The following is a 55,765-nucleotide window of genomic DNA, read 5'->3' on the forward strand; positions in this document are numbered from 1 at the left end:
CTCTACCTGCGAATCGGTCAGGCCGTACTGTGGCTTTACCTCCACCTCTTGGCGCACGCCGGAGCGTACTTCAATGGCCTCTACTTTTAGGATACCGTCGGCGTTCAAAATGAAGTTCACGTCTACTTTCGGGAAGCCGGCTGGCATGGCCGGTATACCTTTCAGGTCGAACTCTGCTAGCTTGCGGTTCTCTCTCACGAGGTCACGCTCGCCTTGGTAAACGGATATCTTCATGTTCACCTGCCCATCGATAGACGTCGTGTACTGACGGCCGGCTTTGGTTGGGATCTTGGAGTTACGCGGGATGATCGAGTCCATCAAGCCGCCCATGGTTTCTATACCCAAGGTGAGCGGCGTTACGTCCAGCAACAGAATGTCTTTGCGATTGCCAGCCAGAATATCTGCCTGTATGGCGGCTCCCAAAGCTACCACCTCATCGGGGTTAAGCGAGTTATTGGCAGGCTTACCAAAAAACTCTGACACAGCTTCGTATACCAGCGGCACACGGGTAGAACCACCCACCATAATCACGGCATCGATCTGCTCTGGTTGTAGCTTGGCGTCGCCCATGGCCTGTCGGCAACTGTCTATTGTCTTGGCTACGATAGGTGCAATCAGCTCTTCGAACTTGTGACGCGTAATACCGCATTCTATCGTATCGTTTACCTTACTGGTATAGATTTGCTGTTGGCTCAGCGCGATCTTGGCTTCCTCGGCTTTCAGGCGAAGCTCCTGCTGCAGGTTTTTATCTTGGTTGAGGGTATCAGCAATAAGCTGATTTTCCTGAATCCAGTAGTTGATGATAGCACGGTCTAAGTCATCGCCACCTAGGTAAGTGTCGCCGTGCGTGGAAAGCACCTCAAATATACCTTGGTGGATGCTCAGGATAGAGATATCGAAAGTGCCACCGCCTAAGTCGTATACTGCGATCGTTTTCTCCTCTGATGGATCTATACCTATACCGTAAGCCAATGAAGCGGCCGTCGGTTCGTTAACAATGCGCAGCACTTCCAGCCCGGCCAGTTTGCCTGCATCGCGGGTGGCCTGGCGCTGGGAATCGTTGAAGTAGGCCGGCACCGTGATCACCGCTCTGTTCACCGGCGTTTTCAGGGCATGCTCGGCACGCTCCCGCAGCTCTTTCAGTATCTCCGCTGACAGTTCGATTGGTGAGTAGAACTTGTCCCCTACCCGAATTTTCACCAGTCCTTCGCTGTCATCGTCAATGATCTTATAGCCGAAGTAGTCACGGTGCTCGCCCAGATCTTTGTAGGATTTACCTAAAAGGCGTTTTACCGAATAGATCGTATTGGCAGGATCGGTCGTCAGGTACTCCTTCGCTTCAGTACCCACAATGGTCTCGCCGCTTTGGGTAAAGTGAACCACGGAAGGCACAATGGTACCGCGTCCGAGGTCATTTATCGCAAGGGGTTTCTTTGTTTCGGGATGTATGTAGGCTACCAAGCTGTTGGTAGTCCCAAGGTCTATACCTACAATCACCTCTTCCTGCTGAAGGGCTCCTGTAGAAAGGTTTATCGCAACTTTTGCCATGTTTGTATACTTTGGTGAGGCCACCGCTCTAGGGCAGCAGCGCATATACACAAAGTTACGAAAAATTTAAGGGAGGTATGGGAATGGCCTCGCTTTATACCTAGTACCCGGACCTATACCTTTAATATAGCGAACGAAACAGGATATGGATCGTGTGTCGCGTCCTTGCTGACCAACCAGCATACTCTGATGACGTTGAGCGCATTGAGGAAATACAGCACCAAGTAGGCAATGAACACATACCACGAACCGGGATAGTGCATGATTGTCATCCAAGCAAAAAGCATCACCAGTGGATAGGTGATCAACGACCATGTGATCTGAAAATTCAACAGGCTAACCCCCTGTTCTTGTACATGGAGCACTTTCTTTTTCTGTGTTATCCAGACGATCAGTGGAAAGATGAGATTTCCTAGAGGCATCAATAAGTATGATAACACAGAGAGATGCATCAGCAACAACACACTTTTGTCTGGCTCCTTGCCATAGTCGTATACCTCCTCCACATCCACACTAAGTGCTTGGCAAATGGATTTTAAGGTATAGCCCCTCGGTTCAGTCTCTCCTTTTTCTATTCGTTGCAATGTCCGCAGGCTTATACCTGCCATCTCTGATAGTTCCTCTTGACTCAGACCTTTTCTCTTTCGTATCTCGAAAATCTTATTACCTAACTGCTTCATGATGTTTTGGTTTATTCCTCAATACTACATCAAATGTAGGATCCGAGCTGCCGGTATTTATATGTCATTCCTATGACATTGATGACTTTTGGGCTCCTAGGAGCTTTAAAAGCAAAAAGCTGTTCGTCAAAACAGCTTTCTGCACATCCGTCTATGGACCTATACCTTACTCCTCTTTCTTAGGCACAACAATAAACACATCCTCCCCCGGACGCTTCATCAGGTACTTCTCACGGGCAAACTTCTCCAGTAGCTCCGGGTTGCCCATCAGCTCCTCTCGGTCCTGCTGCACCTCGGCCATTTTCTCTAGGTAATACTCCTTGTCTTTTTCCTTATCGCGCAACTCACGGCTCATGCGGTACTGGGTGATAAAGTCGTTTGAATCAAAAAAGAGCATCCACACCAGAAACAGCATACCTGTAATGAAATAGAAACTGCGTACAAACTTGGGTATACGTTTTAGCATATATTGGAAACTATAGATATTATTCTGAGGCCTTTACACAAAAATAAGGCTGTGAGTCATAAACCCACAGCCTTATGCCTAAAATATTTTCTGGATGTTATTTAGAACTTCTTTCCCGGGAAATAAGCCACTTCGCCAAGCTCCTCCTCAATACGGAGCAGTTGGTTGTACTTGGCCATACGGTCAGAACGGGAAGCCGAGCCAGTCTTGATCTGGCCTGTGTTAAGGGCCACTGCCAAGTCAGCGATCGTATTATCTTCTGTTTCACCTGAGCGGTGCGACATCACACTCTTATAGCCATGGCGCAAGCCAAGGTTGATCGCATTGATCGTCTCCGTCAGCGTACCGATCTGGTTCACCTTGATCAGGATAGAGTTCGCCACGCCTTGGTCTATACCTTGCTGCAGACGGTTCACGTTCGTTACGAACAGGTCATCGCCCACCAGCTGCACCTTGTTGCCAATTGACTCAGTTAGCTCTTTCCAGCCTTTCCAGTCATCCTCGTCCATACCATCTTCGATAGAAGCGATCGGGTATTTTTCCGTCCATTCTTTCCAGTAGCTCACCATTTCAGAAGAAGTCAGCTTGTCGCCAGTCGACTTCTTGAAGGTATACAGGCCAGTAGACTTGTCATAGAACTCAGAACTGGCAGCGTCCATAGCGATCATCATGTCGTCGCCCGGCTTGTAGCCAGCAGCCTCAATGGCCTGCAGCACTACTTCGATTGCCTCTACATTAGAAGCGATGTTCGGAGCGAAACCACCTTCATCGCCTACGTTCGTAGATAGACCTTTTTTCTTAAGTACATTCTTCAGGTGGTGAAACACCTCAGAGCCCATACGCAATGCTTCAGAGAAAGAAGGCGCACCCACTGGCATGATCATGAACTCTTGGAAGTCGATGGCATTGTCAGCGTGACTACCACCGTTCAGGATGTTCATCATCGGGACAGGCAGTGTATTGGCGTTAACCCCTCCTACATAGCGGTATAGCGGCATACCCAGTTCCTGCGCAGCAGCACGGGCAATGGCGAGGGATACACCTAGTATGGCATTGGCACCAAGGTTTGCTTTATTGTCAGAACCATCCAGCTCGATCATGATCTTGTCAAGCAGGTTCTGCTCAAACACAGGGAAGCCAACAAGCTCTTCAGCTATTTTCTCGTTCACGTTCTTCACAGCCTGAAGCACACCTTTGCCCATGTATTTGCCCTTATCGCCGTCACGCAGCTCTACTGCCTCATGTACGCCTGTGGAAGCTCCGGATGGAACCGCTGCACGGCCCAGTATGCCATTCTCTGTGAACACATCTACTTCTACAGTAGGGTTGCCGCGCGAATCAAAGATTTGGCGGGCCTTAATATCTGTTATTAAGCTCATCTTTAGTTTTTATATAGTTTTACTTGTTTTGCTCTAGCAGGGCGATAAAATCGTCGAACAGGTAAGTGGAGTCATGCGGTCCCGGAGAAGACTCTGGGTGATACTGTACCGAGAATGCCGGCTTGGTCTTCATGCGTATACCTTCGATAGTATTATCATTGAGGTTGATATGAGTCACTTCTACGTCCGGATGGTTCTTCAATTGCTCACTATCCACTACAAAGCCGTGGTTCTGGGAAGTAATTTCACTCAAGCCTGTCAACAGGTTTTTCACAGGGTGATTGAGACCTCTGTGACCATTGTGCATCTTGTATGTGGCTATCCCGTTTGCCTGCGCCAGCATTTGGTGGCCCATACAAATACCGAACATCGGTCTGTTCTTGTCAAGTATCTGCTTCACACTATTAATAGCCATAGTCGTAGCGGCCGGATCACCTGGTCCGTTTGAGATGAAATAACCGTCCGGGTTCCACTGCTCCATTTCTTCAAACGGAGTATTATATGGGAAAACCTTCACGGCACATCCACGCTGAACCAAATTATGCAAACTGTTACGCTTTACACCTAAGTCTAAAACAGCAACCCTGTACTTTACTTCCGCAGGCTGCATATCATACTGCTGATGCGTACTCACATGGGATGATAACTCCAGACCAGCCATAGACGGAACATCTGCAAGCTTGCGCTTCAACTCAGCTATATCCGTTGTATCAGAAGAAATGATACCGTTCATAGCACCTTTGTCACGAATATGGCGAACAAGCGCTCGTGTATCAATCTCGCAGATGCCTACAATGCCGGCTTTCTCGAAGTAATCCTGCAGTGAGCCTTCGGCTCTCTTGCGTGAAAAGTGGTGGGAAAACTCTTTACAGACTAAGCCATTGATCTGCACTTTATTGGATTCAACCTCATCCGACTGCACGCCATAGTTACCTATGTGGGAGAAGGTGGTGATAACTAACTGCCCATAATAAGAGGGGTCGGTGAAGATTTCTTGGTAGCCAGTCATACCTGTGTTAAAGCATAGCTCACCACCTGTCGTACCTATGCAGCCTAGGCTTTTGCCTGAGAATACGGTACCATCTTGCAATAAGAGAATAGCATCGGAAGTCGTGTGTTTCTTCATCGTAAAAATTTAATACAAAAATAAAAAAGGGACACGACTTACGTCATGTCCCTTTACAATATTTCACAAATGAAACTTATTCAGCATCTTTTGTTTCATCTTTAGTGCCTTCTGCCTCTGAAGTTGCAGGAGTCGAAGCCTCAGTAGACTCAGCGCCTTTTTTCTTAGAAGAAGAACGACGACGAGTTTTCTTAGCACCGCCGGCTGCACCAGCTGTAGTCAACATATCCTCGTTGTAGTCTACAAGCTCGATCACACACATTTCTGCGTTGTCACCAAGTCTGTAACCAGTCTTCAGAATACGCGTGTAACCACCTGGTCTGTTCGCGATCTTTACAGATACTTCGTCAAACAACTCTTTCACAGACTCTTTGTCCTGCAGGTAAGCAAAAACAGTTCTTCTTGAGTGAGTTGTGTCGTTTTTAGACTTTGTCAGTAGTGGCTCTACATACTTACGCAGTGCTTTAGCCTTGGCTACTGTAGTAGAAAGACGCTTGTGCAGGATAAGCGATGCAGCCATATTTGACAACATTGCCTTGCGGTGCGAAGCAGTTCTTCCTAAATGATTGATTTTTTTACCGTGTCTCATTATTTTGATTTGTGCACGTGCATACCGTCGATCAACCCGTTAGGGGATCGGGAATTATGCCGTAGATTAATTAATCTTCTTCTAATTTGTATTTGGCAAGGTCCATACCAAAGGTAAGGCCTTTCTCCTGCACTAAGTTCTCCAATTCAGTCAGTGACTTCTTACCGAAGTTACGGAACTTCATCATGTCAGAGATGTCAAGCTGCACCAAGTCACCAAGTGTTTTGATGTCGGCGGCTTTAAGACAGTTGTAAGCTCTAACAGAAAGGTCCATATCCTGAAGAGATGTTTTAAGAACTTTGCGCATGTGCAGCAGTTCTTCATCTACAGCCTCTTCTTCTTCCGGCTTAGCTGTCTCAAACGTCATGGTGTTGTCAGAGAAGAGCATGAAGTGCTGAATCAAAATATTGGCAGCACCTTTTAGAGCATCTTCTGGATGGATTGAACCATCAGTCTGAATGTCAAGCACTAGCTTTTCATAGTCAGTCTTCTGTTCAACACGTGTGTTTTCAACACTAAACTTTACATTTTTGATAGGCGTGAAGATAGCATCGATCGGAATAAGACCGAATACCTGATCAGCAGGCTTATTCTCTTCAGCAGGAACATAACCACGGCCCTTTTGGATAGTCAACTCCACTTCAAGACTCATGTTCTTGTCGAGGTTGCAGATTACCAATTCCGGGTTAAGGACTTCAAAGCTTGAAGAGAACTTGCTTATATCACCAGCTAAAAACTTATCCTGACCAGTGATAGTAACGGTGATTTTGTCATCGATAACTTCACTAATTTTCTTAAAGCGAACCATTTTCAGGTTCAAGATAATATCAGAAACATCTTCTACTACGCCTTCAACAGACGAGAACTCATGCAGTACACCAGGCATGCGAACGCTAGTAATTGCGTATCCTTCAAGTGAAGAAAGCAAAATTCTTCGCAGAGCATTACCGATGGTTACTCCGTAACCTTTTTCAAGCGGCTTGAATTCAAATAAACCATGAAAGTCGTCGGCTTTTTCCATTACAACTTTCTCTGGCATTTGAAATGCTAATATTGACATACTTGCAGTGTTAAAGGTTAAAAATTGATTATGCGGCTTACTTAGAGTAAAGCTCGACGATCAGCTGCTCCTGAATCTTCTCAGGAATCTGGTCACGCTGTGGCGCAGACACAAATTTACCAACCATCTCAGCTCCATCCCACTCTAACCAAGTAAACTGACGCGCATTGCGTACAGAAAGGCTAGTAGTAATTGCTTCTAGAGATTTAGATTTTTCTCTAACAGCCACCGTTTCACCAACTTTCAAGCTATAAGAAGGTATGTTTACGATCTCACCGTTTACTGTGATGTGCTTGTGCAATACAAGCTGACGAGCAGCTCTTCTTGTTGGAGCAATACCCAGTCTGTAAACTGTGTTGTCAAGTCTTGATTCAAGAAGGATCAAAAGGTTCTCACCTGTGATACCGCCTTTACGAGCTGCTTTTTCGAAGAGATTAGCGAACTGCTTCTCAAGCATACCGTAAATGTATTTTGCTTTCTGCTTCTCAGCAAGCTGAACAGCGTACTCAGACTGCTTCTTGCGACGGCCACGGCCGTGCATCCCTGGAGGATAGCTTTTCTTTTTTAGTGCTTTGCTTGGGCCAAAAATCTCCTCGTTAAATTTTCTGGAGATTTTGCTTTTAGGACCAGTATATCTTGCCATTGTATTTAATCTAATTTACTAATTAAACTCTTCTGCGTTTAGGAGGACGACATCCGTTGTGAGGAAGTGGCGTAACGTCTTTAATGGTAGTTACTTCAATGCCAGTATTCTGTACAGTACGGATGGCGGACTCTCTACCTGCACCAGGACCTTTAACAAAAACTTCAGCTTTACGCATGCCAAGGTCATAAGCAACCTTTGCGCAATCTGAAGCTGCCATCTGTGCAGCGTAAGGAGTGTTCTTTTTAGAACCTTTAAAACCCATTTTACCAGCAGAAGCCCAAGATATAACTTGACCTGCGTTGTTGGTTACTGAGATAATAATATTATTGAAAGAAGCCTTGATGTGTACTTGGCCTGTTGATTCCACAACAACTACACGCTTCTTAGCTTTATCTTTTCTTTTCTGAGCCATGATCAAAAATTATTTAGAAGCTTTCTTCTTGTTTGCTACTGTCTTACGCTTACCCTTTCTTGTGCGCGAGTTGTTCTTCGTGCGCTGACCACGTACAGGTAGACCTTTACGGTGTCTCAAACCACGGTAGCAGCCAATATCAAGAAGACGCTTAATATGCAATTGCACTTCTGATCTTAAAACACCTTCGGTTTTAATTTCAGCTGCAATGATATTTCTGATCTCATTAGCTTCATCTTCGGTCCAGTCTTTCACCTTTTTGTCAAGATCCACCCCGGCTTTAGTAAGGATATGAACAGAGAGATTACGACCTATACCATAAATGTAGGTCAAAGAGATCTCTCCTCTTTTGTTATCCGGAATATCTACTCCTGCTATTCTTGCCATAATAAATAATTATCCTTGTCTTTGTTTATATCTTGGATTTTTTTTGTTGATCACATAAAGCTTCCCCTTACGGCGGATAACTTTACATTCAGCACTTCTCTTTTTTACTGATGCTTTAACTTTCATTGTATTTATTTATATCGATAAACAATTCTACCTTTCGTTAAATCATATGGAGACATCTCCAATTTAACCCGGTCGCCAGGGAGTATCTTTATGTAGTTCATTCTCATTTTGCCAGAGATGTGAGCTATCACCTGATGACCATTTTCTAACTCTACCCGGAACATTGCATTTGATAATGCTTCAATGATAGTACCGTCTTGCTCGATAGAGGACTGCTTCGCCATTTATTGTTGTTTAGCTTTATCTATATAATCAAAAGTTGTTAATACTTCTGCTTTATCCTTTTTTATAACTACTGTGTGCTCAAAGTGAGCAGAGGGTTTTTTATCACGCGTTCGGATTGTCCAGCCATCCTCTTCTTGCACTACATATCGAGAACCTAAGTTTACCATCGGCTCAATCGCTAAAACCAATCCACTTTGCAACTTCAGTCCCTGTCCACGTTTACCGTAGTTAGGAACTTCAGGAGCTTCATGTAGATTACGACCAATTCCATGCCCTACCAGTTCTCTTACTACACCATATTTATGGCTTTCTGCAAACTCTTGAATCGCATAGCTGATATCGCCAAGTCGATTACCGACAACTGCTTTGTCGATTCCTTTGTATAAAGACTCCTTCGTAACTTGAAGCAGCTTTGATATTTCATCTGATATGTTGCCTATACCATGGGTGTAAGCACAATCACTATGAAACCCTTGATAATAGACTCCACAGTCAACAGAAATCACGTCTCCATCGTTCAAAACGTAATTACTAGGCATGCCATGCACTACTGTAGAATTTACTGAGATACAGAGGCTAAAAGGAAACCCATTATAGTTCTTAAAAGATGGGACAGCTCCATGATCTCGAATAAACTCTTCCGCTCTTTTGTCGAGTGTGAGCGTTGAAACACCCTCTTTTATAAGAAGAGCTACTTCGCCATGTGCTTTACTTAATATTAAAGCACTCTGGCGAATTAGCTCAATTTCTTCTTCAGTCTTGTAAAAAACCATTTATTAGGATACCATGGCTATGTTCTCTGTTCTGCCTCTTAGCTTTCCAGACTTCATCATGCCATCATAATGACGCATTAGTAAATAACTTTCAATCTGCTGCAAGGTATCAAGTACCACACCAACCATGATAATCAGAGACGTTCCACCATAGAATTGGGCAAACTCTCTAGTTACACCAAATAGCATGGCGATTGCAGGGAAGATAGCAACCAGTGCAAGGTAAATAGCACCCGGCAGCGTTATTTTAGTTAGAATGTTATCAATATATTCTGAAGTTGCTCTGCCCGGTTTTACTCCCGGAACAAAACCTCCACTTCTCTTCAGATCATCAGCAATCTGATTCGGATTAACAGTTATTGCTGTATAGAAATAAGTGAAAATCAAAATCATTAAACCGAACACCACATTATACTGCCAAGAAGTGAAGTCAGAGAATGTTGCTCCAATATAACTTGCTGTCTCATTTGAATCAGCCCAGATAGATGCTATCATGGAAGGTAGAAACATAAGAGACTGTGCAAATATGATAGGCATTACACCTGCGGCATTCACTTTAAGAGGAATAAACTGACGCTGTCCACTATAAAGAGAACTGCCACCCACCTGCTTAGCATACTGTACTGGAATTCTTCTGATAGCTTGTGTAAGCATCACTACTGACATTACTACAAAGAAGAGCACAACCAGTTCAAAGATGAACAACAAAGCACCATTAAGCTCTTTGGAAAGGCCTTCAGCTACTATTGCCCCTGGGAATCTGGAGATGATACCGATCATAATCAGCATGGAGATACCATTGCCTATACCTTTATCGGTAATTCGCTCACCAAGCCACATACAGAATATGGTACCTGATGTAAGCACAATCATAGAACTGATTGTGAATAGGGTTGTATTAACCACAATCGCCTCACTGTTAATAGTAGCAACAAAGCCTACAGCTTGAGCTAATGTGATGATAATGGTAAGAACTCGGGTGATTTGGTTGATTTTCTTTCTACCAGACTCACCCTCCTTCTGCATTTTTTGAAAATAAGGAACCGCTATGGTAAGTAGCTGTAATACGATAGAAGCCGATATATATGGCATGATGCCCAACGCAAAGATGGAAGCATTGCTAAATGCTCCACCTAAGAAGGTATCCAACAAACCAAAAATGCCTTGTGTGTTGGCTTTAAGCTGGTTGGGATCTATACCAGGAAGAACAACATAAGAACCTAATCTAAAAATAGCTATGAAACCAATCGTATTGAGTATGCGTACTCTCAGATCATCAATAGCAAAAATGTTCTTAATTGTTGTTATAAACTTCTTCATAAAAATTAAAGGGCTACTGTTTTACCGCCTGCTTTTTCAATAGATGATATGGCAGTTTGAGAAAAAGCATGGGCATGTATTTCAACAGCTTTTGTAATCTCTCCTCTACCTAAGATTTTAACTTTGTCATTCTTTGACACTAAACCGTGTGCCTTGAAGAAATCAAAGTTAAAAACTTTTTCATTAGTTTCTGCAGCCAATGACTCCAGAACATCTAAATTAATTCCTTTGTATTCTACTCTGTTGAAGTTTTTGAAGCCAAACTTAGGAACTCGTCTCTGAAGTGGCATCTGGCCGCCTTCAAATCCTGACTTCTGAGAGTAGCCTGAACGAGACTTAGCACCTTTGTGACCTCTAGTAGAAGTTCCACCTCTACCTGAGCCAGTTCCTCTGCCTATTCTCTTTCTAGTCTTGGTAGACCCTTCTGCAGGTTTTAATGAATTCAAATACATATTAAATGTCCTTTACTTCTACTAAATTGTGAACCTTGTTAATCATACCAGCAATCTGAGGTGTCTTCTCAACAGTTACTGATTTATTGATCTTACCAAGACCTAAAGCTTGTATTGTAAGCTTTTGGTTTTTTGGTCTATCAATAATGCTTTTAACTTGTGTGATTGTAACTTTCGCCATCTCAATTAACCGTTAAATACTTTCTGCAAATTAACACCACGCTGCTGAGCTACGGCCAAAGGATCACGCATTTTAGACAATGCGTCAAAAGTTGCTTTCACCACGTTGTGTGGGTTAGAAGAACCTTTAGACTTGCAAAGAACGTCTTTAATGCCTGCGCTTTCCAGAACGGCACGCATCGCACCACCGGCGATAACACCAGTACCAGGAGCAGCTGGTTTAACTAGGACAAAACCACCTGAGTATTTGCCTTCCATTGCATGAGGTACTGTGTGATGGTAAAGTGGAACCTTTACAAGGTTTTTCTTAGCATCATCTATACCTTTAGCGATGGCGTCAGTTACTTCATTTGCTTTACCTAAGCCGTATCCCACGACACCATTGCCGTCACCTACAACTACGATAGCAGCGAAGCTAAATCTCCTACCACCTTTAACAACTTTGGCCACTCGATTGATTGCTACAACTTTTTCCTTGAGCTCAATTTCGCTAGCCTTTACACTACGAATATTATTTTTCAACATAATTCTTAGAATTTAAGGCCTGCTTCGCGTGCGCCTTCAGCCAATGATTTTACATTACCATGGTAAAGGTATCCTGAGCGGTCGAATACCACTTCTGTGATACCTTTCTCGATAGCTTTAGCTCCTATTTCTTTTCCAACCTGATTAGATACAGAAATTGTAGCGTTGGATACACCATCAAACTTCACAGAAGAGGCAGCAGCCAAAGTTTTTCCTGTAGTGTCATCGATCAACTGTGCATAGATAGCTTTGTTGCTTCTAAAAACAGATAATCTTGGTCTGGCAGAAGTACCAGAAATCTTGTTTCTGATACTTCTTTTAATTCTAAGTCTTCTTGATACTTTATTAACAGACATGATGATGATTATTTAGACGCTGTCTTACCAGCTTTTCTTCGTACAACTTCACCAACAAAACGGATACCTTTACCTTTGTAAGGCTCAACTTTGCGTAGTGATCTGATTTTAGCGGCTACTTGCCCGATCAACTGCTTGTCATTGCTTTCAAGTGTGATCACTGGTGCTTTACCTTTTTCAGTAACTGCTGAAGCAGTTACCTCAGCTGGCATCGTCATAAAGATATTGTGTGAGTAGCCCAGAGCTAGCTCCAGTATATTACCCTGCACAGTGGCTTTGTAACCTACACCTACAAGCTCCAGTTGCTCTTTATAACCTTCACTTACACCTACAACCATGTTGTTGATAAGCGAACGGTAAAGACCATGCATCGCCTTGTGACGCTTTTGTTCAGTAGGGCGCTCAACCACAATCTGGTTGTCCTCCTGCTTTACAATAATGTCTTTATCAACAGCTGTAGAAAGTGAACCTTTAGGACCCTTTATTGTAACAACGTTATCCTTCGCTACAGAAAGCTCAATGTTTGCAGGCAGAGTGATTGGCAATTTTCCTATTCGTGACATTGTCTATCCTCCTATTAGTAAACGTAACACAATACCTCACCACCTACATTCAGTGACTTGGCTTCTTTTTCAGTCATTACACCTTTGGAAGTTGACAATATTGCAATACCAAGACCGTTTAAAACGCGTGGCAAATTGTCATTTCCGGTATATTTACGAAGCCCTGGCTTACTAACCCTCTCAAGTTTCACAATAGCAGATTGCTTAGTGGTGGGGTTGTATTTCAGAGCGATCTTAATTGTACCTTGTACTTCAGCATCTTCAAATTTGTAGCTTTGAATATAGCCTTTGTCGTACAATACTTTTGTAATCTCTTTCTTGATATTGCTAGATGGTATTTCAACTACTCTGTGGTTCGCTTTGATGGCGTTACGCACTCTAGTTAAATAATCTGCTATTGGATCTGAGTTCATTATGAATCACTTAAATCTTGAACGCTTTTTCTAAGCGAGCGGCAAAGATATGAATATCTTTTCTTCTTTCTTAATATGTTAAGAAAAAATTACCAGCTCGATTTTGTTACACCAGGAATTTTACCCATAACAGCCAGTTCTCTGAAAACTACACGCGAGATACCAAATTTTCTCATATATCCACGTGGTCTTCCAGAAAGCTTGCAACGGTTATGTAACCTTACTGGAGATGAGTTCTTAGGAAGCTTGTCAAGTGCTTCGTAATCTCCTTTAGCTTTCAGTTCAGCACGCTTCGCAGCGTACTTTGCTACTAACTTCTGTCTTTTAAGCTCTCTAGCTTTTACTGCTTCTTTAGCCATTTTTCTTATTTCTTAATATTAGTGAAAGGCATACCAAACGCTTTAAGCAACTCGTAGCTCTCCTCATCAGTTTGAGCAGTTGTTACGAAGGTTATGTCCATACCACTAATGGCTTTAACTTTGTCAATGCTGATCTCAGGAAAGATGATCTGCTCTTTTACACCAAGTGTATAGTTGCCTCGCCCATCAAAACCTTTGTCATTTACCCCTCTGAAGTCACGAACACGTGGCAGAGCGATAGTTAACAGACGATCCAAGAACTCATACATCTTCTCTCCTCTAAGCGTAACACGGGCACCAATTGGCATACCTTCGCGAAGCTTGAAGTTTGAAACAGATTTCTTAGCGATAGTAGCTACAGCTTTCTGGCCGGCGATAGTTGTAAGTTCTTCAACCCCAATATCAACTAGCTTTTTGTCAGCTACAGCAGCGCCTATACCTTTGTTAATGGAGATCTTTGTGATCTTAGGCACCTGCATTACGTTCTTATACTGGAACTTTTCTTTCAGGGCAGGTACAACCTCCTTCTGATATTTTTCTTTTAATCTTGCAGTTGCCATATTAGATTACTTCTCCTGATTTTTTAGAATAACGCTCTGTTTTACCTTCGCTGTTCTTTCTTTTGCCAGCCTTTGTAGTTTCACCTGTCTTAGCATCAACCAGAGCTACATTGCTAACATGGATAGGAGCCTCAATTTTAGAGATACCACCTTGAGGATTTTTGGCACTTGGCTTAGCGTGCTTTGTCACCATGTTGATACCCTCAATTGTTACTCTTTGCTTCTCAATATTAACAGCTGTGATGCGGCCTGTCTTACCACGATCGTCACCGGCAATTACTTTAACCGTATCGCCAGTCTTTACATGAAGTTTTTTCTTATTCATCTTGATGTCTGAATTAATGATTAAAGAACTTCAGGTGCCAACGAAACAATTTTCATGAATTGCTTTTCACGAAGCTCACGTGCAACCGGTCCGAAGATACGTGTACCACGCGGCTCGTTGTTAGCGTTCAGAAGAACAGCGGCATTGTCGTCGAAACGGATATAAGAACCGTCTTTTCTTCTGATCTCTTTCTTTGTTCTTACAATAACTGCTTTAGAAACAGTTCCCTTCTTAACGTTTCCAGAGGAAAGGGCTGACTTTACAGTTACAACGATTCTATCACCGATAGAAGCGTACTTTTTGCCAGTACCACCTAAAACACGGATGCAAAGTACTTCTTTTGCACCACTGTTGTCGGCTACGTTCAATCTTGATTCCTGCTGTATCATTTTATTTCGCCCTTTCTATAATTTCTACTAAACGCCAGTTCTTGTTCTTGCTTAGAGGACGCGTCTCTTGAATGCGCACGATATCACCGATGTTGCATTCGTTTTTCTCGTCGTGAGCCATGAATTTGTTGGACTTGCTAACGAACTTACCATACATTGGATGTTTCATTCTGCTTTCCACTAACACAGTGATAGATTTGTCCATCTTGTTGCTAACAACCTTACCACTTCTTTCTTTTCTAAGATTTCTCTCTTCCATGATTTCTATTAAGTATTAAGAGTTAGCTTCAATTTCACGGCGACGAACCTCAGTATTCAGACGAGCGATAAGTTTCTTCGTCTCACGGATTTTCATCGGATTTTCCAACGGAGAAATAGCATGTGCAAAACGAAGGTTCTGCATGGTTGTTTGCTCCGTATTAAGCTTCTCTTTCAGCTCTTCTAAAGACAAAGCTTTAATCTCTGAATTTTTCATATACTATTTCTCAACGTAATCTCTACGTACTACAAACTTTGTTTTAACTGGTAGCTTCTGAGCAGCTAGTCTCAGCGATTCTTGAGCTACTTCCAGAGGTACACCATCTGATTCAAACATGATGGTTCCTGGCTTAACAACGGCTACCCAATACTCTGGAGAACCTTTACCCTTACCCATACGAACCTCTGCAGGCTTCTTCGTAACTGGTTTGTCAGGGAAAATACGGATCCAAACTTGGCCTTCACGTTTCATCGCTCTTGTCATCGCAATACGTGCAGCTTCTATCTGACGGCTTGTGATCCAAGAAGCTTCTAGCGATTTGATCGCAAAAGAACCAAATGAAATAGTACTGCCTCTATGAGCCAGACCTTTCACGCGGCCTTTTTGCATTTTTCTATATTTAGTCCTTTTAGGCTGTAACATTTTCTAAAACTTAATAATGTTATCAATCAATTATTGGCGACGCTTACGCTTTGGAGCACCATCTGGCTTCTTGCGATCGCCACGGCCTCTTCTGTCACCACCACCTTGTGAACCAGGTCCACCTTTAGTATCCATGTCGGCGTTTGGCGTAAGGTCTTTCTTACCGTAAACCTCACCTTTGAATATCCAAACTTTGATACCTAGCTTACCATACACCGTCTGAGCTTCAGACAGAGCATAGTCGATATCAGCACGTAGTGTATGCAGCGGAGTTCTGCCTTCCTTGTAGTGCTCGGTTCTAGCCATTTCAGCACCGCCTAGACGACCTGATACCTGAACCTTGATACCTTCAGCTCCAACACGTAGCGCAGAAGCGATAGCCTGCTTCATAGCACGTCGGAAAGAGATACGGGCCTGCAACTGCTGGGCGATAGACTCACCTACCAGTTTGGCATCAAGCTCAGGACGCTTAATCTCAAAGATATTGATTTGAACATCTTTGTTAGTAAGCTTCTTTAGCTCTTCTTTGATCTTATCTACTTCCTGACCGCCTTTACCGATTACTACACCAGGTCGGGCCGTGTTTACAGTGATAGTGATGCGCTTTAGGGTTCTCTCAATAATGATTTTAGAAATACCACCTTTAGGGATACGCGCTAATATATATTTTCTGATTTTCTCGTCTTCAACCAGTTTCTCAGCGAAATCTTTGCCACCATACCAGTTAGAATCCCAACCTTTGATAACTCCTAGGCGAAAACCGATCGGATTTACTTTCTGTCCCATATTCTTACTTGTTGGCTTTTTTAGATTTCTTAGATTGCTGTTGCTCTAGTTGCTCTTCAGTCATGCTGTCAATCACGAGTGTCACGTGATTTGATCTTTTTCTGATGCGGTATCCACGTCCTTGTGGAGCTGGGCGAAGACGCTTCAGCATTTTACCTTCATCTACAAAAATTTCTTTGATGAAGAGATTAGCATCTTCGATGCGAGAATCTTCGTTCTTCTGTTGCCAGTTTGCTAAGGCAGATAAAAGAAGTTTTTCGATTCTGGCAGCACCTGAGTTTGCTTCGAATTTCAATAAGCCAAGGGCTTTGTTTACGCTCTTGCCGCGTACCAAACCTGCTACTAATCGCATTTTGCGAGGAGAAGTAGGCACGTTCTTAAGTCTTGCTACTGCTTCCATTTTATCGCTTGCCTTTATCTTTTTTAGCAATATGACCTCTAAAGTTTCTGGTTGGGGCAAACTCACCGAGTTTGTGTCCAACCATGTTTTCAGTTACATACACCGGAATGAATTTATTGCCGTTATGTACTGCGAATGTGTGTCCAACGAAATCTGGAGAAATCATGGATCTGCGTGACCAAGTCTTGATAACAGTCTTCTTTCCAGACTCGTTCATCACGTCTACTTTCTTCTCGAGCCTATAGTCAATATAAGGCCCTTTTTTTAATGATCTAGCCATTTACTATTTCTTTCCTCTATTAACTATAAGTTTCTCAGAATGCTTCTTCTTGCTGCGAGTCTTAAGACCTTTAGCCAGTAAGCCTTTACGTGAACGTGGGTGACCACCTGAAGACTTACCTTCACCACCACCCATAGGGTGATCAACTGGGTTCATGGCAACACCACGAACTCTTGGACGCTTACCTAACCATCTGTTACGACCGGCCTTACCGATCTTCACGTTCATATGGTCAGAGTTTGAAACTGTTCCTACTGTAGCGTAGCAGTTTACAAGCACCATGCGAAGCTCACCTGAAGGCAATTTGATGGTAGCATAACGACCTTCTCTTGCAACTAACTGAGCATATGAGCCAGCGCTTCTTGCAAGTGTTGCGCCTTGACCAGGCTGCAACTCGATGTTATGTACTATAGTACCTAGAGGAATATCAGATAAAGGAAGGCAGTTGCCTACTTCAGGAGCAACCCCAGGACCTGATACGATCTCTGTTCCAACCTGAATGCCGTTAGGAGCAATGATATAGCTCTTCTCGCCATCTGCATAGAATAGGAGCGCAATGCGGGCTGTTCTGTTTGGATCGTACTCAATAGTCTTCACTGTAGCCGGCACACCGTGCTTTGTACGTTTGAAGTCTATTACTCTGTACTTCTGCTTATGACCACCGCCCAAATAGCGCATAGTCATTTTACCTGAGTTATTGCGTCCACCAGATTTTTTACTCGGTGCCAACAAAGATTTCTCTGGCGTAGCTGTCGTGATCTCATCGAACGCTGGCGCTACACGGAATCTTTGACCTGGTGTTGTTGGTCTTAACTTCTTTAAAGCCATTGTTATTTAATTATATGCTGCTGTAAAAGTCGATTACTTCGCCCTCTTTCAAGGTAACGATTGCTTTTTTCTTAGAAGCCGCACGGCCTGAAACAGCACCAGATTTGGTATACTTGCTCTTTACTTTACCTTGCGTTTTCATGGTGGCTACTTTCTCAACAGTAACTCCATATAGTTTCTCAACTGCCTTCTTGATTTCTACTTTGTTGGCTTTGATGTTTACCTCGAAAGCATACTTTCCAACCTCGTTCATGGCAGCGAATTTTTCCGTCAGAAGCGGTTTTTTCAGAATCATAATATTATGCGCTTAGGAGGTTTTCGATGATGTTTACAGATTCCTCTACCAGCAGCACTCGGTCCGTGTTCAACAGATCATAAGTGTTTAGGTCGCTAGCAGTTGAGATCTTTACTTTGTTCAGGTTTCTGCCAGAAAGAACAACGTTCTTATCAACTGCAGGAAGTACTAGCAAAGTCTTGCCATCTACCTTAAGGTTGCTCAGAATGCTCTTGAATTCTTTCGTCTTAGGAGCCTCAAATGTGAAAGACTCTAGCAAAGAAACTTTGTTATCTTTTGCCAGAAGAGAAAGCGCTGATACTCTTGCTACTTCTTTAAGTTTCTTGTTCAGTTTAAAGCTGTAGTTTCTTGGCTTAGGACCAAATACTCTACCACCACCTACAAATAGAGGAGCCTTCAAGCTACCCGCACGGGCACCACCAGTTCCTTTTTGCTTCTTGATTTTCTTGGTAGAACCTGCTACTTCAGCTCGCTCCTTTGATTTGTGCGTGCCCTGTCTTTGATTAGCCAGGTACTGCTTTACGTCAAGATACATTGCATGCTCATTTGGCTCAGCACCAAACACAGCATCAGAAAGTGTCACCTTTCTACCTGTATCCTCACCTTTAATATTCAATACAGAAAGCTCCATTTTATTTCTCAATTAACACGTAAGAATTTTTGGCACCTGGAACAGAGCCACTAACTACTAACAGATTTTTGTCTGCAATCACACGCAGTACCGTCAAGTTTTGAATCTTAACACGGTTACCGCCCATACGGCCAGCCATACGCATGCCTTTGAAAACTCTTGATGGCCAAGAGCATGCACCGATTGAACCAGGGTGTCTTGCTCTGTTGTGCTGACCGTGCGTCTGCCCACCCACACCGGCAAAGTTGTGACGTTTCACAACGCCTTGGAAACCTTTACCTTTTGATGTGCCTACCACGTCAACGAACTCTCCTTCTTCGAATAGATTTACATCTACTGAATCTCCAAGATTCAGAGAAATTCCTTCTACATCGAATTCTGCAACTTTTTTCTTAGCTGACGTATTAGCTTTTTTGTAATGACCAGCTTCTGCTTTCGTTACTCTTTTAAGCTTTTTCTCGCCATAGCCAAGCTGTACAGCTGCGTAGCCATCAGTCTCAACCGTCTTCACTTGAGTAACTACACATGGGCCTGCTTGAATAAGCGTAACTGGAGTGTATTTACCATCTGTAGTGAAGAGGCTTGTCATTCCGATTTTTTTACCGATAATTCCAGGCATTCAACTTGTTTTTTAAAAGATGGATATAATGATTTTAGCCCTCAGCTTTTGCTAAGGGAGTGCAAAGTTAATGAATTTTAAAATTCTTTAACAAGTTTTGTGTAAAATATTATTAATCAGCACATAAAAAAAGAGAACCCGAAGGTTCTCTTTTTAGTAGTTCCACAAGTTCTTATCAAACTTTGATCTCAACATCAACACCACTAGGAAGCTCAAGCTTCATTAGGGCGTCTACTGTTTTAGAGCTTGTAGAGTATATATCTACAAGTCTTTTATAAGTACAAAGCTGAAACTGCTCTCTTGACTTCTTGTTCACGTGTGGTGAACGCAGTACAGTGAATTTATCCTTCTCTGTTGGCAGAGGAATTGGACCGCTTACGATTGCTCCAGTAGCCTTTACAGCTTTTACAATCTTCTCTGAAGACTTGTCTACTAGGTTGTGGTCGTAAGACTTAAGCTTAATTCTAATTTTCTGATTCATTATCTTTTACTACTATTTAGCTGCAGTTCCTTTTAATTTTGCGATGATGCCATCTGCCAAGTTTTGCGGTACTTGCTCATAGTGAGCGAAAGTAAGCGATGCAGTAGCTCTACCTGAAGTAATTGTACGTAGGTCAGTTACGTAACCAAACAGTTCTGAAAGTGGAACATCAGCTTTAACAACTGTAGAAGTTCCTTTTGTATCCATTCCTTTCATGATACCTCTTCTTCTGTTCAGGTCACCAGTTACTGGTCCTGTGTACTCATCCGGAGTAACTACGTCAACCGCCATAATTGGCTCGAGTAGTTTTGGAGCACACTGCTTGCCTGCTTCTTTGAAGCCTTGACGTGCAGCCAGTTCAAAAGAAAGTGAGTCAGAGTCAACGTCGTGGAATGAACCGTGGAAAAGACGAACTTTCATTGAATCGATTGGGAAGCCTGCTAGAATACCATTCTTCATGGCTTCTTCAAAACCCTTTTGAATCGCTGGGATGAATTCTCTTGGAATAACACCACCCACAATAGCATTTTCGAATTCCAAACCTTGTTTGCCATCTTCACGTGGTCCCATTGTGAACACGATATCGGCAAACTTACCACGACCACCAGACTGCTTCTTGAACACCTCTCTGTGCTCCACTGACTTGGTGATTGTTTCTTTATAAGCTACCTGTGGAGCACCTTGGTTCAGTTCAACCTTGAATTCACGCTTCATACGGTCGATGATGATCTCCAAGTGAAGCTCACCCATACCTCTAAGGATTGTTTGTCCGGTTTCCTCATCAGTGTTAACCTGAAGAGTTGGATCTTCTTCAACAAGTTTGGCAATCGCCATACCCATTTTATCAGAGTCAGCTTGTGTTTTCGGCTCGATAGCGTATCCAATTACTGGCTCAGGGAACTCCATTGACTCCAGAACGATTTTGGCACCTTGGTCGCAAAGTGTATCACCTGTTTTGATGTCTTTGAAGCCTACTACTGCCGCGATATCACCAGCTTGCAACTTGTCAATCTGGATTTGCTTGTTCGCGTGCATCTGGAAGATTCTTGAGATACGCTCCTTGTTGCCAGAACGAGAGTTGTATACATAAGAACCAGAATCAAGCACACCTGAGTAAGCACGCACGAAGCATAGACGACCTACATAAGGGTCAGTCGCAATTTTAAATGCAAGACCAGCAAATGGATCAGTCTCTGATGGCTTTCTTGCTATTTCTTCACCCGTATCTGGGTTTGTACCGATAATGCTCTCTTTGTCTACCGGTGATGGAAGCAACGCCATTACATAGTCAAGCATTGTCTGAACACCTTTGTTCTTGAATGATGAACCGCAAAGCATTGGCACGATCGCCATATCGATAGTTGCAGCGCGAAGAGCGGCAAGTATTTCGTCTTCTGTGATTGATGCAGGATCGTCGAAGTATTTCTCCATCAATCGCTCATCGTAATCAGCAACAGCTTCCAGAAGTTTCTCTCTGTATTCTTCTGCTTCTTCCAGCATATCGTCTGGAATTGGAACTTCCGTAAAGGTCATGCCTTTATCTTGCTCATTCCAAACAATACCTCTGAAGTTTACTAAGTCAACTACACCTTTGAAGTTGTCTTCAGAACCGATTGGTAATTGAAGTGCCACAGCATTGCTGCCTAGCATTTCCTTTACTTGACGACAAACATTCAAGAAGTCAGCACCAGAACGGTCCATCTTGTTTACGAAACCGATACGGGCTACCTTATAGTTATCTGCAAGTCTCCAGTTTGTCTCTGACTGAGGCTCTACGCCATCTACAGCACTAAAAAGGAAAACTAGACCATCTAGAACGCGCAATGAACGGTTTACTTCTACTGTGAAGTCAACGTGTCCTGGCGTGTCTATAATGTTGATATGATAGTCGTTATTTCTGTACGGCCAGTTTACAGTTACAGCTGCGGAAGTAATAGTGATACCACGCTCTTGCTCCTGCTCCATCCAGTCAGTGGTAGCTCCACCTTCGTGAACCTCACCTAATTTGTGAGATTTACCTGTATAGTAAAGAATACGCTCTGTTGTCGTGGTCTTACCAGCGTCAATGTGAGCTGCAATACCAATATTACGTGTGTATTTTAAGTCCCTTGCCATTAATTAAAATCTAAAGTGTGAGAATGCTTTGTTTGCCTCGGCCATTCTGTGCGTGTCGTCTTTCTTCTTCACGGCAGCACCTTCACCTTTTGCAGCTGCGATAATCTCGCCAGCCAATTTGTCTTTCATTGTCTTCTCACCTCTCTTGCGAGCGTAAGAAATCATCCACTTGATACCAAGAGATACTCTGCGGTCCGGACGAACCTCAGTCGGCACTTGGAAAGTAGCACCACCTACGCGGCGGCTTTTCACCTCTACGCTTGGCATCACATTGTTCAATGCTTTCTTCCAAGTCTCAAGGCCGTTCTCTTTCGTTCTTTGCTCTACTAATTCTACAGCATCATAGAAGATTCCATAAGCAATACTTTTCTTACCATCTTCCATCAGATAGTTAACGAAACGTGTTACTAAGGTCTCTTTGAATTTTGGATCAGGAAGGAGAACTCTACTTTTAGGCTTTGCTTTTCTCATTGTAATATTATTCTATCAATTATTTTTTCTTTCCACCTTTACCTGCTGCAGCGGCTGGCTGTCCTGGCTTAGGTCTCTTAGCACCATACTTAGAACGTGACTGTAGACGACCGCTTACACCGGCAGTATCCAGCGCACCACGTACGATGTGATAACGAACACCTGGAAGGTCTTTCACTCTACCTCCTCTGATAAGCACAATAGAGTGCTCCTGAAGGTTGTGTCCTTCACCTGGAATATAGGCGTTAACCTCTTTTCCATTTGTAAGTCTTACTCTAGCTACCTTACGCATAGCTGAGTTTGGCTTCTTAGGAGTGGTTGTGTACACTCTTGTACATACACCACGACGTTGTGGGCATGAATCTAGGGCTGGAGACTTCGACTTTGAAGTTAACTTCTCTCTTCCCTTTCTTACTAATTGCTGTATAGTAGGCATTTATAATTTGTTAATTATAGATTTTTTTCACTCTAAAATTTGGTCTGCAAAGGTAGGAAAATCACTTTGCAAATTCAAAATTTTAATCCATTAATTATTAGCACCTTAGGCTTCCCCCATTGTTCCACCAAAGTTCATTGGGAAAGAAGGAGCTTCATTTGCCGGCTTTATCTCGCCAAAGCTGCTTTCGAATTTCTGAATGTTATCGGCCAGAGCCGCCAACAATCTCTTGGCATGCTCTGGCGTGATAACGATTCTTGATTTTACTTTTGCTTTTGGCAGACCTGGCATCAGTCTTATAAAATCAATCACAAATTCACCACTTGAATGGGCAATCATTGCCAAGTTGGCATACTCCCCTTCTGCTATCTCTTCAGATAACTCTATGTTAATTTGATTCTGATTTTTCAGCTCTTCTGCCATACCTGATTATCTATTGTTTTGTAGTTCCTGCTGCTTAGCGCGGGTTCCCACACCAGACTTCTTGGACTCAACCAGTGCATCGTACTCATCCTGGCTACCAACAATTAAGTTTTGGTAGTCACGAAGACCTGTACCGGCTGGGATCAGGTGACCAACGATCACGTTCTCCTTCAGACCGAGCAGTTCATCTGCCTTACCCTTGATAGCTGCTTCGCTCAGTACCTTTGTAGTCTCCTGGAATGAAGCCGCAGAGATAAAGCTTTGCGTACCCAAAGATGCTTGTGTGATACCTTGCAGAGTTGGTCTTGATACAGCTGGAGAAGCATCTCGCACTGTCACCAATTTTAAGTCGCGGCGCTTCAGACTGGAGTTCTCATCACGCAGTCTTCTTGCTGTCACAATCTGTCCAGGCTTCATGTTTGACGAATCTCCTGCTTCCTCAACAACTTTCATGTCGATAATGCGATCATTCTCTTCCATGAAGTTGATCTTGTCTACTACTTGATGCTCCAAGAAGCTTGTGTCACCTGCATCGATGATTACCACTTTCTGCATCATCTGGCGAACTACCACCTCAATGTGCTTGTCATTGATTTTCACACCCTGCAAGCGGTATACTTCCTGAATTTCATTCACAAGATACTCCTGTACAGCGCCCGGTCCCTGAATATTCAGGATATCATTTGGTGTGATCGCACCATCTGAAAGTGGCATACCTGCACGCACGAAGTCATTGTCCTGTACAAGGATGTGCTTAGAAAGCGGCACCATGTATTTCTTCTTCACGCCGTCTTTCGACTCAATAAAGATTTCACGGTTACCACGCTTCACGCTACCATAAGTCACGACACCATCGATCTCAGAAACTACCGCCGGGTTAGATGGGTTACGAGCTTCAAACAATTCCGTAACTCGTGGAAGACCACCTGTAATGTCTCGGGTTTTACCGATTGCACGTGGTATCTTCACCAGAATCTGACCGGCTTTGATTTTCTCGCCGTTCTCCACCGTTAAGTGAGCTCCTACCGGAATGTTGTAACCCTTCGGTTCTCCACTCTTCGGATTCACTATAATGGCTGGGTTTTGCGTCTTATCTTTTGTATCGATGATTACCTTCTCACGGTAACCTGTCTGCTCATCCGACTCTTCACGGTATGTTATACCTTCAATGATCGATTCGTAAGCGATCTCACCATCGAACTCAGAAAGGATAACGGCGTTATATGGATCCCAAACACACAGTTGGTCTCCTTTTTCAACTACCTGTCCTTCGTTTACAGTTATGAAAGAGCCGTAAGGTACGTGGTTGCTAATTAGCAGCTTTCCAGTGGCTGTATCTACAATCTTCACCTCTCCTGAACGTCCCATCACTACTTTCACTGGCTCACCCTCATTATTGATGGTGTCGATTGTACGAACATCTTCGAACTCGATCTTACCGGCGAACTTCGCTCTGATCATGGCATCTACCGCAATGTTAGATGCCGTACCACCTACGTGGAACGTACGGAGTGTCAGCTGTGTACCTGGCTCACCGATGGACTGTGCGGCAATTACACCAACAGCCTCACCTTTCTGCACCATAAATCCTGTTGCCAGGTTACGGCCGTAGCACTTAGCACAGATACCACGCTTCGATTCGCACGTAAGTACTGAGCGAATCTCTACTGTTTCAATGGCTGTGTTTTCGATGGCGCGCGCTACTTCTTCAGTAACTTCATCACCAGACTCTACAATCAGCTCATTGGTGATCGGGTCATATACATCATGTACTGTCACGCGACCAAGGATACGCTCAGATAGAGACTCCACGATATCCTCGTTGTCTTTCAGTGCGCTCACTTCCAGACCTCTCAGCGTACCGCAATCTTCCTCGTTCACGATTACGTCCTGCGATACGTCTACCAGACGACGAGTCAGGTAACCAGCATCGGCAGTCTTAAGGGCTGTATCGGCAAGACCTTTACGAGCACCGTGTGTTGAGATGAAGTACTCGATTACATCCAGACCTTCCTTAAAGTTAGAAAGGATCGGGTTTTCGATAATCTCACCAACTGAGCCCTGCAATGATTTCTGTGGCTTAGCCATCAGACCACGCATACCACCCAACTGACGAATCTGCTCTCTTGAACCACGAGCACCTGAGTGCATCATCATGAAGATCGAGTTGAAGCCTTGATCATCATTCTCCAAACGACGCATCAACGTTTCAGTAATCTGGTTGTTGATACGAGTCCAAATATCGATTACTTGGTTGTAACGCTCGTTGTCTGTGATCAGACCCATCGAGTAGTTCTGCCATACGGCATCTACATCTTTCTTAGCCTGAGCTACTAGAATGTCCTTCTCTGCTGGAATCTGGATATCACCCAGACCCATTGAGAGACCGCCTTTATAAGCAGACTGGAATCCTAGTGTTTTGATATCGTCTAGGAAGTGAGCGGTACGGGCCATACCCGTTTCCTTGAATACTCTTGAGATGATCTGCTGAAGTTTTTTCTTCGTTAACAGCTCATCAATGTATCCAACCTCTTCCGGTACAAACTGGTTGAAGATAACTCGGCCGGCTACTGTCTCGATTAGTTTCGTTACCAGTTCACCTTTTTCATCTTTTACTTTAGCTCTTACTTTAATGTAAGCTTGCTTAGAAAGACGGCCTTCGTTGATCGCAATAATAACTTCCTCCGCAGAGTAGAAGCTCATGCCTTCACCAGGTATAGTTTCATTTTCTGTGCTACGCTTTCCTTTTGATACATAGTATAAACCAAGTACCATGTCCTGAGAAGGTACAGCAATAGGTGCACCGTTAGCAGGGTTCAGGATGTTGTGCGAAGCAAGCATCAGCATAGAGGCTTCCAGTACAGCTGCAGGTCCAAGTGGAACGTGCACCGCCATCTGGTCACCGTCAAAGTCGGCGTTGAATGCCGTACACACCAATGGGTGCAACTGGATTGCCTTACCTTCGATCAGTTTTGGCTGGAATGCCTGTATACCTAATCTGTGGAGCGTAGGAGCACGGTTAAGGAGTACTGGATGGCCTTTCAGCACGTTTTCCAGAATATCCCAAACAACAGGGTCCTTGCGGTCCACAATTTTCTTTGCTGACTTTACAGTCTTTACGATACCTCTTTCGATCAGCTTGCGGATAATGAACGGCTTGAAAAGCTCAGCTGCCATGTTCTTTGGCAGACCGCACTCATGCAGCTTCAGTTCAGGACCAACTACAATTACCGAACGGCCAGAGTAGTCAACACGCTTACCAAGCAAGTTCTGACGGAAACGTCCCTGCTTACCTTTCAGCATGTCAGAGAGCGACTTCAGCGCACGGTTACCTTCTGCACGCACAGCGTTCACTTTACGTGAGTTGTCGAACAGGGAGTCAACCGCCTCCTGTAGCATACGCTTCTCATTACGGAGAATCACTTCAGGGGCTTTGATCTCGATCAGACGCTTCAGACGGTTGTTACGGATAATAACACGGCGGTAAAGGTCGTTCAAGTCAGAGGTTGCGAAACGGCCGCCGTCCAAAGGAACTAGCGGACGAAGCTCTGGTGGAATAACAGGCACCATGCGGATGATCATCCACTCTGGTCTGTTCTCAATTCTTGTTGTTGCATCACGGAATGCTTCCACTACACGAAGACGCTTCAATGCCTCAGCTTTACGCTGCTGCGATGTCTCGTGAGCGGCAGCGTGACGAAGCTCGTAGGACAGGTCGTCCAAGTTCGTACGCTCCAATAGCATCTGCAATGACTCAGCTCCCATTTTCGCGATGAACTTATTTGGATCGTTGTTGTCCAACATCTGGTTCTCACGCGGGAGCTTGTCAATCATATCCAAGTACTCATCTTCAGTCAGGAAGTCGAGTGTATTCACACCGTCTTCTGCCAGAATACCTGGTTGGATTACTACATATCTTTCATAGTAGATGATCTGGTCAAGCTTCTTAGTTGGCAAGCCTAACAGATAACCTATTTTATTCGGAAGAGATTTGAAGTACCAGATGTGTGCTACAGGAACTACCAGTTCAATGTGGCCCATACGCTCACGGCGCACTTTCTTTTCAGTAACTTCCACACCGCAACGGTCGCAGATGATACCTTTATATCTGATTCTTTTATACTTTCCGCAGTGGCATTCCCAGTCCTTTACGGGTCCGAATATTCTTTCGCAGAATAGACCGCCCATTTCAGGCTTATAGGTTCTATAGTTGATTGTCTCAGGCTTTGTAACCTCGCCATTTGATCTCTCCAGAATCGACTCTGGGGAAGCCAAGCTGATCGTTACTTTGGAGAAGTCCTGAGTTAGCTTTTTGTTTTTTGCAAATGCCATATTATTATAATAATGTCGATACAATGAATATGCCTTACAGCGATTCTATATAAAGTGCGCTAAGCGTACCGACTTTTGTCAGTACGCTTAGCTTATACTTTACTACTCTAAGGTGATCTCGAGCGCCAGACCTCTTAACTCGTGAATCAATACGTTGAATGATTCCGGGATATTTGGTTTCGGCAACACATCGCCTTTCACGATTGCCTCGTAGGCTTTCGCACGGCCGATCACGTCGTCAGATTTCACTGTAAGTATTTCCTGCAGTACGTTCGAAGCACCGAATGCCTCAAGAGCCCATACCTCCATCTCACCGAAACGCTGACCACCGAACTGGGCTTTACCGCCCAATGGCTGCTGTGTGATGAGTGAGTATGGTCCGATTGAACGGGCGTGCATCTTATCGTCAACCAAGTGACCTAGTTTCAGCATGTAAATAATACCTACTGTTACAGGCTGGTCAAAGCGATCGCCAGACAGACCATCGTACAGGTATGAACGACCGAACTTCGGAAGTCCTGCCTCCGCCAGTTCTGCTGAAACTTGGTCCTCAGTGGCGCCGTCGAAGATCGGAGTAGCATAAGTTCTACCCAGTTTCTTTCCAGCCCATCCAAGTACAGTCTCATAGATTTGACCGATGTTCATCCTTGAAGGTACACCCAGTGGGTTCAGCACGATATCCATTGGTTCTCCTGTTTCCAAGAATGGCATATCCTCTTCACGCACAATACGGGCAACCACACCCTTGTTACCGTGACGACCAGCCATCTTGTCACCCACTTTCAGCTTACGCTTCTTCGCGATGTATACCTTGGCTAGCTGCACGATACCTGCTGGCAACTCATCTCCTACCTCCAATGTGAAACGCTCACGCTTGAAGTGTGCGGAAGTAATGTTACGGCGCTTGTTGTAGTTTTTCACAAGTTCCACCAGCATGCTATTGGTCTTCTCGTCGGCAGTCCAGTTTTCCAGAATTAGATCCTTGAACATGTTCACCTCTTCCGGGACCGCATAGTTACTTTCGTCCTTATATGGGTTCTTCTCAGGGAATAGGGCCTCAATAATGTTCTTTCTAGAGAATTTAGAGCCTTTTGTCAGAATCTCATCACCGAACTTGTGCTTAATACCCTGAGACGTCTTGCCTTCCAGCAAAGCCACCAGTTTATCAACCATCACGTTCTTAATAGCGTTCAGATCCTTCGAGTATTTAACTTTTAACTCTTCAACCTCTTTCTTAGACTTAGCACGCAGGTTTTTGTCTTTCTTAGGTCTAGAGAAAAGTTTTGTCTCAATAACTACACCGTTCAGTGATGGCGGCGCCTTAAGCGAGGCATCCTTCACGTCACCGGCTTTGTCACCGAAGATCGCACGCAGAAGTTTTTCTTCCGGAGTCGGGTCTGTCTCACCTTTCGGTGTGATCTTGCCTATCAAGATGTCACCTTCACGAACCTCGGCACCGATACGGATTATACCGTTCTCATCAAGGTTCTTTACGGCTTCCTCGCTAACGTTCGGAATTTCAGAAGTAAGTTCTTCTTCACCACGCTTGGTCTCACGAACTTCAAGTTCGAATTCCTCGATGTGGATAGAAGTGAAGATATCATCTCTTACTACTTTTTCAGAGATAACAATAGCATCCTCGAAGTTGTAACCTTGCCATGGCATGAACGCCACCTGCATGTTACGACCGATTGCCAGTTCACCATTGTTAGTGGCGTAACCTTCGCAAAGCGGCTGTCCTTTTGTTACACGCTGACCGGTATAAACGATCGGCGTCAGGTTAATGCAGGTATCCTGGTTTGTTCTTCTGAACTTGATCAGGTTGTATGTTACATACTCCGCATCAAAAGCAACCAGCTTCTCTTCCTCTGTCAGATCGTATTTAACTACAATCTTATTAGCATCTACGAAGTCAATTAAACCGTCGCCTTCAGCGATTACCAGTGCTCTTGAGTCGATAGCCGCTCTTCTTTCCAAACCGGTACCTACGATTGGAGCCTCAGGCTTCAACAGTGGAACGGCTTGGCGTTGCATGTTCGAACCCATCAGGGCACGGTTGGCGTCATCGTGCTCCAAGAATGGAATCAACGAAGCCGCTACCGATACGATTTGGTTCGGCGCAACGTCCATATAGGTATAGGTGTTAGGCTCTTCCACAGGGAAGTCACCCTCAAAACGACCTTTTACTCTATCATTGATAAAGTTACCCTTATCATCGATAATGGCGTTAGCCTGCGCGATGTGGTGGGTATCTTCCTCCTCAGCCGTCAGGTATTCAACGGTACCGTTCATCTCCACGATACCTTCATTCACCTTACGATAAGGCGTTTCGATAAAGCCCATGTGGTTCACGCGAGCGTGCACACAAAGCGATGAAATCAGACCGATGTTCGGACCTTCTGGCGTTTCGATTGTACAAAGACGACCGTAGTGCGTGTAGTGAACGTCACGAACCTCGAAACCGGCTCGTTCTCTTGAAAGACCGCCTGGTCCGAGTGCAGATACACGACGCTTGTGCGTCACTTCTGCCAGCGGGTTGGTCTGGTCCATGAACTGAGACAGCTGGTTTGTTCCGAAGAACGAGTTGATCACAGAAGAAAGCGTACGAGCGTTGATCAGGTCAACAGGCTTGAAGTCTTCGTTGTCACGCACGTTCATACGCTCCTTGATGGTTCTTGCCATACGGGCAAGGCCTACTCCGAACTGCGCGTAAAGCTGCTCACCTACCGTTCTTACACGGCGGTTGCTCAAGTGGTCAATATCATCCACTACAGCTTTAGAGTTGATCAAACCGATCAGGTACTTCACGATCAGGACGATGTCCTCATTGGTTAAAACCTTCGCATCCCAGTTTGTATCGAGACCCAGCTTTTTGTTAATTCTGTAACGACCAACTTCTCCTAGATCATAACGCTTGTCAGAGAAGAATAGCTTCTGGATAATATCACGTGCAGTTTCTTCGTCTGGCGCTTCTGTGTTACGAAGCTGACGGTAGATCTGCTCAACCGCTTCTTTCTCAGAGTTGGAGTTATCTTTCTGGAGCGTGTTATAGATGATGGCGTAGTCCGCAATATTAACATTCTCACGGTGGAGAATGATAGACTTTGTACCGGAATCAACTATTACATCTATATCCTCTTGGGTGATTTCTGAATCTCGCTCCAAAAGAACCTCATTACGGTCAATTGATACAACCTCACCAGTATCCTCATCAACGAAGTCTTCAGTCCAAGTACGTAGTACACGAGCAGCCAATCTGCGGCCGATCGCGTTCTTCAGGTTAGTCTTAGTTGCTGGCAGTTCTTCTGAAAGGCCAAACAAGTCCAAGATATCCTTATCCGTACCGTAACCGATGGCACGCAATAGCGTGGTTACCGGGAACTTCTTCTTACGGTCGATGTAAGCATACATCACGTTGTTAACGTCCGTTGCAAACTCAACCCAAGATCCTTTAAAAGGAATAATTCTGGCAGAATACAGTTTTGTACCGTTCGTGTGCTTGCTTTGTGCGAAGAACACGCCTGGTGATCTGTGAAGTTGAGATACAATAACACGTTCAGCCCCATTTATTACAAATGAGCCTTTCTCAGTCATGTATGGGATATTACCCAAGAAAACTTCCTGTTCGATCGTCTCAAAGTCTTCGTTATCCTCATCATTACAGATAAGGCGAAGCTTAGCTTTAAGCGGAACAGAATATGTAAGACCTCTGTCGATGCACTCATCCACTGAGTACTTCGGAGGATCTATATGATAGTCGATAAACTCTAGTACAAAGTTTTCTCGTGAATCGGAAATCGGAAAGTTCTCAGCGAACACCTTGAACAAACCTTCCTGAGCCCTATTCTCAGCTGGAGTCTCCAGCTGGAAGAAGTCCTGGAATGACTGTAGCTGAACGTCCAAGAAGTCAGGGTAGTCAATAACCGGGTTTATAGAGGCAAAATTGATTCGCTCTGTCGTTTTATTCTTAGCCAAAGCCATGGAATTTTAACGTTTACAATATGATTCCAGCACATAGCTATACACATAGCTACGGGCAAAAAAAGGATTCACCATTTGAATCCATATACAAACAGGAAAAGACCTGACGAATATGCCAGGTCTACCTGTTATCGGTATGTTGGTAAGTGAGATTATTTAACCTCTACTTCAGCACCAGCTTCTTCCAAAGATTTCTTCAGTGATTCAGCTTCGTTCTTGTCCACACCTTCTTTAAGAGGCTTAGGAGCGCCGTCTACCAGTTCTTTCGCTTCTTTCAAGCCAAGACCAGTCAATTCTTTTACAAGCTTAACAACTGCAAGCTTAGATGCACCAGCTGACTTAAGGATTACGTCAAAAGAAGTTTTTTCTTCTGCAGCAGCTCCACCGTCAGCAGCACCACCACCAGCCATCATAACTGGAGCAGCAGCAGCTGGCTCGATACCATACTCATCCTTAAGAATTGTAGCTAGTTCATTAACCTCTTTCACAGTTAAGTTAACTAACTGCTCAGCGAATGCTTTCAAATCTGCCATTTTATTGAAATTAAAAGTTACTTATTGATTACGTTTTTAAATTATTCTTTTTCAGATAGGGTTTTCAGGATGCCGGCAAGTTTGCCACCGCTGCTCTGGAGAGCAGAAACAACATTCTTAGCTGGAGACTGAAGTAAGCCAATGATATCGCCGATAAGCTCATTCTTAGACTTGATGCTAGCTAATGTGTCAAGCTGGTTCTCACCAACATAAACACCGCCATCAATATAGGCACCCTTCAACAATGGAAGCGTATTGCCTTTCTTTCTGAAGTCTTTCAGAAGCTTACCAGGAGCATTACCTGACTCAGCAGAAAACAAGATACCAGATGAACCTTTCAGTACTTCCTCTAGCGTGGCAGTGTCTGCCTCTAGGGTATCTAATGCTTTCTTAATGAAAGTGTTTTTGTAAACTTTGTACTCCAAGCCTCTTTCGAAGGCCATTCTCCTGAACTGGTTAATGCTGGCTACACTCATAGTAGACGCATCTGTGATATAGAAATAGCTAGTGTTCGCTAACTTCTCGCTCAGGTCTTTAACAATTATCTCTTTTTCTTCCCTGGTCATGTTCTTAGATAGTTGCGTTCTTGTCAACGATTACGGCCGGGCTCATTGTGCTAGACAATGTTATGCTCTTAATGTAAGTACCCTTTGCTGAAGATGGCTTCAGTCGGTTCAGTGTAGCAATTACTTCTGCAGCGTTCGCGGCAAGTTGCTCTGGCGAGAAAGACACTTTGCCAACACTTGTATGGATAATACCATACTTGTCAACTTTAAAGTCGATCTTACCTGCTTTTACTTCTTTAACTGCTTTAGCAACGTCTTGAGTAACTGTACCCGACTTTGGGTTTGGCATCAGGTTACGAGGACCTAAGATTCTACCCAAACGACCAACTTTAGCCATTACTGCAGGCATCGTGATGATCACGTCTACGTCAGTCCAACCTTTTTCAATTTTTTGGATATAGTCATCAAGACCTACGAAGTCAGCACCCGCATCTTTAGCTTCCTGCTCTTTGTCAGGAGTAACCAATGCTAGTACTTTAACGTCTTTACCGGTGCCATGCGGAAGGGTAACAATACCACGAACCATTTGGTCGGCTTTGCGAGGGTCAACGCCTAAGCGTACATCAATATCAACAGAGGCATCAAACTTGGTAAAAGTGATATCTTTTACTACTGAAGCCGCATCTGTTAAAGAATACTCTTTTGTCAGGTCAACCTTTTCTAAAGCTGCTTTCCTGTTCTTTGAAATCTTCGCCATTATCCTTTAACTCTAATTATTCGTTCCACGGAGCGTTTCCAGACACTGTAATACCCATGCTTCTTGCTGTACCGGCTACCATTTTCATGGCAGACTCCAGTTTGAAAGCATTTAAGTCAGGCATTTTCAGCTCTGCAATCTCTCTTACCTGATCCCATGTAACTGAACCTACTTTGTTACGGTTAGGCTCTTTAGAACCTCCCTTAATTTTAGCAGCATCCATTAACAATACCGGAGCAGGGGGCGTCTTAATAACGAAGTCGAAGGACTTATCTGCGTATATTGTAATCAACACTGGTAACACTTGTCCCGGCTTATCTTGGGTTCTAGCATTAAACTGCTTACAGAACTCCATGATGTTAAGACCTTTAGAACCAAGTGCAGGTCCAATCGGTGGCGATGGATTCGCGGCACCTCCCTTTACCTGAAGTTTCAGGTAACCTTTTATTTCCTTTGCCATTATATGTATTTACTACGATTCTTTTTCTACCTGCATGTAATTCAGCTCAACAGGTGTGTTACGGCCAAATATCTTCACCATAACGTTAAGCTTCTTACGCTCTTCAAACACTTCCTCCACAGTACCCGAGAATCCGCTGAAAGGACCGTCCATCACTTTCACCATCTCACCTACCAAGAACGGGGTATCCAGTACCTCAGCTTGCTCTTCCGCTTCGTCTACAGTACCCAGAATTCTGTTTACTTCTGACTGACGAAGAGGAACTGGCTTCTTGTTCTGACCTCCTTCATTGGACCCAAGGAAACCAATAACACCAGGCGTGCTGATAATAATGTGCTCAGCCTCACCGTGTGATAGATCTGCCTGCACTAGCACGTAACCTGGAAAGAAGTTGCGTTCTCTGATCTTTTTCTTTCCGCCTCGCATCTCATACACCTTTTCGGCAGGTATAAGAACTTGAGGTACATACTCACCCAGGTTCTGTCTGATTACTTCGTTCTCGAGATAAGCTTTTGCCTTTTTTTCTTGGCCGCTTACCGCACGAACCACATACCATTTTAACTCAGCCATAGACTTTTATTAAAACTGGTTGTAAAACCACGACAGGGTTGAGTCAAACACAAAATCCATCGCTCCGACTACAAGGGCAAAAATCAAAGAGCCAATCAACACCAATACAGAACTATTCTGTAAATCAGAATATGAAGGCCATGAAACCTTGTTTTTCATTTCCTCCACTGTCTCGTCTATGTAGCCTTTTACTTTGCTCATCGCCTTCGCTTTAATAGATTGTAAATTGCACGGGTGGAGAGACTCGAACTCCCAGCCAATGGTTTTGGAGACCACTACTCTACCAATTGAGCTACACCCGTAAAAAAATGCACACCAATTTTAATTGGAGTGCAAATTTATTTAAAAGAATATTAAAAACAAACCCGTCCCCGAAAAAAGATTCCAGAAACGGGTTTGTTTAATATTAATTAGTCAAGAATTTCAGTTACCTGACCGGCACCTACTGTTCTACCACCCTCGCGGATAGCGAAACGTAGACCTTTTTCCATTGCTACAGCGTTGATTAGGTTTACCTCGATAGTGATGTTATCACCAGGCATTACCATTTCTACGCCTTCTGGCAGCATGATCTCACCCGTAACGTCTGTCGTTCTGAAGTAGAACTGTGGACGGTACTTGTTGAAGAATGGTGTGTGACGGCCACCTTCTTCTTTAGAAAGAACGTAAACCTCAGCTTTGAACTTCATGTGAGGCTTCACTGAACCTGGCTTACAGATAACCATACCACGGCGGATATCGGTTTTCTCAATACCACGCAGCAACAGACCTACGTTGTCACCAGCTTCACCACGGTCAAGGATCTTACGGAACATCTCAACACCAGTTACTACTGACTTAAGGTTCTCAGCACCCATACCTAGGATTTCAACCTGCTCACCAGAGTTGATAACACCACGCTCGATACGGCCTGTAGCTACAGTACCACGACCAGTGATTGAGAACACGTCCTCTACTGGCATCAAGAATGGAAGGTCAGTCAAACGAGCTGGGATTGGAATGAAGCTATCTACTGCTTCCATCAATTCCTCGATAGTCTTAACCCACTTCTCATCACCGTTCAAGCCACCAAGAGCTGAACCCTGAATAACTGGAATGTTGTCGCCGTCGAAGTCATAGAAAGAAAGAAGCTCACGGATTTCCATCTCAACAAGCTCAAGAAGCTCTGGATCGTCCACCATGTCCACTTTATTCATGAATACTACCAGCTGAGGTACACCTACCTGACGAGCAAGAAGGATGTGCTCACGCGTCTGTGGCATTGGACCGTCAGTCGCAGCAACCACTAGGATAGCGCCGTCCATCTGGGCAGCACCAGTAACCATGTTCTTCACGTAGTCAGCGTGACCTGGGCAGTCAACGTGAGCATAGTGACGGTTTTCTGTTGCGTATTCTACGTGAGAAGTATTGATAGTAATACCTCTTTCTTTTTCTTCTGGAGCGTTATCAATAGAAGAGAAGTCGCGAAGTGCAGCAAGACCTTTCTTAGCCAGAACTGTAGTAATGGCAGCAGTCAAAGTTGTTTTGCCGTGGTCAACGTGACCGATAGTACCGATGTTTACGTGCGGTTTGGAACGGTCAAATGTTTCTTTAGCCATTGTATGATAATTAAATTAAGGTTAAAACGTTTAAGTATGTTGCGTTAATTATACACGTAACGGACTTAGAGCCAACGATGGGAATTGAACCCACGACCCCTTCCTTACCAAGGAAGTACTCTACCCCTGAGCTACGTCGGCTTTTTCCATCACTTATCTTAAAAATGAGTTTATACTAAAAAGGAAATCCATCTGCATGAAATTCCTTCAAAATCAACCCATAATTGATAAGCAGCACGCGGATTGCTTATGAGCGGGAGACGAGGGTCGAACTCGCGGCCTATAGCTTGGAAGGCTATCGCTCTACCAACTGAGCTACTCCCGCTTCTAATGCAGCAAACCATTAAAAAGCGTGGTCTTAAGTGTGGGGAGAGCAGGATTCGAACCTGCGAAGTATCACTACAACGGAGTTACAGTCCGTCCCATTTGGCCGCTCTGGAATCTCCCCGAAATATTTAACCAGACTGACTTTTTCAGCCTTCCTTAACCCTTCGAAGCTAGCTTTACGACCAACTCTTTGTTCTAAGGAGATGCAAAATTAAGCGCTTTTTCTTTCCAGTCAAATATTCTCTAAAAAATTCTTCACTTTTTTTTCAATGCCCCTTACAGAGAGACTTGATTATACAGCTCCAGCAGCCTTTTATCCTGCTCATTTGTCCTGATTTCCTTCAGCAACTCTACTATCTCTGGGCGTTCTGACAACACCATAAGTGCCTGAAAGGCAGCCATGCGCACATAGTATAAACGGTGCTCCTGTGCCATCTCTGCCAGCATCGCGACAGCCTCTGGAGTATAGGCTTCATCATTCACTGCCATAAACGCTCCGAAGCTTTGCAGCAGATAATATAAGCCCGTACCCTTGGCGCTTTGTGCTTGCTTCATAAACCAATCGTACTTCGTCGGTCCCCCTTTCACGGCATAGTAGGATGCCAATGCTAGTACCACTTCCTCATTCGTCTCCTTTTCAAATGCTGCTAATCGCTTGGCAACATCTTGGGCATCAGTCATGGCATAGGACAGTATACCCGCTGCAGCAACTTTGTAAGATTTATCTTTCATTGCTTGCTGATACAGTGCGCTGTATTCGTCATCGCCCCATTCAGATAGTAATAAGATGGCACCGGCTCGCACATCTCCCTTTTTATCATTCTCCGCCAATCTTCTCACTTGATTCTCCAGAACTTCTGCCCTCTTGCCTTCTAGCTTGCCTGCGACATCCAATGCTACGTTCCTAATTACCCAGAAATCATCTCGCAAGGCTTCTTGCACCAAGCTTACTGTTTCTGGATTGTTAATATCCTGACCAAATTCTTCAAGTGCCTCTAGCCTTGGATTCAATACGCCAGCATTCCGAAACTGGAAAGCCAACTCAGCTGGTGTCTTGGCATGCTCAACGGTTCCTAGCAGCTGCTGCTCGCTGTCGAAAAGCACAAGTTGTGGGTTAGCGCCAGCCGGCAAGTTAAAGGTCTGGTTCGCTCTCGTGATCTCGATCTGATGCTCGGTCTTTTTACCATTCTCCCATATAGCCACTTTTAGCGGAAGCCGGTACACGGGCTGGTAAAGTGTGTCCTGCTGTTGCCATACCTGCAGTGCAACCGCACCGTTTTGGTAGGTATGGCTTACTTTCAACTCAGGATGCCCCGGGCGCATAAACCATTGTTCGAAGAACCACATCAGGTCCTCGCCTGTGGTATCTTCAAAAGCCATGCGCAGCTCGGCTACTTCCACATCCGAAAACTTGTTCTGGGTGAGGTAGCGGTTCAGCGAGGCAAAGAAGGCCTCGTCGCCCACATACTTGCGGAGCATATGCAATACGCGGCCGCCCTTTGCATAGGAGTGACTGTCAAACATGTCTTCGCGGTCAGCATAGCGGTAGCGGATCAGCGGTTCTCTTTTGGTTTCGGCTTCATCCAGATACTGGCCCAGCTCTTCTAGGTGGTGGTAGGCGGCCTCGTCGGCGCCATACTTGTGCTCTGTCCAGAGGTATTCGGAGTAATTGGCGAAAGCCTCGTTAAGCGGCAGGTTGGCCCAAGACTCTGTGGTGACGTAGTTGCCAAACCACTGGTGAAACAGCTCATGCGCAATGATGCCATCCCAGTTCTTGTCCAGCAGTTCCCGCTCGTTCAGCTGCAAATCCTCCATAAAGGTGGAGGCCGATGTGTTCTCCATCGCACCCGACACAAAGTCGCGCACTACTACCTGCGCATACTTTGACCATGGGTAGTCCACCCCTAGCTTTTTTGAGAAAAACTCGAGCATCTCCGGCGTGTTGCCAAATATCTGCTTGGCGGTTTTCTCATAGGCTGGCTCCACATAGTAATCAACCTCCAAGTCGCGCCACTTGTCTTGTACCACGGCGTACTCCCCTATCGCCATCATAGTCAGGTATGGCGCATGCGGCTTCTCCATTTTCCAGTAGTCGGTCTTGGTACCGTCGGCGTTTTTGCGGGAATAGGTGAAGGTGCCGTTGGAGAGGGTTGTAAACTTCTGGTCTACGGTAATGTAAAGCTCTTGCGTCATGCGCTCGTTAGGTGAGTCGATGGTTGGGAACCAAGCGGAATTGGCCTCCGTTTCGCCTTGGGTCCAGATTTGGCGCGGCTTGTTCGGGTCTGCCCCTGTCGGATTGATAAAATACAGGCCTTTGTCTTGGGTAATGGCATCGCTGCCACCCAATTCTAGCTCGTTTGGCTTAGCGGTATAGTCAATCTCGATAACATACTTGTCATTGCGGGTATAAGTCTTCCCCAAGTCTACCGTCAACTTCATGCCATCATAGGTATACTTTAGATCCGTGGCCTCGAAACCATTCATCAGGCTCACACTGTGTATATCAAAACCCTTAGCATCTAGCACCAATTGGTTCTGCGGGTAGAAGTATGGCTTGAGGGTGAGCTCGGCTATACCGTGCAGGTACTGTTTCTGCCAATCGAAACTAACGCGCAGCTTAGTGTGCAGCAAGTCATGCACCCGGGTTTTGGAGGGGTTAAAGGCATGGTTCTTTGGGGCCCACACAGGCGGTTCGGCAACTTCTGTGGCCGGTTTGCCAGCTACTGCCTCAACTGCGGGAACAGTACCAATTTGCTTATTCACACTGCAACCGCCCGTAAAAGCCATAGCGGCAGCGAGGCCAACTATGTTCAGAAACCTATGATTCATGATGGAATGTTTTAATTTTGAGCTCAATTTCTAAAAATACTCTGATAAATCAATTATCTTTAAGCTTCCAAAACCTGATTTATAAAGATGCTCCAAATAAAAACCGCTAACGACAAGACATGGCAGGTTGATATTCAAAAAGACGCTATTCTTCTCAACGGAACACCTTTCAACTGGGACATTACCCCCCTTGGCCCTAACAGATACCACATCATAAAAGACGATAAGTCTTTTACAGCTGAGCTGGTAGAGGCTGATTATCAAGCTAAAACATTTACTTTCAAGATAAATGGCGTAAAGCAGACCGTTAGCGCGAAAGACCGCTTCGACCTGCTGCTCGACAAGCTGGGTATGAGTAATGCCAACGCGCAAAAGGTGAACGATGTGAAGGCGCCGATGCCGGGTCTGATACTCGAAATAAAAGTGCAGCCGGGACAGGAAGTGAAAAAGGGCGACCCGATCATGATTCTGGAGGCCATGAAGATGGAGAACATCCTCAAGTCGCCGGGCGACGGTGTGGTGAAGGAAGTGAAAGTAGCTGTGAAGCAGAACGTCGAGAAAAATCAGATCCTGATTTTATTTTAATTTTTTTGTGTTGCCGGATGGGCAGCACACGCTGCCTTCCCGTAATACGAGCATTCATAAACGTTAACATTACTATAAAACGACCGTGAAGTATAAAAGAATATTGCTGAAGTTAAGCGGCGAAGCGCTGATGGGAGAACAGCAGTACGGTATCGACTCTGACAGGCTGATGCAGTACTCGCAGGAGATTAAGGAAGTGGCCGCACTCGGTGTTGAGGTAGCAGTAGTGATTGGCGGTGGCAACATCTTTAGGGGTGTGCAGGCTGAGCAGGTGGGTCTTGACCGTGTGCAGGGCGACTACATGGGTATGCTGGCTACTGTCATCAACAGCATGGCTTTGCAGAGTGCGCTCGAGAAACTGGGTGTATATACCCGTCTTCTTTCTGGCCTGAACATTCAGCAGGTATGCGAGCCGTACATTCGCCGTCGTGCGGTGCGCCACCTTGAAAAAGGACGTGTCGTTATTTTCGGTGCCGGCACCGGTAACCCATACTTCACAACTGACTCAGCGGCCAGCCTTCGCGCCATCGAAATTGAGGCCGATGTCGTACTGAAAGGCACGCGCGTAGATGGCATTTATTCTGCTGACCCTGAAAAGGATCCTAACGCGATATTCTATTCAAACATATCTTTCAAAGACGTGTTTGAGAAAGGCCTGAACGTAATGGACATGACTGCCTTTACGCTTTGCAAGGAGAACGGTCTGCCAATCATCGTATTCGATATGAACACGGCAGGCAACCTGAAACGACTGGTGCAGGGCGAGAAAATAGGCACGCTGGTAAGCATGGAAGACTTGGCCGAGTCTATAGAAGAGGCGGTTGATAAGATACAGGCTACGGAGGCAACAAGAACATCCGACAAAAATTAATAATTTGCAGTATAAACAGTACAGAATAACAGGAAGAACCTTATTAAGCTAAAATTGATATGACGGAAGAAATTCAGTTTTACCTCAGCGAAGCCGAGGAGTCTATGCAGAAAGCAGTGCAGCACACCAATTCGGAGTTGCTCAAGATCAGAGCCGGCAAAGCTTCCCCTGCAATGGTGGAGGACCTGCGCGTAGATTATTATGGCGCACCAACCCCAATCTCTCAGGTTGCCGGTATCACCACGCCGGATGCCCGCACGCTCATAATTAAGCCTTGGGAAAAAAACATGGTAGGTGAAATTGGCAAAGCCATCAAGAACAGCGACCTAAACCTGAACCCGCAGCACGATGCGGATTCCATTCGTCTGAACATTCCACCGCTGACTGAGGAGCGCCGTCGTGACTTGGTAAAGCAAGCAAAGAATGAGACTGAAAACGGTAAAATTGCAGTCCGCAACATCCGCAAAGATGTGAACGATTCGCTGCGTAAGCTGCAGAAAGAAGGTACTTCTGAGGATGCAGTGCGCGACGCCGAAGCCAAAGTGCAGAAATTGACGGATGGTTATATCGTGAAGATCGACGAGCTGCTTGCCAAGAAAGAAGCAGAGATCATGACGGTATAAGAAGCCATACCTAATTCTTATAAACAGAGAAGCCCGCTGAAAATTCAGCGGGCTTCTCTGTTTAAAGGCCTATGGTTGCCTTATAGGTATAACTTGTGCACTTTAATGTAGTCGGCTACCTCATCAGGTACCATGTACTTAATGGATTTTTCTTCTTTGATGCACTTCCGGATAAAAGTAGCCGATATGTCGAGCACTGGGGCTTTGATAAAAGTCACATTCGGCATAGACGGCAACTCGGTGGTAGCGGAGCCGGAGCGTGGGTATACGTATACCCGGTGGTATTCCAGTATCCGCTCGGAGTTCTTCCACTTCGGAAAGAGCGGCAGGTTGTCCTCCCCCATGATCAGCACAAACTCGTAGCTCGGGTACTTTTCCTGCAGGTATGTCAGTGTGTCGATGGTATAGCTCGGTTTGGGCATGTTGAACTCTATGTTCGAAACGCCCAGACTCGGGTTGTCGGCCACGGCCAAGGAGACCATGTGCAGGCGGTCGAACTCATGCAGCAGTGTGTTGCTTGGCTTAAAGGGATTCTGAGGCGACACCACCAGCCATACCGTATCGAGGTCCGTGTTGTTGGCCATAAAGTTGGCCAAGATCAGGTGCCCGATGTGAATGGGGTTAAAGGAGCCGAACAGCAGCCCTACTTTCATACAATGGCTGGTTCAGTGCTCAAAAACTCATTGACCAGTTTTTCGGCCTTTTTGCAGGCCTCCTCCAAGTTATCGTTCACAATCACCTTGTCAAACTGGTCTTCGAATTTCATCTCAAATTCCGCTTTGAACACGCGGCTCGAAATGCTGGAGGCGGAATCGGTGTTGCGGGCCTGCAAGCGCTTGGCCAACTCCTCTATGGAAGGCGGCTTTACGAATACGGCTAATGCTCTCTCTTTGTAAAAATGCTTTATGCTTAATCCTCCTTTTACATCCACGTCCAGTATCACGTGCTTGCCACTTTTCCAGATACGCTCTATTTCAGATTTCAAAGTGCCGTAGAAGGCGCCTTCGTATACTTCCTCCCACTCCACAAACTCGTCTTTGGCGATCTTCTGTTTGAAATCCTCCGGTGTTATGAAGTAATAGTCTTTTCCGTTTTCCTCGGTGCGGCCGCGCTTGTCGCGTGTGCAGGCCGAAATAGAAAAGGCAAGCTGAGGGTTAACTTGTAAGAGGTGCTTTACAATAGTGGTTTTGCCGGCACCGGACGGGGCCGAAAAAATGATAATCTTTCCTTGCATTGGAGCTTATACAGTTTCTTGAATTCGTGCTTTAATGGACAAAGCTAAGCTTTCCGGCACAATTACGCGTTTTAGATGACCGCTAACAAGCCCTTTAAGGAGTTTTTGCTTTTGATGGCTTTCGAAGCAGGGGACGCACTCTTCGATGTGGGTATTAAAATAGGATTGTTCTTCCGTGGAGGCTTCCCCATCGATCATGAGGTCCAACAGGTGGGCAATCTTGTCGCATTCCGACTCGTGCCCGTCTTCAGAAAGTTTCTGGTGCGCTGCTTCTGTAAATTTAGATTCCATCTTAACTCAAACTCTTTAGTTTTTTCTAACTATTATATCCCATGCTCTTCGCATATTTTTCCAACTTCTCTTTCAAAGAGTTACGGGCGCGGTGCAATCTGGAGCGCACTGTACCGATAGGTATATCCAGAATTTTAGCCATTTCCTCATAGGTGAACCCTTCGAGGTCGCAAAGTATGATCACGGTTCTAAAGTCAACCGGCAATGCGTTCAGGGCGCTGGCCACTTCGTCGCCAATCAGGTCCTGCACGCTTTCGGTGCGCATGTCGGTAGTGGTGGCCACGCCGCCCTCTCCCTCCACGTCGTCCGAGTTGTAATATCCTTCGACCTCGCTGTAGTCAACCTTGGCAGGCTGTTTGCTCTTTTTCCGAAACTCATTAATGAAGGAGTTCTTCAGGATTCGGAACAGCCAGGCTTTTGCATTAGTTCCTTGTTCGAAGTAATCGAAAAAGCGATAAGCCTTCAGGTATGTTTCCTGTACGAGATCGTTGGCGTCATCTTCGTCGAGGGTGAGCCTGTAGGCAAAATTGTACAGAGGGTCCAGCACAGGCAGCAACTCTGCCTCGAACCGGGCATCTTTTTCCTCTTTACTCAACTGTTTACCTGTTTGCTCGCTCATTTGACTTGATTTTGTACTTTTATAAAGTCGTGGTCGCGTAATTATACGCAAATATAGAAATTTTAATTACATACCTTTCTTGCCGCTTTTGGGTTGCATGGGATCCACTTCGGCAGGTATAGGATTGGCAGTCAATCGGCCGCTCATATCCGTTTCGTTATTAGAAACATACGGAATTTCAGAACTTTCAGCAGTTCCTGAGCTTTTTTTTCAGTGATTTAGATGTTAAAACTTAATTTTGCAGTTCTAACCACTTAGGTAAGTCCCACGCATGCGCCACCCCATATCGGTTACCATCCTGACCAAAAACAGCCAAAAGCACCTCGCGGCCTGCCTGCATTCGCTGCAGTGCTTTCCGGAGGTAATTGTACTGGATAACGGCTCCACAGACAACACCATGGCTATTGCCGCGGGCTTTCCGAATGTGCGCATTGTGCAGCACGCCTTTTTGGGCTTTGGGCCGATGAAGAACCTTGCCGCGCAACACGCTACGAACCCTTGGGTACTCTCCGTCGACAGCGACGAAGTACTTTCCACGACCTTGGCAGACGAAATTTTGCAGCTTGACCTGCACGACACCCGCAAGGTATACAGCTTCCTCCGCCATAATTTTTACGGCAAACTGCACATCAAAGCCTGTGGCTGGGACAACGACTATGTGCTGCGGCTGTACCATAAAGACACGACCCGCTTCGCCAATCTGCCCGTACATGAGTACATCCAGACCCATGGCCTGCAGGTACAGCAGTTGCGCGGTACAATGGACCACTTCTCTTTCGATAGCATCTCGCAGCTGATCGCCAAGATGGATCAGTACACCACACTTTTTGCCAGAGAGAAGCGTTTTCGAAAAAAGTCCTCCCCTGCCAAAAGCTATTTTAAGTGGGCTTTTTCGCTTTTCAGGAACTATGTGCTGCAGCGTGGGTTTCTGTATGGGTATGAAGGTATGGCGATTTCCTTTTCCAACGCCAACGGCACTTTTTACAAATACATGAAACTGCACGAAGAGAATCAGCGCCTCGGTATTAGCTTAATTGTAACAACGTACAACTGGAAAGAGGCCTTGGGCACTGTGCTGCGAAGCGCTTTCAAGCAGAGCGAGTTGCCACGGGAAATCATTGTGGCCGACGACGGCTCACGTGGCGATACGCATGCTTTGGTAGAGGCCTTAGCGAAAGAGTCGCCGGTGCCCTTGCTGCATAGCTGGCAGGAGGATAATGGATTTAGAGCCGCCGAAAGCCGCAACAAGGCGATCGCCATGGCTACGGGCGAGTATGTAGTAATTATTGACGGCGACATGGTCCTGCACCCTGATTTTCTGAAAGGCCACCGCCGGGCGGCCCGAAAAGGCTACTTTACACAGGGTAAGCGGGTACTCCTTAGTCCGGAACTCAGCCAGAAACTGATCAACAGCGGTCCTTCTCCTATCTCTCCCCTCTCTTCAGGTATAAAGAACAGGCTAAATTCCACTAATTCCCCTTTCTTATCTAGGCTCTTCAGCAAAGACAAAGCTGGCATTGCATCTATTAAAAGCTGCAACATGGGCTTCTGGATGGAGGACATTGTGCGCGTGAATGGCTTCAACGAAGACTTTGTAGGTTGGGGTCGAGAGGATAGCGAGTTTGCCATCCGCTTGCTCAATAGCGGTACCAAGCGACAGAACCTTGCCTTCGGTGGCGTGGCCTATCATCTATACCATCAAGAAAACTCCCGCCAGAGTCTGGCTGCCAATGATGCTATTCTGGAAAGGGCCATTTCAGAGAAAAGTATTTTCTGCTCCAACGGCATCGACAAGCATCTACCGAAAAACTAAGGAAACTTTGCCATGGCGTATTCCTACACCTAATTCTAAAGCGAGTTGGGCAGATACATATATGGCTATCTATATAATCCGGACTGTTCTACAACGAGGTTATAACATCGGGTATAGTATATAGGCAACAAAATTATACCGCCACAGTAATATGAATATTACTTTATTTTTTATTGCATTGAAAATAAAGTATATTCCATCGTTGACCTATACCCTGTTGCCTCCGGATGCGCCTCCTCGCCCTTATACTTTTGTTGGCATCTGCACTTAGTCTGCAGGCACAGCAGTTCAACTTCCGTAACTGGTCGCTTGAACAAGGCTTGCCACAGTCTCAGGTGAATGACATTCTGCAAGACCACAAAGGACAGCTTTGGATAGCTACCTTGGGAGGGCTCAGCCGTTTCGACGGTTCTACTTTTCATACTTATACTAAACGTGACGGCTTGAGCAGCAACAGCATCAAATGCCTGCTGCAGGACAGCCGAAACCGCATCTGGATCGGGACTAGCGACAAAGGACTCATGCTCATGGCGAGAAACAATTTCGATGTATATGATGCAGAGGCCGGCCTACCTCAGGGAGGTGTATACAGTATTGCAGAAGACAATCTCGGTAAAATTTGGGCGGCGACCGACAGCGGGGTCTATTACTTGGCTAAAGATAAATTTGTGCCACATGGTGAGTTACCTCAAGTCCGTTTCAATGATATACTCTTTACAGCGACCAACGAGCTCTGGGCGGGCAGCGACACGCAGGGCGTTTACAAAATAGCCGCCAAAGGTATACGCAACTACAACACCAGCAACAGTACCTTACCTTATAATAGCATTAATGTACTTAGCCAGTCACCGGACGGTTCCATCTGGATAGGCACAGCGCAGGGGGCCGCCATTTTTCAGCACAATCAGCTAAAGCTTTTCGAATTTCCTCAGAGCATGAAAAGACCTGATGTCACAGACTTCACCACCGACAACTACGGGCATCAGTGGTTCAGTCTCCGAGACAAGGGCGTACTAAAATATGATGGCAAAGAATTTCAGCACCTGACGCGCTATAGCGGTCTGAGAACCGACCGCACCAACAGCATTACCACCGACCGTGAAGGCAACATTTGGATAGGCACAACCGGTCATGGGCTAATGCAGTACCGCAATCCGTGGTTCGTACATTACTTTGACATGGGGCAGGTGAAAGAGCCCGTTATTTCGGCACTGGCGCAAGATACCAAAGGCAGGGTATGGCTAGGGACCGACGACGGCTATGCCGCTTTCATGGAAGCCGGCATACTTAACTGGTTGCAAACCGACATCTGGCCATCCGGCACCACCCTGTACAGCATGTGGATACGCCACGAAGACGACGTATGGGTATGCACAAGCCAAGGCCTTTACCGTATGGAACCCAAGCGTGTTACTCACTATGGCACAGCGCATGGACTGCCTTCGCCGCATGTTTACCAAGCTATGCCCGAGGCTAATGGTCATTTACTCATAGCCACGGCGGCAGGGCTGGCCGTACTGGACCCAGACAGACAAGAGGTGCGCCCTATTCACAAACCCCAGACAACAGGGCAGGTATACGTATTGCACCGCGATGCCAGCGGCCATATATGGCTGGGGACTGAGAAAGGGGTCTTCCAATACGAGAACGGTACTGTAAAAGCCACAGAGCGTTTAAGGGAGTCTGGTTTTAGGGAAGTTCACACCATTGCCGAGGATGAAAACGGCACCTTGTATTTCGGCGGCTTTAACTATGGCATACTGGCATGGCATGACGAATGGACGTCGCCTAAGGTATACAACTCCCGCAATGGGCTGCCTAATGAAGGCATCAAAAGCCTGTACGTAGACAATACCAACCACCTGTGGGTGGGCACCAGCCGGGGGGTGCTAAAGGTTCGGCTTGATGAACTGCACGACCGGGGACGCTTAAGCATACGCGCCTATGCCAATCAGGATGGCTTTCGGGGGCTCGAAGTAAGCAACCGGGGTATTACCCAGACGCCAGACGGCACCGTGTGGTTTGCCACCGCCAAAGGCCTGACCATGTACCTGCCTGAGATGGACAGGCGCAACCGCATATACCCTAACACAATCCTAACAGACATCATGCTGTTTTTGAAGCCCACTGACTGGCAGGGGCTTGGGTATAGAACTGACTCGACGACTGGCTTGCCCCTCAGACTGAGGCTGCCACACAACCAGAACCACCTGACCTTCGACTTCCATGGCATTTCACTTACAGCACCTGACCGGGTTCGCTACCGTTATCGGCTTAAGGGACACGACGATCACTGGTCAGCCGTCACAGATCAGTCTTTTGCTACCTATGCCAGCCTTGACCCTGGCACGTATACCTTCCAACTGCTGGCCTCGAACAGCGATGGTTTCTGGACACCGAGTCCGCTTACCTATACTTTCAGCATTGTGCCGCCTGTCTGGCGTCGGGAGTGGTTTATTGTCTTGTTAGTGCTGCTGGTCACGGGGGCTACCATAAGCATTGTGCGGCTGCGCGAGCGGAGTCTGGTTAACCTCAACACACTGCTCGAGCACAAGGTACTCTACCGCACACAGCTGCTGGAGGAGAAAAACCGCGAAAAGGAAACCCTGCTCAAGGAAATACACCATCGGGTGAAGAATAACCTGCAGATCATTATGAGCATGCTTAACCTACAGGCGAGACATGTTCAAGACCCGAATGCACTTGAGGTGATGCAGTCCATCAGAGGGCGGGTACGCTCTATGTCTATTCTGCATGAGCGGCTCTACCAGCACGAGGATTTAGCCTCAATCGACCTGCATGCTTACATCAAAGACATTTGTGACAGTCTTTGCGCCACTTATGGTATTAACGAGCGTCAGATCAAGCTCTCACTTGATGTCCCCCACCTTATGGTAGAGGCAGACACAGCCCTGTCACTTGGTCTTATTGTTAACGAACTGGTGTCCAACTCTATAAAATATGCTTTCCCTGACCAAACAGGCCACATCCGTATCGGCCTAGAGCCTATTACAGAAAACAACTATACGCTTACCGTGCAGGATGACGGAATCGGGCTTCCTACTGATTTTGAAACACGTCGAAAAAAGTCTTTCGGACTGCAGCTGGTAACGTCTTTAGCCCGCAAACTAAACGGGAAAATAGAATTTAAAAATAATAATGGTACAAATTCAATATTGTATTTTGTTTTGGCATCATAAATCAAGAACTTTACGTATGAAATTAATGATATGACAAAACCAAAAATTCTAATTTCGGAAGACGAAATCATTATTGCGGAAGACCTTGCTGCCTGTCTGGAGGAGCTAGGGTACCAGACGTGTGCCATCGATTCCGGTGAGGACACTCTTGAGATGATTCGGACGTTACATCCAGACCTTGTTTTACTCGACGTGAACCTGAAAGGAGACGCCGACGGCATTGAGATAGGCTCCCGCATACGCGAAGAGTTCGACATCCCTTTTATCTACCTGACGGCCTACGCCGACAAGGCTACCTTGGACAGGGCTAAGAAAACAGAGCCCGATGGGTTTCTTGCGAAACCATTCGACGAGAAAAATTTACGTTCTGCAATAGAACTGGCACTTTATAAACACGACTCCGTGCACAAACCTATGGAAAACGGGACATCCGCTGCTACTAAACCAACGAAAGAGAGCGAACCCCACGCCGACTACATCTTTGTAAAAGTGAAGCACCGTATCATCAAGGTGCATTATAATGAAATTCTATGGGTGGAGGCCTATGACAATTACTCTTTCATCGTGACGGTGGATCAGAAGTACCTTGTCAGTTCTACCCTTAAAGACATGGAGCACAAGCTGCCGTCAAACAATTTTGTGCGCGTGCACCGCTCCTACATCGCCAACCTTGACAAGGTGGAGGCGCTGGAAGAAAGCGCGGTTGTATTCTCTAAAGGAGACATCCCGATTGGCAAGTCCTATAAAAAGGCGCTCATGTCGCGATTTAATATTATCTGACAGCACTCTGACAATCATACCTAAAGCACTGTGTCGCCCTGATTCCTAAATATATGCGGAGTCAGGGCAATTATTTTGGCGCTCCCGCTATCTTTGCACCTTGCCAACTGTTCACAGATTTATGCCCAAGGGAATTACCGTCGTTATTACCAGCTGCAACCGCTTCGATTTGCTGGAAGCCACGCTTCGCAGTTTTTTCAAGTACAACACTTACCCCATTGAGAAAATCCTGATCATAGAAGACAGCGGCGACCGCAAGGGCTTGGAAAGTGTGCTGGCCAAATTCAGCTACGACAAATTCGATACTATCGTAAACCCCGAGCAACTGGGCCAGCAAAAGAGCATCGACAAGGCATACAGCCAAGTGACGACCGAGTATATCTTTCACTGTGAAGACGACTGGGATTTCCTGCGCAAAGGTTTCATAGAGGACGCGCTTGCGCTAATGGAGCAATTCCCGAAGCTGATTACGGTGTGGGGTCGCAGCGCCGAGGAATACCCCGCCGATTTCTTTGCCGAAAAGGTGCAGGAGTTTCAGGGTATAAAGTACCGGGAGGTCAAGAAAGACATCTTTACCCTAAACCCCAGTTTGAAGCGGGTGAGCGATTACCGCCTGATGGGCAGCTTTGAGCAGTACACCCCGGGACAGTTCGAACGTGAGATCTCCGACTTTTATGCCGATTTGGGCTATACCGCTTTCATATTGGAAGAGCCTTATACCAACCACCTCGGCTGGCACCGACGCATTCACTTCCGCGACAAGGCCAACAAATACCTCAAACTCGACAACAAGTTCAAGCAGGCTAAAGCCTCGGTGTACAAGCTGCTGAAAATGGGAAAGTTTAAAAATTAGCATAAAACAGAAAAGCCGGAGCATATGCTCCGGCTTTTCTGTTTTATGCTTATACCTTAGATTAGTATCTGTAGTACTCCGGCTTGTAAGGGCCTTCTACTTCCACACCAATGTAAGCAGCCTGATCCGGACGAAGTTCGTCCAGCTCCACACCGATCTTGCTCAGGTGCAGACGCGCCACTTTCTCGTCCAAGTGCTTTGGCAAGGTATATACCTTGTTCTCGTACGCCTCAGCGTTAGTCCAAAGCTCCAGCTGAGCCAGTGTTTGGTTAGAGAAAGAGTTAGACATTACAAACGATGGGTGACCAGTCGCGCAGCCTAGGTTTACCAGACGACCTTCAGCCAGCACGATAATGTCTTTCCCGTCGATGTTGTACAGGTCAACCTGCGGTTTAATAGTGTCTTTGGTATTGCCATAAGCGCCGTTCAACCAAGCCATGTCGATCTCGTTGTCGAAGTGACCGATGTTACAAACGATCGCTTTGTCTTTCAGGCTGCGGAAGTGCTGTTCCTGAATGATATCCTTGTTACCAGTAGCTGTAACTATAATGTCCGCCTCTTTCACGGCATCCACCATTCGCTTAACCGCAAAACCGTCCATAGCAGCTTGCAGCGCGCAGATCGGGTCGATTTCAGTAACGATCACACGGGCACCGGCACCACGAAGGGAAGCGGCAGAACCCTTACCCACGTCACCGTAACCGGCAACCACAGCTACTTTACCGGCCATCATTACGTCAGTGGCACGACGGATCGCATCAACCAAAGACTCCTTGCAGCCATACTTGTTATCGAACTTAGACTTCGTAACTGAGTCGTTTACGTTAATGGCAGGCATTGGCAGGGTGCCGTTCTTCATGCGCTCATACAGACGGTGTACGCCGGTAGTGGTCTCTTCAGAAAGACCTTTAATGCCTGAAGCCAGCTCCGGATACTTATCCAGCACCATGTTGGTCAGGTCACCGCCATCGTCTAGGATCATGTTCAATGGCTTGCTTTCATCACCGAAGAACAAAGTCTGCTCGATGCACCAATCAAACTCCTCAGCTGTCATGCCTTTCCAAGCATAAACCGAAATGCCGGCAGCGGCAATAGCAGCGGCAGCGTGGTCCTGTGTTGAGAAGATGTTGCAGGAAGACCAAGTCACCTCAGCACCCAGCTCTACCAGCGTCTCAATCAGAACGGCCGTTTGGATGGTCATGTGCAGACAGCCGGCAACGCGGGCTCCGGCAAGTGGCTTGCTTGGGCCATATTCTTCACGTATCGCCATCAGGCCCGGCATCTCAGCCTCAGCCAGTCTGATCTCTTTGCGGCCCCACTCGGCCAGCGAAATATCTTTTACTTTGTACTTGAGTGTTGTATCAATCATATTCTACTTTTTTCTTAAGGAAGCACAAAATTACAAAATTTCTCTCTCATCTTCAATAGTAGCGCATTATACTCCTGTAAATCAACTATTTTGATAAGTATAGAAACATCGAAGCCCATGCCAATGGCACAGGCCTCGAATAGGTAGATTCTTCTTCAGTTATCGGTTTACAATAATTTCAGCACCAAGTGCATTCTCATTATCGGCAGGTGGGGCTACGAAGCCTCTGGCAAAAATGGTGTAAATGCGGCCACTCGCCAAGTTCACATTAGGCACGGTAAGCACCACTGTCTCCGTTCCCGCCAATCGCACCTCTAGGTTATAAGACATGGCATCTACCGGAGTAAAATCGGTTGCGCTTTTAAAAGCTCTGTCGCTGAACAGCACCGGGCCACCCGTTACGGCCACATCCACGGCAGGAGCATCAGGCGAGAGGTGCACGAAACGCACATGTGCTCTTCCAGAGGCAGGGGCGGTCAGATCATCCATCAGCACCAGCGGTTCAATGTTACTCAGCGTGTTTACAGCAAAAACAGAATAGTTTTCATCACGCTCTAGATCCAAATCGGCATCAATAACAGTAGTGGTGGTTCCGGCGGCATTTACCTTCACATTTCGGTTGCCTGCAGGCACTTCTAAATAACCTGTGTTGTTCGGGAAGGTCAGCGCGGCGCTGTTAACCTTGGAATCATCTATCAGCAGATCCACACCGGGAGCATCAGGGGAAGCGTGTACAACCATCACGTTGGCAATCTCTACCACTGGCGTTGTATCGTCATCATCGTCATCGTCGCAGCTTGTAAGCACCATGGCTGGCAACACGGCCAGTAACATGATTTTCATCCATTTCTTCATAGTAATCTAATTTTTTGTTTAATAAAAAAATATCTTTTAGCTGTGAATAGAACCAGCAGGTATGGGGATTGTTTGCACAAATTCAATTTTTATCTAAAAACCCGAGGCGCTTTAATTTTGTACCTTTGCGTGAAGTCATGAAGCACTACACACCAGAAGAAAAGGATTTTATACAACAGCACCTGCACCGAAGCCCTGCTGAGCTGATGCTGCAGGCGGGACGCTACCCCCATCTGCACGTAGCGGAATTGGTGAAACAGATTCAGGCCCGACAGAAGGCCGCTGATAAGTTGCCTACTTGGGTGTCAAATCCAGAGGCAGTTTTTCCGGTAGCCGTATCGGTGGAGCAGAGCTCCTCTGAAGCCGCCGCCGCATTTAAGGCCTCTTTGGTTACAGGCAGGCTACTCGTCGACCTTACCGGTGGCTTCGGGGTGGACAGTTTCTTCTTTGCCAAGCAGTTTGAGCAGGTCGTTCATGTAGAACAGAATAAGGAGCTCTCGGAAGTAGCCGCCTATAATTTCAAACTGCTGGGCGCCGACAATGTAGAAACACAGAACACCACGGCTGAGGAGTTTTTACATACATTTAACGGGAAGGCCGATGTGATTTACCTAGATCCGGCGAGGCGAGGCGACCGGGCAGAGAAGGTGCACTTGCTCCAAGACTGCGAACCGGACGTATTACAGCTGCTGCCCCTGTTGCTGGCAAAAGCTACTACCGTACTGCTCAAAACCTCCCCCATGCTCGACATTGACCTTGCACTTGAGCAGCTCAACAATGTCGTGCAGGTATGGACAGTGGCGCTCCACAATGAGTGTAAAGAGGTGCTATACCTGATTGACCCGTCTTCTGAAGGTATAGAAACCCAGCGGCACGCAGTTAACTTATTGCCGAACGGTGAAATTCAGACGCTCTCCTTCACTAAGTTACAGGAAGACCAAGCACCAGTCACGTATGCTGATCCGCAGGCATATCTGTACGAACCAAATTCCGCCATACTCAAGGCGGGTGCCTACCGCAGCGTAGCCAGTCAGTACGGCTTGCAAAAGCTGCATCCCAACAGCCATCTCTATACCTCCGATCAGCTTATATCTGATTTCCCGGGCCGGGCATTTGCGTGCCAAGGTGTGGGCCGATACAATAAAAAGGAGATTTTTGCGCGACTCCCTTCCCGTAAGGCAAACATTACGGTGCGCAATTTCCCGGAGTCGGTGGCGGACATACGTAAGAAAACAGGTATAAAAGAGGGTGGCACGGACTACCTTTTCTTCACAACGGATATGCATCAGAAGCCTATTGTGGTCTACTGCAGAAAGCCTATACCTGTGGCTGACTAAAATTTATTTTATTTTTTTCAGGCCCTTTTCTTTCCGCTCTTCCCCATAAAATCCAGTTGCTAGTTTGCCTATACCAAGTAAAATAAGCCTGTCAATCGGTTCGCATACAGTGATATGCATCTGTTGTTATACTTGCATAACACTATATACCCATACTCCAAATAGTGGGTTTTAATGCTATATCTGTTCCAACACCAATTGTTGTAAATACCTAACCGTTAAAATCTTAGCTCGTAAAAAAGAGAGCCCCGTTTGGAACGGAGGCCTATGTTCCATTTAAATTTTTAAAGCTATGAAACGCAATAATGAAGAAAACCTGAATCAAAATCAGGATAATATGAATCAGAATAGAAATCAAAATAAAAACCAGAATCAGCCTCGTAATGAGTCTGGCGAATTCCAGAGCAAGTCGCAGTCTCAGAACAACCCCATGAGCCAAAGCAGCCAGCAGTCGCAGGCCCGCAGCAGCAATGAAGGTCAGGGACGCGGATGGCACGGAGACTCACAGGGCCATGCTGAAGCCGGACGTCAGAGTAACAAAAACGACAGTTCGTCTTCATCTACAACCAACCGCTCTTCGCAGAGCAACCAGCCACAGGCCAAAAGCAGCCAAAACCAAGGACGTGGCTGGCACGGTGACTCACAAGGACATGCCAGTGCTGGCAAGCAGAGCCACAAGAATGACAACTCTTCTTCGAGTAATAAGAGCAACAACAATAATTCCTAGTCAAGTTTAGCTGAATTTGATCATAGAAAAGCCCGTGGCAGATGCCACGGGCTTTTCTGTACCTGCTGAGTGAGGATAAACCAGCGCCACAAGGTATCGTAAAACAGAAGAAGAGTAGGCATAACGCCAAAACCAAAAAATAAAAGCTATGAAAAACGAGAAAGAGAATAAAGACCTAGCCAAAAACCAGAAGCATTCAGAACTGGATAAGAAAAATAAGAGCGGAAAGTCAGACATAGGCGATAGCCTGCACCGCGACGCAGTGGGAAAGACCGGATCAAACAACCCGACCCCACAGGCCCGCACCGATAATGAACAGCAGTAAGCGCTGCTAAAGCATTTTTATCTTTAAGCCCCGGTAAACATCCTGTTGCCGGGGCTTATTTATTGTGTATATTGATTTGAAATCGCGCAAGACTAAATCAAACCACTGCTCAGGCTTCTTATGACCTCATACGAATCACAAGCCTTACATGAACTTAAGGACTGGCAACGAAATATGCGCCGCAGACCTTCCTTGGTGAACAAGCTGTCCAAGAACCTGCAGACGAAACTCAACAGCTACATACCGGAGAAAGTGCACCAAGCGATCACGGCTACTATTAAGCAAATGGTGCGGGCAGTGCTGTTCGGCTCCGAACTTACCTCCCGACAGCCTCTCCCCTTCACTTCGCTGGAATTGGCAGAGTCTCAAGTGCGGGCCCGCATCAACTTCTACCGCAAGACCGCGGCGGCGGAAGGCGGTATTACCGGGGCAGGCGGCATTCTGCTGGGTTTCGCTGATTTCCCGTTACTGCTGGGGCTCAAGCTGAAAATGCTGTTTGAGATAGCGGCGCTTTATGGCTACTCTGCCGACGACTACAGGGAACGGGTTTACCTTCTACACATTTTTCAGCTGGCTTTCAGCAGTCAGGAGCAGCGGCGGCAGGTATACCAACAACTGGAGAACTGGGAAGAGCAAAAGCAGCATCTGCCACAGGACATCAACCAGTTTGACTGGCGCACTTTCCAGCAGGAGTACCGGGATTACATTGACTTGGCAAAAATGGCCCAACTCATCCCTATCATCGGGGCACCTATTGGCGCGGTTGTCAACTACAGGCTCATCAACAAACTCGGTGACACAGCTATGAATGCGTACCGGATGCGGTGGTTGGCAGGTGAGAAAAAACAACAAGAACTAATATAAC

The 55,765-nt window shown here is 45.8% G+C and carries 66 protein-coding genes and 4 tRNA genes (1 of these 70 cut by a window edge); 11 read left to right on the forward strand and 59 right to left on the reverse strand.

All coding sequences use genetic code 11. The features are described from left to right. From dnaK to Q1A04_RS10440, 53 genes are all read right to left on the reverse strand, one after another. A protein-coding gene (gene dnaK / locus Q1A04_RS10180) for a molecular chaperone DnaK (RefSeq protein ID WP_299704946.1) crosses the window boundary here: on the reverse strand, nt 1-1,548 show its 5' portion. Its footprint begins 315 nt before the window's first position; only the first 1,548 of its 1,863 coding nucleotides appear in the window; it begins with the start codon at nt 1,546-1,548; its stop codon lies off the left edge, out of view. A gap of 113 nt (nt 1,549-1,661) precedes the next feature. Then, on the reverse strand, nt 1,662-2,228 hold the full coding sequence (locus Q1A04_RS10185) for a helix-turn-helix domain-containing protein (RefSeq protein ID WP_299704948.1): 567 nt from the start codon (nt 2,226-2,228) through the stop codon (nt 1,662-1,664). Between the two features lie 166 nt (nt 2,229-2,394). Continuing rightward, entirely contained in the window at nt 2,395-2,694 is a 300-nt protein-coding gene (locus Q1A04_RS10190; RefSeq protein WP_299704950.1) for a septum formation initiator family protein, read from the reverse strand. A 101-nt stretch (nt 2,695-2,795) separates the two neighbouring features. Continuing rightward, a complete protein-coding gene (eno, locus tag Q1A04_RS10195) occupies nt 2,796-4,073 on the reverse strand; it encodes a phosphopyruvate hydratase (protein WP_299704952.1) in 1,278 nt (425 codons plus the stop codon). Between the two features lie 19 nt (nt 4,074-4,092). Then, nucleotides 4,093-5,199, reverse strand: a complete 1,107-nt coding sequence (carA, locus tag Q1A04_RS10200; protein ID WP_299704953.1) for a glutamine-hydrolyzing carbamoyl-phosphate synthase small subunit — start codon at nt 5,197-5,199, stop codon at nt 4,093-4,095. 76 nt (nt 5,200-5,275) lie between these two features. Continuing rightward, entirely contained in the window at nt 5,276-5,788 is a 513-nt protein-coding gene (gene rplQ, locus Q1A04_RS10205; protein WP_299704956.1) for a 50S ribosomal protein L17, read from the reverse strand. A 70-nt stretch (nt 5,789-5,858) separates the two neighbouring features. Beyond that, nucleotides 5,859-6,848 (reverse strand): DNA-directed RNA polymerase subunit alpha, encoded by a 990-nt coding sequence (locus Q1A04_RS10210; RefSeq protein ID WP_299704959.1) that lies wholly within the window; start codon nt 6,846-6,848, stop codon nt 5,859-5,861. A gap of 37 nt (nt 6,849-6,885) precedes the next feature. Next, nucleotides 6,886-7,491: a 30S ribosomal protein S4 gene (rpsD, locus tag Q1A04_RS10215; protein WP_299704963.1), complete on the reverse strand. Its 606-nt coding sequence runs from the start codon at nt 7,489-7,491 to the stop codon at nt 6,886-6,888. 22 nt (nt 7,492-7,513) lie between these two features. Next, nucleotides 7,514-7,906, reverse strand: coding sequence for a 30S ribosomal protein S11 (gene rpsK / locus Q1A04_RS10220; RefSeq protein ID WP_018476863.1), 393 nt, complete (start codon nt 7,904-7,906; stop codon nt 7,514-7,516). 9 nt (nt 7,907-7,915) lie between these two features. Then, entirely contained in the window at nt 7,916-8,293 is a 378-nt protein-coding gene (gene rpsM / locus Q1A04_RS10225) for a 30S ribosomal protein S13 (protein WP_299704982.1), read from the reverse strand. Nucleotides 8,294-8,302: 9 nt separating this feature from the next. Continuing rightward, nucleotides 8,303-8,419 carry a 50S ribosomal protein L36 gene (gene rpmJ / locus Q1A04_RS10230; protein WP_007654264.1) on the reverse strand — a complete coding sequence of 39 codons (117 nt, stop codon included), beginning with the start codon at nt 8,417-8,419 and terminating at the stop codon, nt 8,303-8,305. A 5-nt stretch (nt 8,420-8,424) separates the two neighbouring features. Then, nucleotides 8,425-8,643, reverse strand: a complete 219-nt coding sequence (infA, locus tag Q1A04_RS10235; RefSeq protein ID WP_007654265.1) for a translation initiation factor IF-1 — start codon at nt 8,641-8,643, stop codon at nt 8,425-8,427. Next, entirely contained in the window at nt 8,644-9,417 is a 774-nt protein-coding gene (gene map, locus Q1A04_RS10240; RefSeq protein ID WP_299704996.1) for a type I methionyl aminopeptidase, read from the reverse strand. 3 nt (nt 9,418-9,420) lie between these two features. Continuing rightward, a complete protein-coding gene (gene secY, locus Q1A04_RS10245) occupies nt 9,421-10,737 on the reverse strand; it encodes a preprotein translocase subunit SecY (protein WP_299704999.1) in 1,317 nt (438 codons plus the stop codon). A 5-nt stretch (nt 10,738-10,742) separates the two neighbouring features. Continuing rightward, the gene (gene rplO / locus Q1A04_RS10250) at nt 10,743-11,189 is read right to left on the reverse strand and encodes a 50S ribosomal protein L15 (RefSeq protein ID WP_299705002.1); all 447 of its coding nucleotides are present in this window, start codon (nt 11,187-11,189) and stop codon (nt 10,743-10,745) included. A 1-nt stretch (nt 11,190) separates the two neighbouring features. Next, entirely contained in the window at nt 11,191-11,370 is a 180-nt protein-coding gene (gene rpmD / locus Q1A04_RS10255) for a 50S ribosomal protein L30 (RefSeq protein WP_007654273.1), read from the reverse strand. A 5-nt stretch (nt 11,371-11,375) separates the two neighbouring features. After that, nucleotides 11,376-11,894: a 30S ribosomal protein S5 gene (gene rpsE, locus Q1A04_RS10260; RefSeq protein WP_040573757.1), complete on the reverse strand. Its 519-nt coding sequence runs from the start codon at nt 11,892-11,894 to the stop codon at nt 11,376-11,378. A 5-nt stretch (nt 11,895-11,899) separates the two neighbouring features. After that, on the reverse strand, nt 11,900-12,250 hold the full coding sequence (gene rplR / locus Q1A04_RS10265; RefSeq protein WP_299705013.1) for a 50S ribosomal protein L18: 351 nt from the start codon (nt 12,248-12,250) through the stop codon (nt 11,900-11,902). An 8-nt stretch (nt 12,251-12,258) separates the two neighbouring features. Then, a complete protein-coding gene (gene rplF, locus Q1A04_RS10270; protein WP_299705016.1) occupies nt 12,259-12,813 on the reverse strand; it encodes a 50S ribosomal protein L6 in 555 nt (184 codons plus the stop codon). Nucleotides 12,814-12,827: 14 nt separating this feature from the next. Beyond that, on the reverse strand, nt 12,828-13,226 hold the full coding sequence (gene rpsH / locus Q1A04_RS10275) for a 30S ribosomal protein S8 (protein ID WP_299705019.1): 399 nt from the start codon (nt 13,224-13,226) through the stop codon (nt 12,828-12,830). An 89-nt stretch (nt 13,227-13,315) separates the two neighbouring features. Further along, nucleotides 13,316-13,585 (reverse strand): 30S ribosomal protein S14, encoded by a 270-nt coding sequence (rpsN, locus tag Q1A04_RS10280; RefSeq protein ID WP_191184369.1) that lies wholly within the window; start codon nt 13,583-13,585, stop codon nt 13,316-13,318. Nucleotides 13,586-13,590: 5 nt separating this feature from the next. Then, nucleotides 13,591-14,145, reverse strand: a complete 555-nt coding sequence (gene rplE / locus Q1A04_RS10285) for a 50S ribosomal protein L5 (protein WP_299705026.1) — start codon at nt 14,143-14,145, stop codon at nt 13,591-13,593. Nucleotide 14,146: 1 nt separating this feature from the next. After that, complete coding sequence (gene rplX, locus Q1A04_RS10290) at nt 14,147-14,470, reverse strand: 50S ribosomal protein L24 (protein ID WP_299705028.1); 324 nt, start codon at nt 14,468-14,470, stop codon at nt 14,147-14,149. 20 nt (nt 14,471-14,490) lie between these two features. Then, nucleotides 14,491-14,859 carry a 50S ribosomal protein L14 gene (rplN, locus tag Q1A04_RS10295; RefSeq protein ID WP_076420876.1) on the reverse strand — a complete coding sequence of 123 codons (369 nt, stop codon included), beginning with the start codon at nt 14,857-14,859 and terminating at the stop codon, nt 14,491-14,493. Between the two features lies 1 nt (nt 14,860). Continuing rightward, nucleotides 14,861-15,118: a 30S ribosomal protein S17 gene (gene rpsQ, locus Q1A04_RS10300; RefSeq protein WP_299705033.1), complete on the reverse strand. Its 258-nt coding sequence runs from the start codon at nt 15,116-15,118 to the stop codon at nt 14,861-14,863. Nucleotides 15,119-15,133: 15 nt separating this feature from the next. After that, entirely contained in the window at nt 15,134-15,334 is a 201-nt protein-coding gene (gene rpmC, locus Q1A04_RS10305) for a 50S ribosomal protein L29 (RefSeq protein ID WP_191184365.1), read from the reverse strand. A gap of 3 nt (nt 15,335-15,337) precedes the next feature. After that, nucleotides 15,338-15,760 carry a 50S ribosomal protein L16 gene (gene rplP, locus Q1A04_RS10310; protein WP_101444077.1) on the reverse strand — a complete coding sequence of 141 codons (423 nt, stop codon included), beginning with the start codon at nt 15,758-15,760 and terminating at the stop codon, nt 15,338-15,340. A gap of 30 nt (nt 15,761-15,790) precedes the next feature. Further along, nucleotides 15,791-16,546, reverse strand: coding sequence for a 30S ribosomal protein S3 (gene rpsC, locus Q1A04_RS10315; protein ID WP_299705039.1), 756 nt, complete (start codon nt 16,544-16,546; stop codon nt 15,791-15,793). Nucleotides 16,547-16,550: 4 nt separating this feature from the next. Continuing rightward, nucleotides 16,551-16,946, reverse strand: coding sequence for a 50S ribosomal protein L22 (gene rplV / locus Q1A04_RS10320; protein ID WP_299705041.1), 396 nt, complete (start codon nt 16,944-16,946; stop codon nt 16,551-16,553). A gap of 1 nt (nt 16,947) precedes the next feature. Further along, nucleotides 16,948-17,226 (reverse strand): 30S ribosomal protein S19, encoded by a 279-nt coding sequence (gene rpsS, locus Q1A04_RS10325; protein ID WP_076420878.1) that lies wholly within the window; start codon nt 17,224-17,226, stop codon nt 16,948-16,950. A gap of 3 nt (nt 17,227-17,229) precedes the next feature. Continuing rightward, complete coding sequence (rplB, locus tag Q1A04_RS10330) at nt 17,230-18,054, reverse strand: 50S ribosomal protein L2 (protein ID WP_299705045.1); 825 nt, start codon at nt 18,052-18,054, stop codon at nt 17,230-17,232. 10 nt (nt 18,055-18,064) lie between these two features. After that, nucleotides 18,065-18,352, reverse strand: coding sequence for a 50S ribosomal protein L23 (rplW, locus tag Q1A04_RS10335; RefSeq protein WP_299706982.1), 288 nt, complete (start codon nt 18,350-18,352; stop codon nt 18,065-18,067). Nucleotide 18,353: 1 nt separating this feature from the next. Next, complete coding sequence (gene rplD / locus Q1A04_RS10340; protein ID WP_299705047.1) at nt 18,354-18,980, reverse strand: 50S ribosomal protein L4; 627 nt, start codon at nt 18,978-18,980, stop codon at nt 18,354-18,356. Between the two features lies 1 nt (nt 18,981). Further along, nucleotides 18,982-19,599, reverse strand: a complete 618-nt coding sequence (rplC, locus tag Q1A04_RS10345) for a 50S ribosomal protein L3 (protein WP_299705049.1) — start codon at nt 19,597-19,599, stop codon at nt 18,982-18,984. Nucleotides 19,600-19,774: 175 nt separating this feature from the next. After that, complete coding sequence (gene rpsJ, locus Q1A04_RS10350; RefSeq protein ID WP_007654312.1) at nt 19,775-20,080, reverse strand: 30S ribosomal protein S10; 306 nt, start codon at nt 20,078-20,080, stop codon at nt 19,775-19,777. Between the two features lie 12 nt (nt 20,081-20,092). After that, nucleotides 20,093-22,195 (reverse strand): elongation factor G, encoded by a 2,103-nt coding sequence (gene fusA / locus Q1A04_RS10355; protein WP_299705058.1) that lies wholly within the window; start codon nt 22,193-22,195, stop codon nt 20,093-20,095. Nucleotides 22,196-22,198: 3 nt separating this feature from the next. Next, nucleotides 22,199-22,666, reverse strand: a complete 468-nt coding sequence (gene rpsG, locus Q1A04_RS10360; protein ID WP_007654316.1) for a 30S ribosomal protein S7 — start codon at nt 22,664-22,666, stop codon at nt 22,199-22,201. A 19-nt stretch (nt 22,667-22,685) separates the two neighbouring features. Next, on the reverse strand, nt 22,686-23,102 hold the full coding sequence (gene rpsL, locus Q1A04_RS10365) for a 30S ribosomal protein S12 (RefSeq protein ID WP_115565639.1): 417 nt from the start codon (nt 23,100-23,102) through the stop codon (nt 22,686-22,688). 105 nt (nt 23,103-23,207) lie between these two features. After that, a complete protein-coding gene (locus Q1A04_RS10370; protein WP_299705066.1) occupies nt 23,208-23,525 on the reverse strand; it encodes a DUF3467 domain-containing protein in 318 nt (105 codons plus the stop codon). A 6-nt stretch (nt 23,526-23,531) separates the two neighbouring features. After that, nucleotides 23,532-27,857 carry a DNA-directed RNA polymerase subunit beta' gene (gene rpoC / locus Q1A04_RS10375; RefSeq protein WP_299705069.1) on the reverse strand — a complete coding sequence of 1,442 codons (4,326 nt, stop codon included), beginning with the start codon at nt 27,855-27,857 and terminating at the stop codon, nt 23,532-23,534. A gap of 102 nt (nt 27,858-27,959) precedes the next feature. Next, a complete protein-coding gene (rpoB, locus tag Q1A04_RS10380) occupies nt 27,960-31,832 on the reverse strand; it encodes a DNA-directed RNA polymerase subunit beta (protein ID WP_299705072.1) in 3,873 nt (1,290 codons plus the stop codon). A 158-nt stretch (nt 31,833-31,990) separates the two neighbouring features. After that, the gene (gene rplL, locus Q1A04_RS10385) at nt 31,991-32,371 is read right to left on the reverse strand and encodes a 50S ribosomal protein L7/L12 (RefSeq protein ID WP_220626026.1); all 381 of its coding nucleotides are present in this window, start codon (nt 32,369-32,371) and stop codon (nt 31,991-31,993) included. 41 nt (nt 32,372-32,412) lie between these two features. After that, entirely contained in the window at nt 32,413-32,937 is a 525-nt protein-coding gene (gene rplJ, locus Q1A04_RS10390) for a 50S ribosomal protein L10 (protein ID WP_299705078.1), read from the reverse strand. Between the two features lie 4 nt (nt 32,938-32,941). After that, nucleotides 32,942-33,634 carry a 50S ribosomal protein L1 gene (gene rplA, locus Q1A04_RS10395; RefSeq protein ID WP_299705081.1) on the reverse strand — a complete coding sequence of 231 codons (693 nt, stop codon included), beginning with the start codon at nt 33,632-33,634 and terminating at the stop codon, nt 32,942-32,944. A 16-nt stretch (nt 33,635-33,650) separates the two neighbouring features. Next, the gene (gene rplK / locus Q1A04_RS10400) at nt 33,651-34,094 is read right to left on the reverse strand and encodes a 50S ribosomal protein L11 (RefSeq protein WP_018476831.1); all 444 of its coding nucleotides are present in this window, start codon (nt 34,092-34,094) and stop codon (nt 33,651-33,653) included. Between the two features lie 12 nt (nt 34,095-34,106). Next, nucleotides 34,107-34,664, reverse strand: a complete 558-nt coding sequence (gene nusG / locus Q1A04_RS10405; RefSeq protein WP_299705087.1) for a transcription termination/antitermination protein NusG — start codon at nt 34,662-34,664, stop codon at nt 34,107-34,109. Nucleotides 34,665-34,673: 9 nt separating this feature from the next. Further along, nucleotides 34,674-34,865, reverse strand: a complete 192-nt coding sequence (gene secE / locus Q1A04_RS10410; protein ID WP_299705090.1) for a preprotein translocase subunit SecE — start codon at nt 34,863-34,865, stop codon at nt 34,674-34,676. Nucleotides 34,866-34,893: 28 nt separating this feature from the next. After that, nucleotides 34,894-34,966: transfer RNA gene (locus Q1A04_RS10415), tRNA-Trp, on the reverse strand. 108 nt (nt 34,967-35,074) lie between these two features. Beyond that, a complete protein-coding gene (gene tuf / locus Q1A04_RS10420; RefSeq protein WP_299705092.1) occupies nt 35,075-36,262 on the reverse strand; it encodes an elongation factor Tu in 1,188 nt (395 codons plus the stop codon). Nucleotides 36,263-36,331: 69 nt separating this feature from the next. Beyond that, a tRNA-Thr gene (locus Q1A04_RS10425) sits at nt 36,332-36,403 on the reverse strand. Between the two features lie 111 nt (nt 36,404-36,514). Further along, a tRNA-Gly gene (locus tag Q1A04_RS10430) sits at nt 36,515-36,587 on the reverse strand. Between the two features lie 40 nt (nt 36,588-36,627). Further along, a tRNA-Tyr gene (locus Q1A04_RS10435) sits at nt 36,628-36,710 on the reverse strand. Between the two features lie 155 nt (nt 36,711-36,865). After that, nucleotides 36,866-39,418: a M1 family aminopeptidase gene (locus tag Q1A04_RS10440; RefSeq protein ID WP_299705094.1), complete on the reverse strand. Its 2,553-nt coding sequence runs from the start codon at nt 39,416-39,418 to the stop codon at nt 36,866-36,868. An 87-nt stretch (nt 39,419-39,505) separates the two neighbouring features. On the opposite strand from Q1A04_RS10440, the gene Q1A04_RS10445 reads away from it, so the two are divergent. The 3 genes from Q1A04_RS10445 (at nt 39,506) to frr (ending at nt 41,497) form a co-directional block, all read left to right on the forward strand. Continuing rightward, nucleotides 39,506-40,003, forward strand: a complete 498-nt coding sequence (locus Q1A04_RS10445) for an acetyl-CoA carboxylase biotin carboxyl carrier protein subunit (protein WP_299705097.1) — start codon at nt 39,506-39,508, stop codon at nt 40,001-40,003. 85 nt (nt 40,004-40,088) lie between these two features. Further along, nucleotides 40,089-40,874: a UMP kinase gene (pyrH, locus tag Q1A04_RS10450; protein ID WP_299705100.1), complete on the forward strand. Its 786-nt coding sequence runs from the start codon at nt 40,089-40,091 to the stop codon at nt 40,872-40,874. 59 nt (nt 40,875-40,933) lie between these two features. After that, nucleotides 40,934-41,497 (forward strand): ribosome recycling factor, encoded by a 564-nt coding sequence (gene frr / locus Q1A04_RS10455; RefSeq protein WP_299705104.1) that lies wholly within the window; start codon nt 40,934-40,936, stop codon nt 41,495-41,497. A gap of 80 nt (nt 41,498-41,577) precedes the next feature. Here the strand turns inward: frr and nadD are convergent, their stop codons facing one another. Genes nadD through Q1A04_RS10475 form a run of 4 tightly spaced genes read right to left on the reverse strand, consistent with a single transcriptional unit; the run spans nt 41,578 to nt 43,641 of the window. Beyond that, a complete protein-coding gene (gene nadD, locus Q1A04_RS10460; RefSeq protein WP_299705107.1) occupies nt 41,578-42,150 on the reverse strand; it encodes a nicotinate (nicotinamide) nucleotide adenylyltransferase in 573 nt (190 codons plus the stop codon). Beyond that, complete coding sequence (gene gmk / locus Q1A04_RS10465) at nt 42,147-42,731, reverse strand: guanylate kinase (RefSeq protein ID WP_299705110.1); 585 nt, start codon at nt 42,729-42,731, stop codon at nt 42,147-42,149. Before gmk ends, nadD begins: the two co-directional genes overlap by 4 nt. A 6-nt stretch (nt 42,732-42,737) precedes the next feature. After that, nucleotides 42,738-43,022 (reverse strand): zf-HC2 domain-containing protein, encoded by a 285-nt coding sequence (locus Q1A04_RS10470; protein WP_299705113.1) that lies wholly within the window; start codon nt 43,020-43,022, stop codon nt 42,738-42,740. A gap of 25 nt (nt 43,023-43,047) precedes the next feature. Beyond that, complete coding sequence (locus Q1A04_RS10475; RefSeq protein WP_299705116.1) at nt 43,048-43,641, reverse strand: sigma-70 family RNA polymerase sigma factor; 594 nt, start codon at nt 43,639-43,641, stop codon at nt 43,048-43,050. A gap of 271 nt (nt 43,642-43,912) precedes the next feature. Here Q1A04_RS10475 and Q1A04_RS10480 point away from each other — a divergent pair, with 271 nt between their 5' ends. The 4 genes from Q1A04_RS10480 (at nt 43,913) to Q1A04_RS10495 (ending at nt 50,287) form a co-directional block, all read left to right on the forward strand. Beyond that, entirely contained in the window at nt 43,913-45,454 is a 1,542-nt protein-coding gene (locus Q1A04_RS10480; RefSeq protein WP_299705119.1) for a glycosyltransferase, read from the forward strand. A 227-nt stretch (nt 45,455-45,681) separates the two neighbouring features. Further along, nucleotides 45,682-48,654, forward strand: a complete 2,973-nt coding sequence (locus tag Q1A04_RS10485) for a two-component regulator propeller domain-containing protein (protein WP_299705122.1) — start codon at nt 45,682-45,684, stop codon at nt 48,652-48,654. 30 nt (nt 48,655-48,684) lie between these two features. Then, a complete protein-coding gene (locus Q1A04_RS10490; protein WP_299705125.1) occupies nt 48,685-49,434 on the forward strand; it encodes a response regulator in 750 nt (249 codons plus the stop codon). Nucleotides 49,435-49,555: 121 nt separating this feature from the next. Continuing rightward, nucleotides 49,556-50,287 (forward strand): glycosyltransferase, encoded by a 732-nt coding sequence (locus Q1A04_RS10495; RefSeq protein WP_299705128.1) that lies wholly within the window; start codon nt 49,556-49,558, stop codon nt 50,285-50,287. A 61-nt stretch (nt 50,288-50,348) separates the two neighbouring features. Here Q1A04_RS10495 and ahcY read toward each other — a convergent pair whose 3' ends face one another. Next, a complete protein-coding gene (gene ahcY / locus Q1A04_RS10500; protein WP_299705131.1) occupies nt 50,349-51,656 on the reverse strand; it encodes an adenosylhomocysteinase in 1,308 nt (435 codons plus the stop codon). A gap of 159 nt (nt 51,657-51,815) precedes the next feature. Further along, nucleotides 51,816-52,511, reverse strand: coding sequence for a DUF4397 domain-containing protein (locus Q1A04_RS10505; RefSeq protein ID WP_299705135.1), 696 nt, complete (start codon nt 52,509-52,511; stop codon nt 51,816-51,818). Nucleotides 52,512-52,648: 137 nt separating this feature from the next. Between Q1A04_RS10505 and Q1A04_RS10510 the strand changes: the two genes are divergently transcribed. From Q1A04_RS10510 to Q1A04_RS10525, 4 genes are all read left to right on the forward strand, one after another. Next, nucleotides 52,649-53,848, forward strand: a complete 1,200-nt coding sequence (locus Q1A04_RS10510; RefSeq protein ID WP_299705137.1) for a hypothetical protein — start codon at nt 52,649-52,651, stop codon at nt 53,846-53,848. A gap of 292 nt (nt 53,849-54,140) precedes the next feature. Next, nucleotides 54,141-54,575: a hypothetical protein gene (locus Q1A04_RS10515; RefSeq protein WP_299705139.1), complete on the forward strand. Its 435-nt coding sequence runs from the start codon at nt 54,141-54,143 to the stop codon at nt 54,573-54,575. Nucleotides 54,576-54,723: 148 nt separating this feature from the next. After that, nucleotides 54,724-54,900, forward strand: coding sequence for a hypothetical protein (locus Q1A04_RS10520; protein ID WP_299705141.1), 177 nt, complete (start codon nt 54,724-54,726; stop codon nt 54,898-54,900). Between the two features lie 120 nt (nt 54,901-55,020). Continuing rightward, nucleotides 55,021-55,764, forward strand: a complete 744-nt coding sequence (locus Q1A04_RS10525) for an EcsC family protein (protein ID WP_299705143.1) — start codon at nt 55,021-55,023, stop codon at nt 55,762-55,764. The last annotated feature ends 1 nt before the right edge of the window (nt 55,765 follow it).

It is taken from the genome of uncultured Pontibacter sp. (assembly GCF_947499215.1).
GTDB lineage: Bacteria > Bacteroidota > Bacteroidia > Cytophagales > Hymenobacteraceae > Pontibacter.

Bases quoted from the DNA above. Each gene is read 5' to 3' on its own strand.
- rpsL (WP_115565639.1), bottom strand. From the start codon at position 23,102: ATGCCTACTATACAGCAATTAGTAAGAAAGGGAAGAGAGAAGTTAACT.
- rpsG (WP_007654316.1), bottom strand. From the start codon at position 22,666: ATGAGAAAAGCAAAGCCTAAAAGTAGAGTTCTCCTTCCTGATCCAAAA.
- rplX (WP_299705028.1), bottom strand. From the start codon at position 14,470: ATGAATAAGAAAAAACTTCATGTAAAGACTGGCGATACGGTTAAAGTA.
- Q1A04_RS10515 (WP_299705139.1), top strand. From the start codon at position 54,141: ATGAAACGCAATAATGAAGAAAACCTGAATCAAAATCAGGATAATATG.
- Q1A04_RS10525 (WP_299705143.1), top strand. From the start codon at position 55,021: ATGACCTCATACGAATCACAAGCCTTACATGAACTTAAGGACTGGCAA.
- Q1A04_RS10490 (WP_299705125.1), top strand. From the start codon at position 48,685: ATGACAAAACCAAAAATTCTAATTTCGGAAGACGAAATCATTATTGCG.
- Q1A04_RS10495 (WP_299705128.1), top strand. From the start codon at position 49,556: ATGCCCAAGGGAATTACCGTCGTTATTACCAGCTGCAACCGCTTCGAT.
- rplO (WP_299705002.1), bottom strand. From the start codon at position 11,189: ATGTATTTGAATTCATTAAAACCTGCAGAAGGGTCTACCAAGACTAGA.
- rplL (WP_220626026.1), bottom strand. From the start codon at position 32,371: ATGGCAGATTTGAAAGCATTCGCTGAGCAGTTAGTTAACTTAACTGTG.
- gmk (WP_299705110.1), bottom strand. From the start codon at position 42,731: ATGCAAGGAAAGATTATCATTTTTTCGGCCCCGTCCGGTGCCGGCAAA.
- secY (WP_299704999.1), bottom strand. From the start codon at position 10,737: ATGAAGAAGTTTATAACAACAATTAAGAACATTTTTGCTATTGATGAT.
- rpsN (WP_191184369.1), bottom strand. From the start codon at position 13,585: ATGGCTAAAGAAGCAGTAAAAGCTAGAGAGCTTAAAAGACAGAAGTTA.
- rpsM (WP_299704982.1), bottom strand. From the start codon at position 8,293: ATGGCAAGAATAGCAGGAGTAGATATTCCGGATAACAAAAGAGGAGAG.
- rplJ (WP_299705078.1), bottom strand. From the start codon at position 32,937: ATGACCAGGGAAGAAAAAGAGATAATTGTTAAAGACCTGAGCGAGAAG.
- rpmJ (WP_007654264.1), bottom strand. From the start codon at position 8,419: ATGAAAGTTAAAGCATCAGTAAAAAAGAGAAGTGCTGAATGTAAAGTT.
- Q1A04_RS10475 (WP_299705116.1), bottom strand. From the start codon at position 43,641: ATGAGCGAGCAAACAGGTAAACAGTTGAGTAAAGAGGAAAAAGATGCC.
- rpmC (WP_191184365.1), bottom strand. From the start codon at position 15,334: ATGAAAAATTCAGAGATTAAAGCTTTGTCTTTAGAAGAGCTGAAAGAG.
- rplQ (WP_299704956.1), bottom strand. From the start codon at position 5,788: ATGAGACACGGTAAAAAAATCAATCATTTAGGAAGAACTGCTTCGCAC.
- rpmD (WP_007654273.1), bottom strand. From the start codon at position 11,370: ATGGCGAAAGTTACAATCACACAAGTTAAAAGCATTATTGATAGACCA.
- Q1A04_RS10485 (WP_299705122.1), top strand. From the start codon at position 45,682: ATGCGCCTCCTCGCCCTTATACTTTTGTTGGCATCTGCACTTAGTCTG.
- rplA (WP_299705081.1), bottom strand. From the start codon at position 33,634: ATGGCGAAGATTTCAAAGAACAGGAAAGCAGCTTTAGAAAAGGTTGAC.
- rplE (WP_299705026.1), bottom strand. From the start codon at position 14,145: ATGGCAACTGCAAGATTAAAAGAAAAATATCAGAAGGAGGTTGTACCT.
- Q1A04_RS10185 (WP_299704948.1), bottom strand. From the start codon at position 2,228: ATGAAGCAGTTAGGTAATAAGATTTTCGAGATACGAAAGAGAAAAGGT.
- fusA (WP_299705058.1), bottom strand. From the start codon at position 22,195: ATGGCAAGGGACTTAAAATACACACGTAATATTGGTATTGCAGCTCAC.
- rpsQ (WP_299705033.1), bottom strand. From the start codon at position 15,118: ATGGAAGAGAGAAATCTTAGAAAAGAAAGAAGTGGTAAGGTTGTTAGC.
- nusG (WP_299705087.1), bottom strand. From the start codon at position 34,664: ATGGCTGAGTTAAAATGGTATGTGGTTCGTGCGGTAAGCGGCCAAGAA.
- Q1A04_RS10520 (WP_299705141.1), top strand. From the start codon at position 54,724: ATGAAAAACGAGAAAGAGAATAAAGACCTAGCCAAAAACCAGAAGCAT.
- Q1A04_RS10505 (WP_299705135.1), bottom strand. From the start codon at position 52,511: ATGAAGAAATGGATGAAAATCATGTTACTGGCCGTGTTGCCAGCCATG.
- rplD (WP_299705047.1), bottom strand. From the start codon at position 18,980: ATGGAGCTTTCTGTATTGAATATTAAAGGTGAGGATACAGGTAGAAAG.
- rpsS (WP_076420878.1), bottom strand. From the start codon at position 17,226: ATGGCTAGATCATTAAAAAAAGGGCCTTATATTGACTATAGGCTCGAG.
- rplN (WP_076420876.1), bottom strand. From the start codon at position 14,859: ATGATACAGCAGGAATCAAGATTGAACGTAGCCGACAACAGTGGTGCA.
- rpsD (WP_299704963.1), bottom strand. From the start codon at position 7,491: ATGGCAAGATATACTGGTCCTAAAAGCAAAATCTCCAGAAAATTTAAC.
- carA (WP_299704953.1), bottom strand. From the start codon at position 5,199: ATGAAGAAACACACGACTTCCGATGCTATTCTCTTATTGCAAGATGGT.
- Q1A04_RS10510 (WP_299705137.1), top strand. From the start codon at position 52,649: ATGAAGCACTACACACCAGAAGAAAAGGATTTTATACAACAGCACCTG.
- ahcY (WP_299705131.1), bottom strand. From the start codon at position 51,656: ATGATTGATACAACACTCAAGTACAAAGTAAAAGATATTTCGCTGGCC.
- nadD (WP_299705107.1), bottom strand. From the start codon at position 42,150: ATGAAAGTAGGGCTGCTGTTCGGCTCCTTTAACCCCATTCACATCGGG.
- Q1A04_RS10470 (WP_299705113.1), bottom strand. From the start codon at position 43,022: ATGGAATCTAAATTTACAGAAGCAGCGCACCAGAAACTTTCTGAAGAC.
- infA (WP_007654265.1), bottom strand. From the start codon at position 8,643: ATGGCGAAGCAGTCCTCTATCGAGCAAGACGGTACTATCATTGAAGCA.
- rplR (WP_299705013.1), bottom strand. From the start codon at position 12,250: ATGTCTGTTAATAAAGTATCAAGAAGACTTAGAATTAAAAGAAGTATC.
- rplC (WP_299705049.1), bottom strand. From the start codon at position 19,599: ATGCCTGGAATTATCGGTAAAAAAATCGGAATGACAAGCCTCTTCACT.
- rplB (WP_299705045.1), bottom strand. From the start codon at position 18,054: ATGGCTTTAAAGAAGTTAAGACCAACAACACCAGGTCAAAGATTCCGT.
- rplK (WP_018476831.1), bottom strand. From the start codon at position 34,094: ATGGCAAAGGAAATAAAAGGTTACCTGAAACTTCAGGTAAAGGGAGGT.
- rpsH (WP_299705019.1), bottom strand. From the start codon at position 13,226: ATGAACTCAGATCCAATAGCAGATTATTTAACTAGAGTGCGTAACGCC.
- rpsC (WP_299705039.1), bottom strand. From the start codon at position 16,546: ATGGGACAGAAAGTAAATCCGATCGGTTTTCGCCTAGGAGTTATCAAA.
- Q1A04_RS10445 (WP_299705097.1), top strand. From the start codon at position 39,506: ATGCTCCAAATAAAAACCGCTAACGACAAGACATGGCAGGTTGATATT.
- Q1A04_RS10210 (WP_299704959.1), bottom strand. From the start codon at position 6,848: ATGTCAATATTAGCATTTCAAATGCCAGAGAAAGTTGTAATGGAAAAA.
- rplV (WP_299705041.1), bottom strand. From the start codon at position 16,946: ATGGAAGCAGTAGCAAGACTTAAGAACGTGCCTACTTCTCCTCGCAAA.
- Q1A04_RS10370 (WP_299705066.1), bottom strand. From the start codon at position 23,525: ATGGCAGAAGAGCTGAAAAATCAGAATCAAATTAACATAGAGTTATCT.
- rpsK (WP_018476863.1), bottom strand. From the start codon at position 7,906: ATGGCTCAGAAAAGAAAAGATAAAGCTAAGAAGCGTGTAGTTGTTGTG.
- eno (WP_299704952.1), bottom strand. From the start codon at position 4,073: ATGAGCTTAATAACAGATATTAAGGCCCGCCAAATCTTTGATTCGCGC.
- rplP (WP_101444077.1), bottom strand. From the start codon at position 15,760: ATGTTACAGCCTAAAAGGACTAAATATAGAAAAATGCAAAAAGGCCGC.
- secE (WP_299705090.1), bottom strand. From the start codon at position 34,865: ATGAGCAAAGTAAAAGGCTACATAGACGAGACAGTGGAGGAAATGAAA.
- map (WP_299704996.1), bottom strand. From the start codon at position 9,417: ATGGTTTTTTACAAGACTGAAGAAGAAATTGAGCTAATTCGCCAGAGT.
- rplF (WP_299705016.1), bottom strand. From the start codon at position 12,813: ATGTCACGAATAGGAAAATTGCCAATCACTCTGCCTGCAAACATTGAG.
- Q1A04_RS10440 (WP_299705094.1), bottom strand. From the start codon at position 39,418: ATGAATCATAGGTTTCTGAACATAGTTGGCCTCGCTGCCGCTATGGCT.
- rpoC (WP_299705069.1), bottom strand. From the start codon at position 27,857: ATGGCATTTGCAAAAAACAAAAAGCTAACTCAGGACTTCTCCAAAGTA.
- rpsE (WP_040573757.1), bottom strand. From the start codon at position 11,894: ATGTTGAAAAATAATATTCGTAGTGTAAAGGCTAGCGAAATTGAGCTC.
- Q1A04_RS10480 (WP_299705119.1), top strand. From the start codon at position 43,913: ATGCGCCACCCCATATCGGTTACCATCCTGACCAAAAACAGCCAAAAG.
- Q1A04_RS10190 (WP_299704950.1), bottom strand. From the start codon at position 2,694: ATGCTAAAACGTATACCCAAGTTTGTACGCAGTTTCTATTTCATTACA.
- rpsJ (WP_007654312.1), bottom strand. From the start codon at position 20,080: ATGAATCAGAAAATTAGAATTAAGCTTAAGTCTTACGACCACAACCTA.
- frr (WP_299705104.1), top strand. From the start codon at position 40,934: ATGACGGAAGAAATTCAGTTTTACCTCAGCGAAGCCGAGGAGTCTATG.
- tuf (WP_299705092.1), bottom strand. From the start codon at position 36,262: ATGGCTAAAGAAACATTTGACCGTTCCAAACCGCACGTAAACATCGGT.